This is a genomic window from Psychrobacillus psychrotolerans (genome assembly GCF_900115805.1).
GTDB classification, from domain to species: domain Bacteria; phylum Bacillota; class Bacilli; order Bacillales_A; family Planococcaceae; genus Psychrobacillus; species Psychrobacillus psychrotolerans.
This window is the reverse complement of record NZ_FOXU01000002.1, coordinates 230,686-288,356: the sequence shown is the minus strand read 5'-3', so window position 1 is coordinate 288,356 and position 57,671 is coordinate 230,686. Positions and strand designations below refer to the sequence as shown.

At 36.9% G+C, this 57,671-nt stretch carries 56 protein-coding genes, 5 tRNA genes and 1 pseudogene (2 of these 62 only partly in view); 24 read left to right on the top strand and 38 right to left on the bottom strand.

The features are described 5' to 3' along the window. The 5 genes from BM260_RS06490 to nadD all read left to right on the top strand — a co-directional run. Nucleotides 1-268 carry the 3' end of a YqcI/YcgG family protein gene (locus BM260_RS06490; protein WP_093536260.1) on the top strand. 467 nt of this gene lie to the left of the window's left edge, so 268 of the gene's 735 nt are visible here — the last part of the coding sequence; the start codon falls outside the window, past its left edge; it ends in the stop codon at nucleotides 266-268. Nucleotides 269-497: 229 nt separating this feature from the next. Then, nucleotides 498-1,298, top strand: coding sequence for an NUDIX domain-containing protein (locus BM260_RS06485; protein WP_093536734.1), 801 nt, complete (start codon nucleotides 498-500; stop codon nucleotides 1,296-1,298). Nucleotides 1,299-1,367: 69 nt separating this feature from the next. Then, the gene (locus tag BM260_RS06480) at nucleotides 1,368-1,916 is read left to right on the top strand and encodes a cysteine hydrolase family protein (protein WP_093536732.1); all 549 of its coding nucleotides are present in this window, start codon (nucleotides 1,368-1,370) and stop codon (nucleotides 1,914-1,916) included. A 51-nt stretch (nucleotides 1,917-1,967) separates the two neighbouring features. Next, complete coding sequence (locus tag BM260_RS06475) at nucleotides 1,968-3,428, top strand: nicotinate phosphoribosyltransferase (protein WP_093536258.1); 1,461 nt, start codon at nucleotides 1,968-1,970, stop codon at nucleotides 3,426-3,428. Nucleotides 3,429-3,481: 53 nt separating this feature from the next. Then, nucleotides 3,482-4,108 (top strand): nicotinate (nicotinamide) nucleotide adenylyltransferase, encoded by a 627-nt coding sequence (gene nadD, locus BM260_RS06470; RefSeq protein WP_093536256.1) that lies wholly within the window; start codon nucleotides 3,482-3,484, stop codon nucleotides 4,106-4,108. 115 nt (nucleotides 4,109-4,223) lie between these two features. Here nadD and BM260_RS06465 read toward each other — a convergent pair whose 3' ends face one another. Beyond that, entirely contained in the window at nucleotides 4,224-5,099 is an 876-nt protein-coding gene (locus BM260_RS06465; RefSeq protein ID WP_093536254.1) for a LysR family transcriptional regulator, read from the bottom strand. Between the two features lie 115 nt (nucleotides 5,100-5,214). On the opposite strand from BM260_RS06465, the gene BM260_RS06460 reads away from it, so the two are divergent. Then, nucleotides 5,215-5,886, top strand: a complete 672-nt coding sequence (locus tag BM260_RS06460) for a YczE/YyaS/YitT family protein (protein WP_093536252.1) — start codon at nucleotides 5,215-5,217, stop codon at nucleotides 5,884-5,886. Between the two features lie 90 nt (nucleotides 5,887-5,976). Here BM260_RS06460 and BM260_RS18390 read toward each other — a convergent pair whose 3' ends face one another. From BM260_RS18390 to BM260_RS06450, 3 genes are all read right to left on the bottom strand, one after another. After that, nucleotides 5,977-6,153 (bottom strand): hypothetical protein, encoded by a 177-nt coding sequence (locus BM260_RS18390; RefSeq protein WP_175496217.1) that lies wholly within the window; start codon nucleotides 6,151-6,153, stop codon nucleotides 5,977-5,979. A gap of 90 nt (nucleotides 6,154-6,243) precedes the next feature. Beyond that, nucleotides 6,244-7,854, bottom strand: a complete 1,611-nt coding sequence (locus tag BM260_RS06455; protein ID WP_093536250.1) for a glycoside hydrolase family 43 protein — start codon at nucleotides 7,852-7,854, stop codon at nucleotides 6,244-6,246. Nucleotides 7,855-8,052: 198 nt separating this feature from the next. Beyond that, the gene (locus BM260_RS06450; RefSeq protein WP_093536248.1) at nucleotides 8,053-9,243 is read right to left on the bottom strand and encodes an ROK family protein; all 1,191 of its coding nucleotides are present in this window, start codon (nucleotides 9,241-9,243) and stop codon (nucleotides 8,053-8,055) included. A 168-nt stretch (nucleotides 9,244-9,411) separates the two neighbouring features. On the opposite strand from BM260_RS06450, the gene BM260_RS06445 reads away from it, so the two are divergent. From BM260_RS06445 to BM260_RS06435, 3 genes are all read left to right on the top strand, one after another. Continuing rightward, complete coding sequence (locus BM260_RS06445; RefSeq protein WP_093536246.1) at nucleotides 9,412-10,704, top strand: extracellular solute-binding protein; 1,293 nt, start codon at nucleotides 9,412-9,414, stop codon at nucleotides 10,702-10,704. A 230-nt stretch (nucleotides 10,705-10,934) separates the two neighbouring features. Beyond that, nucleotides 10,935-11,813, top strand: coding sequence for a carbohydrate ABC transporter permease (locus tag BM260_RS06440; protein WP_093536244.1), 879 nt, complete (start codon nucleotides 10,935-10,937; stop codon nucleotides 11,811-11,813). Nucleotides 11,814-11,826: 13 nt separating this feature from the next. Beyond that, the gene (locus BM260_RS06435; RefSeq protein ID WP_093536242.1) at nucleotides 11,827-12,648 is read left to right on the top strand and encodes a carbohydrate ABC transporter permease; all 822 of its coding nucleotides are present in this window, start codon (nucleotides 11,827-11,829) and stop codon (nucleotides 12,646-12,648) included. 68 nt (nucleotides 12,649-12,716) lie between these two features. On the opposite strand, the gene BM260_RS06430 is transcribed toward BM260_RS06435, so the two are convergent. Then, entirely contained in the window at nucleotides 12,717-13,355 is a 639-nt protein-coding gene (locus BM260_RS06430) for a YesL family protein (protein WP_093536240.1), read from the bottom strand. Between the two features lie 178 nt (nucleotides 13,356-13,533). Here BM260_RS06430 and xylA point away from each other — a divergent pair, with 178 nt between their 5' ends. The 5 genes from xylA to BM260_RS06405 all read left to right on the top strand — a co-directional run bounded on the left by xylA (nucleotide 13,534) and on the right by BM260_RS06405 (nucleotide 19,559). After that, on the top strand, nucleotides 13,534-14,856 hold the full coding sequence (gene xylA, locus BM260_RS06425; RefSeq protein WP_093536238.1) for a xylose isomerase: 1,323 nt from the start codon (nucleotides 13,534-13,536) through the stop codon (nucleotides 14,854-14,856). Nucleotides 14,857-14,885: 29 nt separating this feature from the next. Next, the gene (gene xylB / locus BM260_RS06420) at nucleotides 14,886-16,385 is read left to right on the top strand and encodes a xylulokinase (RefSeq protein WP_093536236.1); all 1,500 of its coding nucleotides are present in this window, start codon (nucleotides 14,886-14,888) and stop codon (nucleotides 16,383-16,385) included. Between the two features lie 64 nt (nucleotides 16,386-16,449). Continuing rightward, complete coding sequence (locus tag BM260_RS06415) at nucleotides 16,450-17,433, top strand: aldo/keto reductase (protein ID WP_093536234.1); 984 nt, start codon at nucleotides 16,450-16,452, stop codon at nucleotides 17,431-17,433. Nucleotides 17,434-17,482: 49 nt separating this feature from the next. Continuing rightward, nucleotides 17,483-18,475: a Gfo/Idh/MocA family protein gene (locus BM260_RS06410; protein ID WP_093536232.1), complete on the top strand. Its 993-nt coding sequence runs from the start codon at nucleotides 17,483-17,485 to the stop codon at nucleotides 18,473-18,475. A gap of 31 nt (nucleotides 18,476-18,506) precedes the next feature. Continuing rightward, nucleotides 18,507-19,559, top strand: coding sequence for an aldose epimerase family protein (locus BM260_RS06405; protein WP_407691702.1), 1,053 nt, complete (start codon nucleotides 18,507-18,509; stop codon nucleotides 19,557-19,559). A 51-nt stretch (nucleotides 19,560-19,610) separates the two neighbouring features. Here BM260_RS06405 and BM260_RS06400 read toward each other — a convergent pair whose 3' ends face one another. The 3 genes from BM260_RS06400 to BM260_RS06390 form a co-directional block, all read right to left on the bottom strand. After that, nucleotides 19,611-20,423, bottom strand: coding sequence for an aldo/keto reductase (locus tag BM260_RS06400; protein WP_093536228.1), 813 nt, complete (start codon nucleotides 20,421-20,423; stop codon nucleotides 19,611-19,613). Between the two features lie 69 nt (nucleotides 20,424-20,492). Then, nucleotides 20,493-21,368: a radical SAM/SPASM domain-containing protein gene (locus tag BM260_RS06395; RefSeq protein ID WP_093536226.1), complete on the bottom strand. Its 876-nt coding sequence runs from the start codon at nucleotides 21,366-21,368 to the stop codon at nucleotides 20,493-20,495. Nucleotides 21,369-21,488: 120 nt separating this feature from the next. Beyond that, a complete protein-coding gene (locus tag BM260_RS06390; protein WP_093536730.1) occupies nucleotides 21,489-22,130 on the bottom strand; it encodes a hypothetical protein in 642 nt (213 codons plus the stop codon). 556 nt (nucleotides 22,131-22,686) lie between these two features. Here BM260_RS06390 and BM260_RS18765 point away from each other — a divergent pair. Next, a complete protein-coding gene (locus BM260_RS18765; RefSeq protein ID WP_093536224.1) occupies nucleotides 22,687-23,598 on the top strand; it encodes a methyl-accepting chemotaxis protein in 912 nt (303 codons plus the stop codon). Nucleotides 23,599-23,813: 215 nt separating this feature from the next. Further along, entirely contained in the window at nucleotides 23,814-24,041 is a 228-nt protein-coding gene (gene tlp / locus BM260_RS06380; RefSeq protein WP_093536222.1) for a small acid-soluble spore protein Tlp, read from the top strand. Between the two features lie 50 nt (nucleotides 24,042-24,091). On the opposite strand, the gene BM260_RS06375 is transcribed toward tlp, so the two are convergent. The 5 genes from BM260_RS06375 to BM260_RS06355 all read right to left on the bottom strand — a co-directional run bounded on the left by BM260_RS06375 (nucleotide 24,092) and on the right by BM260_RS06355 (nucleotide 24,792). Further along, nucleotides 24,092-24,162, bottom strand: a tRNA-Gly gene (locus BM260_RS06375). Nucleotides 24,163-24,168: 6 nt separating this feature from the next. Further along, a tRNA-Phe gene (locus BM260_RS06370) sits at nucleotides 24,169-24,244 on the bottom strand. 144 nt (nucleotides 24,245-24,388) lie between these two features. After that, nucleotides 24,389-24,464: transfer RNA gene (locus BM260_RS06365), tRNA-Asp, on the bottom strand. A 3-nt stretch (nucleotides 24,465-24,467) separates the two neighbouring features. After that, nucleotides 24,468-24,542, bottom strand: a tRNA-Met gene (locus BM260_RS06360). 157 nt (nucleotides 24,543-24,699) lie between these two features. Beyond that, nucleotides 24,700-24,792 (bottom strand) — tRNA-Ser (locus BM260_RS06355). A gap of 259 nt (nucleotides 24,793-25,051) precedes the next feature. On the opposite strand from BM260_RS06355, the gene BM260_RS06350 reads away from it, so the two are divergent. Further along, nucleotides 25,052-26,590 (top strand): DEAD/DEAH box helicase, encoded by a 1,539-nt coding sequence (locus BM260_RS06350; protein WP_093536728.1) that lies wholly within the window; start codon nucleotides 25,052-25,054, stop codon nucleotides 26,588-26,590. Between the two features lie 26 nt (nucleotides 26,591-26,616). Continuing rightward, nucleotides 26,617-27,396, top strand: a complete 780-nt coding sequence (locus BM260_RS06345; RefSeq protein WP_093536221.1) for a YqhG family protein — start codon at nucleotides 26,617-26,619, stop codon at nucleotides 27,394-27,396. Between the two features lie 183 nt (nucleotides 27,397-27,579). Here the strand turns inward: BM260_RS06345 and BM260_RS06340 are convergent, their stop codons facing one another. The 3 genes from BM260_RS06340 to BM260_RS06330 all read right to left on the bottom strand — a co-directional run bounded on the left by BM260_RS06340 (nucleotide 27,580) and on the right by BM260_RS06330 (nucleotide 29,571). Next, the gene (locus tag BM260_RS06340; RefSeq protein WP_093536219.1) at nucleotides 27,580-27,804 is read right to left on the bottom strand and encodes a sulfurtransferase TusA family protein; all 225 of its coding nucleotides are present in this window, start codon (nucleotides 27,802-27,804) and stop codon (nucleotides 27,580-27,582) included. Nucleotides 27,805-27,820: 16 nt separating this feature from the next. After that, nucleotides 27,821-28,885, bottom strand: a complete 1,065-nt coding sequence (locus tag BM260_RS06335; RefSeq protein WP_281249745.1) for a YeeE/YedE family protein — start codon at nucleotides 28,883-28,885, stop codon at nucleotides 27,821-27,823. A gap of 320 nt (nucleotides 28,886-29,205) precedes the next feature. Next, nucleotides 29,206-29,571 (bottom strand): DUF2188 domain-containing protein, encoded by a 366-nt coding sequence (locus BM260_RS06330; RefSeq protein ID WP_093536215.1) that lies wholly within the window; start codon nucleotides 29,569-29,571, stop codon nucleotides 29,206-29,208. Between the two features lie 107 nt (nucleotides 29,572-29,678). Here BM260_RS06330 and BM260_RS06325 point away from each other — a divergent pair, with 107 nt between their 5' ends. Then, on the top strand, nucleotides 29,679-30,293 hold the full coding sequence (locus BM260_RS06325) for a DUF2238 domain-containing protein (RefSeq protein WP_093536213.1): 615 nt from the start codon (nucleotides 29,679-29,681) through the stop codon (nucleotides 30,291-30,293). Between the two features lie 129 nt (nucleotides 30,294-30,422). Next, nucleotides 30,423-31,166 (top strand): LysM peptidoglycan-binding and 3D domain-containing protein, encoded by a 744-nt coding sequence (locus BM260_RS06320; RefSeq protein ID WP_093536211.1) that lies wholly within the window; start codon nucleotides 30,423-30,425, stop codon nucleotides 31,164-31,166. Nucleotides 31,167-31,368: 202 nt separating this feature from the next. Here the strand turns inward: BM260_RS06320 and BM260_RS06315 are convergent, their stop codons facing one another. Next, the gene (locus tag BM260_RS06315) at nucleotides 31,369-31,569 is read right to left on the bottom strand and encodes a hypothetical protein (protein WP_093536209.1); all 201 of its coding nucleotides are present in this window, start codon (nucleotides 31,567-31,569) and stop codon (nucleotides 31,369-31,371) included. A 216-nt stretch (nucleotides 31,570-31,785) separates the two neighbouring features. Further along, nucleotides 31,786-33,042 carry a coiled-coil domain-containing protein gene (locus BM260_RS06310; RefSeq protein WP_093536207.1) on the bottom strand — a complete coding sequence of 419 codons (1,257 nt, stop codon included), beginning with the start codon at nucleotides 33,040-33,042 and terminating at the stop codon, nucleotides 31,786-31,788. Nucleotides 33,043-33,153: 111 nt separating this feature from the next. Here BM260_RS06310 and BM260_RS06305 point away from each other — a divergent pair, with 111 nt between their 5' ends. Then, nucleotides 33,154-33,807: an SIMPL domain-containing protein gene (locus BM260_RS06305; protein ID WP_093536205.1), complete on the top strand. Its 654-nt coding sequence runs from the start codon at nucleotides 33,154-33,156 to the stop codon at nucleotides 33,805-33,807. Nucleotides 33,808-33,865: 58 nt separating this feature from the next. Here the strand turns inward: BM260_RS06305 and BM260_RS06300 are convergent, their stop codons facing one another. From BM260_RS06300 to BM260_RS06270, 7 genes are all read right to left on the bottom strand, one after another. Further along, nucleotides 33,866-35,515 carry a methyl-accepting chemotaxis protein gene (locus tag BM260_RS06300; protein ID WP_093536203.1) on the bottom strand — a complete coding sequence of 550 codons (1,650 nt, stop codon included), beginning with the start codon at nucleotides 35,513-35,515 and terminating at the stop codon, nucleotides 33,866-33,868. Nucleotides 35,516-35,533: 18 nt separating this feature from the next. Further along, complete coding sequence (locus BM260_RS06295) at nucleotides 35,534-36,511, bottom strand: BMP family lipoprotein (protein WP_093536201.1); 978 nt, start codon at nucleotides 36,509-36,511, stop codon at nucleotides 35,534-35,536. 161 nt (nucleotides 36,512-36,672) lie between these two features. Next, nucleotides 36,673-38,094 carry an aldehyde dehydrogenase family protein gene (locus BM260_RS06290; RefSeq protein WP_093536199.1) on the bottom strand — a complete coding sequence of 474 codons (1,422 nt, stop codon included), beginning with the start codon at nucleotides 38,092-38,094 and terminating at the stop codon, nucleotides 36,673-36,675. Between the two features lie 141 nt (nucleotides 38,095-38,235). Further along, complete coding sequence (locus BM260_RS06285; RefSeq protein WP_093536197.1) at nucleotides 38,236-38,805, bottom strand: PepSY domain-containing protein; 570 nt, start codon at nucleotides 38,803-38,805, stop codon at nucleotides 38,236-38,238. A gap of 270 nt (nucleotides 38,806-39,075) precedes the next feature. Beyond that, nucleotides 39,076-39,786 carry a PepSY domain-containing protein gene (locus tag BM260_RS06280; protein WP_093536195.1) on the bottom strand — a complete coding sequence of 237 codons (711 nt, stop codon included), beginning with the start codon at nucleotides 39,784-39,786 and terminating at the stop codon, nucleotides 39,076-39,078. A 71-nt stretch (nucleotides 39,787-39,857) separates the two neighbouring features. Then, nucleotides 39,858-41,207 (bottom strand): sensor histidine kinase, encoded by a 1,350-nt coding sequence (locus BM260_RS06275; RefSeq protein ID WP_093536193.1) that lies wholly within the window; start codon nucleotides 41,205-41,207, stop codon nucleotides 39,858-39,860. Next, a complete protein-coding gene (locus BM260_RS06270; protein WP_175496215.1) occupies nucleotides 41,204-41,905 on the bottom strand; it encodes a response regulator transcription factor in 702 nt (233 codons plus the stop codon). The genes BM260_RS06275 and BM260_RS06270 overlap by 4 nt, the downstream gene beginning before the upstream one ends. Nucleotides 41,906-42,316: 411 nt before the next feature. Between BM260_RS06270 and BM260_RS06265 the strand changes: the two are divergent. Both BM260_RS06265 and BM260_RS06260 read left to right on the top strand, forming a co-directional pair. Beyond that, a pseudogene (locus BM260_RS06265) lies at nucleotides 42,317-42,638 on the top strand (four-helix bundle copper-binding protein). A 116-nt stretch (nucleotides 42,639-42,754) separates the two neighbouring features. Then, the gene (locus tag BM260_RS06260; RefSeq protein ID WP_093536189.1) at nucleotides 42,755-44,005 is read left to right on the top strand and encodes a cytochrome P450; all 1,251 of its coding nucleotides are present in this window, start codon (nucleotides 42,755-42,757) and stop codon (nucleotides 44,003-44,005) included. Between the two features lie 192 nt (nucleotides 44,006-44,197). Here the strand turns inward: BM260_RS06260 and BM260_RS06255 are convergent, their stop codons facing one another. The 12 genes from BM260_RS06255 to BM260_RS06200 all read right to left on the bottom strand — a co-directional run bounded on the left by BM260_RS06255 (nucleotide 44,198) and on the right by BM260_RS06200 (nucleotide 56,365). Next, nucleotides 44,198-44,776, bottom strand: coding sequence for a TerD family protein (locus BM260_RS06255; protein ID WP_093536187.1), 579 nt, complete (start codon nucleotides 44,774-44,776; stop codon nucleotides 44,198-44,200). A gap of 28 nt (nucleotides 44,777-44,804) precedes the next feature. Then, nucleotides 44,805-45,881 (bottom strand): toxic anion resistance protein, encoded by a 1,077-nt coding sequence (locus BM260_RS06250; protein WP_093536185.1) that lies wholly within the window; start codon nucleotides 45,879-45,881, stop codon nucleotides 44,805-44,807. Between the two features lie 17 nt (nucleotides 45,882-45,898). After that, a complete protein-coding gene (locus BM260_RS06245) occupies nucleotides 45,899-47,512 on the bottom strand; it encodes a YceG family protein (RefSeq protein WP_093536183.1) in 1,614 nt (537 codons plus the stop codon). 25 nt (nucleotides 47,513-47,537) lie between these two features. Continuing rightward, nucleotides 47,538-48,344: an HAD family hydrolase gene (locus BM260_RS06240; protein WP_093536181.1), complete on the bottom strand. Its 807-nt coding sequence runs from the start codon at nucleotides 48,342-48,344 to the stop codon at nucleotides 47,538-47,540. Continuing rightward, complete coding sequence (locus tag BM260_RS06235; RefSeq protein ID WP_093536179.1) at nucleotides 48,341-49,456, bottom strand: cysteine protease StiP family protein; 1,116 nt, start codon at nucleotides 49,454-49,456, stop codon at nucleotides 48,341-48,343. Before BM260_RS06235 ends, BM260_RS06240 begins: the two co-directional genes overlap by 4 nt. Further along, nucleotides 49,456-50,808, bottom strand: a complete 1,353-nt coding sequence (locus tag BM260_RS06230) for a phosphoribosyltransferase domain-containing protein (RefSeq protein WP_245762649.1) — start codon at nucleotides 50,806-50,808, stop codon at nucleotides 49,456-49,458. The genes BM260_RS06235 and BM260_RS06230 overlap by 1 nt, the downstream gene beginning before the upstream one ends. Next, nucleotides 50,765-51,895, bottom strand: a complete 1,131-nt coding sequence (locus tag BM260_RS06225) for an HpcH/HpaI aldolase/citrate lyase family protein (RefSeq protein ID WP_093536177.1) — start codon at nucleotides 51,893-51,895, stop codon at nucleotides 50,765-50,767. The genes BM260_RS06230 and BM260_RS06225 overlap by 44 nt, the downstream gene beginning before the upstream one ends. Before the next feature lie 125 nt (nucleotides 51,896-52,020). Beyond that, complete coding sequence (locus BM260_RS06220) at nucleotides 52,021-52,596, bottom strand: TerD family protein (protein ID WP_093536175.1); 576 nt, start codon at nucleotides 52,594-52,596, stop codon at nucleotides 52,021-52,023. A 13-nt stretch (nucleotides 52,597-52,609) separates the two neighbouring features. Further along, nucleotides 52,610-53,233 (bottom strand): TerD family protein, encoded by a 624-nt coding sequence (locus BM260_RS06215; RefSeq protein WP_093536173.1) that lies wholly within the window; start codon nucleotides 53,231-53,233, stop codon nucleotides 52,610-52,612. Between the two features lie 235 nt (nucleotides 53,234-53,468). Next, nucleotides 53,469-54,098, bottom strand: coding sequence for an alpha/beta hydrolase (locus BM260_RS06210; protein WP_093536171.1), 630 nt, complete (start codon nucleotides 54,096-54,098; stop codon nucleotides 53,469-53,471). 19 nt (nucleotides 54,099-54,117) lie between these two features. After that, nucleotides 54,118-55,059: a DMT family transporter gene (locus BM260_RS06205; protein ID WP_322788066.1), complete on the bottom strand. Its 942-nt coding sequence runs from the start codon at nucleotides 55,057-55,059 to the stop codon at nucleotides 54,118-54,120. Nucleotides 55,060-55,195: 136 nt separating this feature from the next. Continuing rightward, nucleotides 55,196-56,365 (bottom strand): M20 family metallopeptidase, encoded by a 1,170-nt coding sequence (locus BM260_RS06200; RefSeq protein ID WP_093536169.1) that lies wholly within the window; start codon nucleotides 56,363-56,365, stop codon nucleotides 55,196-55,198. Nucleotides 56,366-56,503: 138 nt separating this feature from the next. On the opposite strand from BM260_RS06200, the gene BM260_RS06195 reads away from it, so the two are divergent. Next, on the top strand, nucleotides 56,504-57,046 hold the full coding sequence (locus BM260_RS06195; RefSeq protein WP_093536167.1) for a YhcN/YlaJ family sporulation lipoprotein: 543 nt from the start codon (nucleotides 56,504-56,506) through the stop codon (nucleotides 57,044-57,046). 54 nt (nucleotides 57,047-57,100) lie between these two features. Here BM260_RS06195 and BM260_RS06190 read toward each other — a convergent pair whose 3' ends face one another. Beyond that, a protein-coding gene (locus BM260_RS06190) for a solute symporter family protein (protein ID WP_093536165.1) crosses the window boundary here: on the bottom strand, nucleotides 57,101-57,671 show its 3' portion. 953 nt of this gene lie beyond the right edge of the window; only the last 571 of its 1,524 coding nucleotides appear in the window; its start codon lies beyond the right edge, outside the window; it ends in the stop codon at nucleotides 57,101-57,103.

Genomic DNA, 57,671 nt, shown 5'->3' with positions numbered 1-57,671 from the left:
GAGAAAGACACGTCACTTAGGGAATGCAATGGTTCTTGGATTTCAGCCTCGCAAAATCTTCGAAGGACTAGAAGGAACTGAAAAGGGTGGTATTATGTCGCGTGAAAAGGTTCGTAAACGAGTAGAGGTTTGGGACCAACTTCCTAAGCATCCAGATATCGGCCACTTCGGAGATCCAACACATAATGAATGGAAGCAATCCTTTATTGGGGATGATATTGAACCCATTCAAGGAAAGTGTCCTTTCCATCATAAATTAGAAGCTTAATATTAAGTCCCATCTGAAATTTCCTTGAAGATGTGGGTGTTAAATAGACCAATTTAAAATGGTGGTCAATAAATACTCCGTCACACAAAAGGAAATTTCTTTTTATTTTGTCTTTTTCATGACATATGCCTTGCAAAAATAAATGTTATAGCGTAAAATACAATTAACAAATAACAAACTGTTAATTAAAATAAAGAGCGAGTACTATAATAGAAAGGCAGGTACTATGATGGGGAAATATAAGTCCGAAGAAGAAATGTTAGAGAATTACGATGCAAATAAATATAAAACGCCCGACGGATATACAAGTGATATTGCCGTATTTACCATCATTTCAACTGAGGTAGAAAAGCATAAACCACCTGTAAAAGAATTGAAGTTGATGTTGATACAACGAGCAGCGAAGGATGCAGAGGGCGAGCCAAATGTAGAAGGTAGTAAATGGGCATTGCCAGGTGGTTTTGTTCAGCCAGATGAAACAGCATTTGAAGCAGCTTCGAGAGAACTTGAAGAGGAGACAGGGGTAACCAATCTCAAGATGAAACACTTTGGCACTTACGATAAACCTGGACGTGACAAACGTGCTTGGATTATCTCCAACGCCCATTATGCGATTGTGCCAGAAAACCAGTTAGTCAAACGCAAAGCAGCTGATGATGCTTCGGATGTACAGCTATTCAACTTAGAAGAAATCAGTCAGTTAGAGCTCGCTTTCGACCACCAACAAATAATTTCAGATGCCATTTGGATTATAAAGAAAGATATGGCTCTTACTACATTAGCAAAAAACTTTTTACCGAAAGAATTCGTATTGTCGGAATTACAAGGCGTACTATTAACCGTATTGGATGATTCCTGGATTAAACTTGATTCACAGTTTTTTAGAAAAGCACCATCCTTGCCATTCATTGAAAAAGTAATGGATGAAGGGGAGTTAAAAAAATCTAATAAATGGTCTAAAAACAAAGCACAATTATATAGATTTACCGATTACGAGCCTTTTGTTTCTATCTATAATGCAAATTATTAATTTTTTTCTATGTATTAATTAACAATTTAACAATTGATGATTTATTTAATATAAAGGAGCGGATGAATGATGAACAAAGCATTGTTGAATATTGATTACACGGTAGATTTTGTGGCGGACAATGGAGCATTAACATGTGGTAAACCAGGACAGGATATCGAGGGAGCCATTTTACATGTAACGGAAGAATTTATAGCTGCTGGCGACTTGGTCGTTTTTGCGATTGATACTCATCAAAAGGATGACCAGTACCACCCTGAATCTAAGCTATTTCCCCCTCACAATATAGAGGGAACCGAAGGAAGAGATTTGTTTGGAAAACTCAAAGATGTATATGAAAATAATAAGAATAGTGAACAAGTCTATTGGATGAACAAAACTAGGTATTCGGCGTTTGCCGGTACAGACTTAGAGTTAAAGCTAAGAGAAAGACAAATTACAGAAGTTCACTTAGTCGGTGTATGTACCGATATTTGCGTACTTCATACAGCAGTGGACGCGTATAACAAGGGCTTTAAAGTAGTCGTTTATAAGGATGCTGTCGCGAGCTTCAACCAACTAGGTCATGAATGGGCTCTAGGTCATTTCCAAAACAGCATAGGTGCAGAAGTCCGATAAAACCATCTATAAACTAGTAAGTGGGTATTAAAATGAGACGGAGGGGTACGCATGAAAACAAATTACAAAGACGATGGTTTTGCGTTACACACAGATCTTTACCAAATCAATATGGCAGAAACATACTGGGAAGATAATATACACAACCGTAAAGCTGTTTTTGAAGTATATTTTCGAAAGTTACCATTCGGTAATGGGTATGCAGTGTATGCCGGGTTAGAAAGAATTGTTGAATATATTTCTAACTTTCAATTCACAAAGAGTGATATAGAATATCTTCAAAACGAACTAGGTTACGAAGAAGACTTTTTAGCATATCTTCAAACGCTGAGATTCACTGGAACAATTCGTTCGATGAAAGAAGGAGAATTGGTCTTCCATAACGAACCTATGTTACGTATTGAAGCTCCTTTAGCGGAAGGACAATTGATAGAGACGGCTATACTGAATATCGTCAATTATCAAACGTTAATAGCGACAAAAGCTTCTAGAATGAAACAAGTAATTGGTGATCAAACCGCTATTGAATTTGGTACGAGGCGCGCACAAGAAATGGATGCAGCTATTTGGGGAACAAGAGCAGCTTTTATCGGAGGATTTGAAGCAACTAGTAATGTGCGAGCTGGGAAATTATTTGGTATACCTGTATCTGGTACGCACGCCCATTCTATGGTTCAAGCGTATCGTGACGAGTATACCGCATTTCATAAGTATGCGAAAAGACATAAAGATTGTACTTTCTTAGTAGATACGTATGACACTTTAAAGTCTGGCGTTCCTACTGCTATCAAAGTAGCAAAAGAGCTAGGCGATAAGATTAACTTCAAAGCCATTCGCTTGGACAGTGGTGATTTAGCTTATCTATCCAAAGAAGCGAGAAAGATGCTAGACGAAGCCGGTTTCAAACAGACGAAAATTGTTGCATCTAATGATTTGGATGAATATACTATTTCTCAATTAAAACATCAAGGAGCTAAAATTGATGCTTGGGGAATCGGCACTAAGCTAATTACTGCTTATGACCAAGCGGCATTAGGAGCAGTTTACAAATTGGTATCTATTGAAGATGATCATGGAAATATGGTAGATACCATTAAGATTTCTGGAAACCCAGAGAAGGTTACTACACCTGGACTTAAAAAAGTCTACCGTATTATTAACCTGACGAGTAATAAGTCAGAAGGTGATTACATCGCAATGGATGATGAAAAACCAGAACAACAAGAAAAGTTGAAAATGTTCCATCCGGTTCATACGTATATCAGTAAGTTCGTAACAAATTACGAGGCTAAAGAACTTCATCATGACATATTTGTGGATGGTAAACAGGTATACGAATTACCAGGAATATTAGAAATCCAACAAGATGTGAAAGAAAACTTGTTGTTCCTATGGGATGAATATAAAAGACTTCTGAATCCCGAAGAATACCCCGTTGACTTAAGTCAAAAATGTTGGGATAACAAAATGGTTAATATTCAACAGGTGAAAGAAAAAGTAGAGGCACGCTAAATAAAATTATGTTAAGACAGTTTAACTACTATTGAATATGTGGAGGTAATCTAATGGCTAAGATAGGAATTTATGGTTCGTCCTTTGATCCCATTACCAATGTCCATCTTTTTACAGCAAGTACAATAGCAAATCGTTGCAAGTTAGATAAGGTCATCTTTTTACCTTGCTCCAACAAAAGAAAAGATAAAACGATGAATACAGAAGACGAACATCGCTGGAATATGCTAGAAATGGCGATTAAATCGGATGAAAAATTCACTTTAGATAATTTTGAAATGAAGCAAGATGCCTGGAAAATCTCCACCTATGACACAATGAAGCACTTAAAGACAGTATACCCAGAGGATGATTTATATTTCATTATGGGAGCAGACTTATTAGTGGATATCGGAGATGGTAAGTGGGGAAGTGCAGATAAACTAGTGAGTGAAAATAAATTTATTGTCATGGCTAGAGATGGTATTGATATGCTGAAAGCGATAAGTGGTTCTCCTTTACTGCGAAATAACGACGATGGGAGCACTTTCCACTTAATCGATAAGGGTATTGCCATGGAAATTAGCTCTACTTATATTCGTGATGAATTTGCAATTGGGGGAGAAGCAAAATACCTCTTGCCTACAAGTTGCTATAAGTACATTAAAGAAAATGAATTATATGGATGGAAAAATTCGTAAAAGGAAATTGGATCAAAATAAATAATGAAATATATGCTGATTTTAATAGTTAGCTTGTATAAGAAAGTAGGCTCGGAAAAGTATTTCCGGGTCTATTTTTCTTTACCAATGTTTTTTAATCTACTATATCCCAAAATTGAGCGGCCACTTTTGAGGTAGGTGCATTTTTTAGTTTTAAGATGATAGGTTCCACACTATGGTTAAACTGTTTCAATTCGAAAAGGGTGAGATTTTCTAGAAAGGTAGATGCATAATCCATATTTGGAATAATCGATACTCCTAAACCTTTACTAACAAGTGAGGCTACCATAGCAATATCTTTACACTCAATTATAATATTTGGTTCTACATGATGTTCTTCAAACGCTCTATGTATTTCTCCATGAAAAGAATGTCCTTCTATTGCACCCAACATGATAAAAGGTAATTTAGCTATCTGATTAAAAGTTATATGTGAATCTAAAAATGATGTCGACCAGTTAGTTGGGACAATTACAACATAAGGTTGTTTTTTTAATACTTTTATCTCATATTGTTCACTGGTGCTCAGACGTAAAAGAAATGCCAAGTCTATTTCTCTTTGTTCGAGTCGTTTTAATAATTCATCGGAGTTACCGTTAACAATACTAATTTTAACGTTAGGAGATTGTGTTCTAAATGTTCTTACGTAATCAATCATCATATTCGAGCATGCGGAAGAAACACCGATACGAATCGTTCCGGCTTTTCCTTGTTCTACTTCTTGAATTCGTCGCTCAACATCCTGTCTTTGCATTAGTGTTTGCTCCGCATATTGATACAATATTTCTCCTGTTTCAGTCAGTTCCCATTTTTTTCGATATCGATGGATTAAAGTTGTGCCAAGGTCATTTTCTAGTTTCTTTAAAAGTTGACTGAGTGGTGGCTGTGCTATATGTAGGGCTTCTGCAGCTTTAGAAATACTGGAATGCTTTACGATTTCTCTAAAGTAATGTAATTGTCGAATATCCATCCGTACACCTCATTATATGTATTTTCATATGAATAGTTTATCATATATATATTTTTAGTATATTGAATTGGATGATATGATGGATAGGAGATTAATAAAGGAAGCGAAATTACTTATGAATCATAAGAATGTTACGATGAAGCGCCTTACTTTATATATAGGTGGCTTATTTTTTTTGACACTTGGTGTTAGTTTATCGATTCAAGCAGGACTTGGTGTATCACCTGTTTCTTCTCTGGCATATGCACTTGTCTTAACGTCAGGCTTATCAATCGGTATTACCACAGTCCTTGCAAATATATTATTTATACTTGTTCAAATCATTTTAAGCAAACGTATGGATATAAAAGATTTAATGCTTCAATTAATTATTTCGGTTGTATTTGGTTTCTTTATGGATGCTACATTATTCCTCGTGCAATTACTGCCTACACCTGAATCTATAGTATTGCGTTGTGTATATTTGATTATTAGTTTATTTGTCGTATCAGCAGGATTAATCGGATATTTCACCGCAAAACTACCTCTAATGCCCTACGATGCGTTAACGTATGTTATTAGCGAACAGTTTAAAATCAAGTTTAGTAAAGCAAAGATTACGGGTGATTTAATAAATGTTTTTGTCGCAGCTATAATGGGTTTAGTTTTTATACAGTCCTTTGGAGCAATTGGTATCGGTACTATAGTTGCCGCTTATTTTATCGGAAAAATATTGGGGTGGATGATATCACGCTTTCAAGAACCTCTGCAACAGTGGGTAAGTCAAAATGAAAAAGTAATTCTCTAAATGAAGTAAGTCATTTTAAAATAAATTAAAGTATATATAGTGAAAAAAGGGACACAACTAAACGTTGTGTCCCTTTTTGGCATCCTTCAATTAGTAAGATCTATCCCTCTCACTCATATCACGTCGATTTGGAGACATTGAACCTTGCTTTGGTGTTAAATAACCAAGTTCAGCCAACTCTAGAGAAATCTCTTCTTTCTTACTAGTTGCAGGTCGTCTCGCCATAGAACCTCTTTTATTAGCCCCTAGATGAGTACCATTTCTCATAAGAAAACCCCTCTCGACGTTTTTTGATGCCTACTTAATATGGTCTGAAATACAGGGAAAATACAATTTTTACGATATGAATAAATATAGTTATTCTGATTCTTTATATATAAAGTAATCAAAATCAGCAGGGATACTTTGACCGGAAGTATCCTGACATTGCATGCCGACGAATGCCCCCGTGAAGAAACCACCGCCCTGAATATAATCATCTGATAATTTATGTGATGCGAGTTTAATAGGAATTAGTGTCCAATTTTCACCATCAAATGAATAGGAATATTCATAAATAGATGTTTGGACATCTACTCTAAGATAAACATATTCCTGCTCAGCTGGAATTACAATTTCATTTCCTTTAAGTGGTTGGTCAAAGGTGAAGTTATCACATGTGCTTAACTCAAGAATTTTTCCTTTTTCCTCATGCCAGGAAATCTGAAGTGCTGTCCAGTTTTCGGTATTATAATAGTTGACCAGGCCAGCAGATTGTTGAAATGTATTTGGATTAAAAGCTACTTTTGTTTCTGCAGTAAAGTTGAAATGCTGCCAACGTCTTGCTATAAATGCTTGAGTAAATTTAGAAGTAAGAGATTCTTTCCCATATAGTCGTAAATGACCAGGCTTGTCTTTTAGCGAAACAATCTGTTCACCAAGAGGTATACGCAATGATTGGAAATGATTGTTTAATCGTTCTTCATTAAAATCATCCTTCTCTTCAAACTCCTTTTCCCAAACAACTTCCTCCATAGAAGGTCCTTCGATTTCAAGTGATGGGCCATTCCCGTTTACAACATATGGCCAGTCATTTTCCCATTCGACTCTTTGGATAGCAGTCTCTCGTCCAAGTGGACAATATCCTCGTGGATCCAATAACGCTTGGTTGTCTTTAGGTAGTGGACGACCAGTTAAATGAACTAAAAACCATTCATTTGTATGTGTTTGGACGATAGAAGCATGACCTGCCTTTTGTAAAGGGTTTCTCGGATAGGGAAAAGACGTGATTAACGGATTATCCGGATGTACCTCGTAGGGACCCTCTAAGTTTCTGGAGCGTGCAATAGTAGCAGCGTGGTCGTATTTTGTGCCACCTTCAGCAGTTAGCAAATAGTAATAGTCATTTATTTTATATAGATGAGGAGCTTCCACTAATTTAATATCTGTACCTTTAAAGATAATAGTAGAGTCCCCAACTAATTTCTGCTGTTCCACATCATATTCCTGAAGTGCAATACCATAAAAATTATGATGGTGGAGACGATGATCCCACTTCATATTCACTAAATACTTCTTACCCGATTCATCATGATACAAGGATGGGTCAAAACCAGAGCTGTTTAAATAGATTGGCTCTGACCATTCCCCATCAATGGTATCGCAGGTTACTAGGTAATTATGACAATCCTTCCACTGCCCCTCAGTAACCTTTACATCGGTGAATATTAACCAAAACTGTCCATCACTGTAGGACAAGGCAGGTGCCCAAACCCCACCTGAGTTAGGATTTCCCATCATGTTCAATTGACTAATACGATTAAGTGGGCGAGAAACTAACCGCCAGTTTTTTAAATCCTTGGAATGATAAATACCAACACCGGGGAACCATTCAAAAGTGGAAACGGCAATATAATAGTCTTCCCCAACTCTGCAAATACTCGGATCGGGGTTAAAGCCAGGTAATATTGGATTTCGTATAATCGTCAATTGTCATCATCCTTTGCATCTAGTTTTTGCCCATTTTAGGTTATGTAGTTGCTAACAATACAAGTTAAATAATAGATTTCACAGTATTATTAATGCACCTAATAATTCCTAAAATAGAATTTTTTTCAATATGTTAATACATATAACACTAGATTAAATAAAATGGCAAGTTATAATTTTTAGATAATTTCGTATATTCTATTCCGTTGCAGTATCTTGCTGTATACTGACGGACAAAAAGTTTTCGATGGAAAAAGCAGCAACACCTAATGCTGTAGATCTTGTCGATAATTCGGAAAAATCGATTTGAAGATCATTTTGTTGGAACCAAAGAGCTTGATTTGAAATTCTTTTGTTTAACGAATCTTTTAACCATTTTTCAGAGTAAGCTAATCTGTTACCGATAATAACTTGTTGCGGATTAAATATATTTATGATGTTATTAATCCCGATGCCTAAATAGTCTCCAGTTTGTTCAAATAACGCAATGATTTCATCATTTCCACTCTCTGCGAGTGTCACAAGACCTTCTAAATCTTGCATATCCGAAGGGATATCTAGCTTTTCAGCCTGTCTAACAAGCGCTTGCTCTGACGCATATAACTCCCAACAACCTTCGTTTCCACAGCGACATTTAGCGCCTCCTGCTTGTATCGTCATATGACCTAGTTCTCCAGAAAATCCATTAGAACCTTTATAAAGAGAGTCATTAAGTATCAATCCAACACCTATACCAATACCTGCACTCACGTAAATAACATTTTCAAAATCTTTTCCTGCACCAAAGTTTTTTTCGCCATATGCACCAGCATTAGCTTCGTTTTCTATAATTATTGGAATATTATACCTTTCTTCCAGAACTTCTTTTAGGTTTATATTTCTCCAGTTTAGGTTCGGTGCTAACAGAATATTATCATCCTTATCGACAATACCGGGTACTCCAACACCAATTCCTATTACACCATGTGGAGATTCAGGAGTGGACTTCAGAAGATATTCTATTGTCTCAAATAACTTAATCTCAATCTCTTCATAATTTAAATTTTTAAATGTTATTTGCTTCTCAGTGTGAATATTTCCGTTAAGGTCTGTTAGTACTCCGAGTAAATAGTTTACGCCTAGATCTATTCCAATGGAGTAGCCAGCTTTTTCATTGAACAGCAACATAACTGGTCTTCTTCCTCCACTAGATTCACCCGGTCCAGATTCATAGATGAGATGTTCCTCTAGTAGATCATTTACTAAAGAGGAGACAGTTCCTTTGTTTAATCCGACTTGGCTTGCGACTGAAGCTCTGGAGATAGGGGAGTTGTATTTTATTTTATCGAGAACTAATGATTTATTGCCTTTTTTTACAACATGGTGATTCCATGTTTGATGGGTACTCATTTTCATCCTTCTTCAGCTCTTTCTCTCTTTTTCATCATTCTAACATATAAAACATGAATAAAAAAACTTTGTTCATCCACTAGACTAACTTAGTTTTGTTTGCTACAATGAAAACGCATACAATATTCAGAATATTGTTGTAAAATAATTGGGGTGGGGGAAATAAGAATGAAAATCAACAAAATGATTAAAATTCTACTATTTGCTTCTGTATTTTATTTATTGGCAGGGTGTTCAGATTCAGGTGACTCGTCATCAAGTTCAAGCGGTGACAAAGAAATTAAGTTTATGCATTTATGGCCAGAAGGAAGCTCCAAACAGCATTATGATGTTGTAAATGAAATTATTGCTGATTACGAAAAAGAACATGATGGAGTTAAAGTAGATTTGGAAGTGTTGAGTAATGAACAATATAAAGACAAACTAAGAGTTTTATCAACATCTAAAGAACTTCCAGATGTAGGTATGACTTGGGCAGCAGGGTTTTTAGAGCCTTATGTTGGTGGTAACATGTTCGCTCCATTAGACGATGTTATTGAAGAAGAACTTAGTGATAGTTTTGTATCAGGAACTGCAGAAGCTTATGCACTAGACGGTAAGACATACGGGTTACCATTAGAGCTTAACATTGTGACACTTTACTATAATAAAGCAATGTTTGATGAACAAGGTTTAGAAGCACCAAAGACTTTTGAAGAATTAGAAAGTGTTGTAAAAGCTTTTAAAGAAGATGGAATTGATCCGATCGCTTTAGGAAACAAAGATGCTTGGACGGGATCACTTTGGTATATGTATTTAGCAGACCGTTTGGGTGGAGCAGATGTTCTAAATAAGGCAATCGATCGTTCGGGAACATTTGAAGATCCTGCATTAGTAGAGGCAGCGCAAAAGGTTCAAGACCTTGTTGATATGGGTGCTTTTGTAAACGGATTTAATGGATTAGCAGATGAAGAAGCAAAGAGTATGTTCATGAGTGAGCAAGTGCCGATGTATTTAATCGCAACTTGGGATTTACCGAACTACACAACAAACGAAACTGTACCACAGGAATTTAGAGATTCAGTTGAATACTTAAAATTCCCAACAGTTGATGGAAACGGCGACATGAATAGTTTTGTTGGAGGTCCTGGAGTTGGACTATTCGTAGCAGAGAATTCTAAAGTAAAAGAAGAAGCGAAAGATTTTGCTGCATACTTTGTGAAACAGTGGGGTGAAAAAGCGGTTACTCAAGCCGGCGTAATACCTGCTACTAAAGTGGATGCTGATTCTTTAGATCTTCCAGAAATGTATATTGATATTTTAAATGAATTAAATGAAGCAAGTAATATTACGTTATTTGCTGACGTTCAAATGAGTCCAGATGTCGCACAAGTGCACTTAGATTCGATTCAGGCTCTTTTTGGAAAAGAAATGACTCCAGAAGAATTTGCAAAAGCGCATGAGGAAGCTCTTTCAAAATAGAAATGAACGAGTCAATTTCATAATTAATTTATTATAAAGTAGACTTCGTTGATTGAAGCCGTACCCACGTAAAGCATCCGCCTGGAGCGAAAATCAACTTTGTTCGAATTTTACTGTTATTAGCTTCTTTATGAAATTGGCTTAAATAGAAGGAATGTAATGAAAAACAGAGGGTTATCCTGCCTAGTTGGATAGCCCTTCTCTACCTGGTAAGGAAGGAGTTGAATGTTATGAACAAGGTAATGTCTAACAAACTACTAATAGCATTATATATTTCACCTGCGCTGTTACTAGTTCTAGTATTAGTATTCATACCACTAATTCTATCAGGCTATTATGGCTTAATGGAGTGGGATGGAATAGGAGATAAAACATTCATTGGATTAGAGAATTATATAAATGGGCTTCAGGATATGAAGTTTTGGAGTAGTGCCTATCATTCGTTTTTACTGGCTATATTCTCGACACTGAGCTTAGGTATTTATTTGGTAATATCCTTTATATTAGCATCCAAGATAAAAGGATCAGATCTACTGAGAAAGATATACTTAATACCGATGTTACTGTCATCCGTTGCGATTGCACAGCTATGGATTAAAGTGTATAACCCGTCGAATGGTATTTTAAATGTATTTCTGAAACAAATAGGAGTGGAAAATCCTCCTGCTTGGTTAGCGGATCCATCCTTAGTTTTATTTGCAATTTTCATTCCAATTTTGTGGCAATATGCGGGCTTTTATATTTTGATTTACTATGCTGCATTAAAGAATATTCCAGAGTCATTAATCGAAGCTGCAAGAATCGATGGTGCTTCTGCATTCCAAATTGCTACGAAGATTAAGTTGCCTTTGATCAAGGAAGTCGTAAGTGTAACTGTCGTATTAGCAATAGTTGGGTCGTTAAAATACTTTGATCTAATCTATGTGATGACTTCTGGTGGACCGAATGGTGCAAGTGAAGTAATGGCGTCTTATATGTATAAGTTAGCCTTTTCAAGCTATAACTTTGGGTACGGAAGTGCGATTGGGTTCCTTCTATTAATCATTACATTAATCGTAACTTTTATCGTTCGTAAACTAACTACACCAAAAGAGAGAATAGAATATTAAAGGAGGTTTGTATATGAAGCGTGTAGGCTACTTTTTTCTATATTTTAGTCTATTGGTTGTAGCATTGTTTCAAATCGTCCCGCTATTATGGTTATTCATCTTCTCCTTAAAAGACAATAGAGAAATATTTGCGGGTTCACCGTTCGCATTGCCTTCGGAGTTTAGATGGGAAAACTATTTAAAAGTATGGGATGGAGGTATAGGTATTTACTTTTTTAATAGTGTTTGGATTACCACGCTAGCGATCGTATTAACCGTTCTTTTCGCAAGTATGGCTACTTTTGCAATTACGCGAATGAGATGGAGACTAAGTGGGGCCGTTCTTAGCCTGTTCATCATTGGGCTTATGATTCCTATTCATTCAGCATTGATTCCACTGTACAGTATGTTTTTAAGTGTGAATCTAATCGATAATCCACTCGGAGTAGTTATTACATATACAGCCTATAATTTACCCATAACGATGATGATTTTGCTTGGATTCTATTACACGCTACCAAAAGAAATTGAGGAAGCTGCTGTTATCGATGGTTGTTCGGTCAATCGAATGTTTTTCCAAGTTATTCTTCCGATGACAACACCAGTAATGGCTACCACTGTAGTGATTAATATGATTTATAACTGGAATGAGTTTGTGTTTGTTAATACGTTTATCAGCTCTGAGAAATATAAAACATTAACAGTTGGCATCCAAAATTTCATTGGTCAATATATGACCGATTGGGGTGCAATAGGGGCAACTCTAATCATTAGCGTTCTACCAATTATTATTGCTTTCATTTTCTTTAGCAACAAAGTAGTGGAAGGTATCTCTGCAAGTGCGGTAAAAGGCTAAGAAGATTGGGGTAAGTGGAAAGTTAGGCCATGGAGTTAGACAATAAAAATAGCTTCCACAATGGGAAGCTATAATTCACTGCTCACTTTTAAGGCTTCTTGCTTGACGCTCACTTTCTGAAATGCATGTAGGCTAAACCTCATCGATATAAAAGCGTAGACACTTCCGCCAAATATAATTCCAATGGCTGGAAGTAGGCTTATTAAGTAAAAGAATGGCAACAGGCATAGGAAGATTAATAGAGTTGTAATTGGATTAATAAGCATAATGAAAAAGGAATTTTTTATAATCTGTCCTAATTTTAAATTAAAGTGGACGAAGGACGGAAACAAATAAAACAGGAACATGATGAATAATAACATAAAAGCAAATAATGGTAGGTATGTCCAAGTTAACAAATCACTATTAGTAGATTGTATGTAAATAATATCTAATCCAATAATGACTATAATGAGCGTAACAAGGACTCCTAACAAATTACTTTTCATGAATTCCTCTTTAAAATGTTTCCAGAAGGTACTAAACAATGGTATTTCTGTTTCACCTTTCAACCATTCTCTCACTATGGCGAACATTGAAGTAGTAGAGGGGAAAAATCCGAAGATTACTCCACCTAGCAATGTAAAGAAGATCCATAGCAAATTTAAATAGGCAAGTCTTGTAATCCATTCAAGTGCATTATATATAAAACTACTTATTGCATTCATGAAGAACCATCCTTTGTTTTCAATTTATTTGAAAGAATTAGAGAATTATTAATAGCATACACTTTTTAATTATGATAATACAACTTTGTTCGGTTAATTAACAAACAAATTAAACAGTTAAATCTCATGCAAAAGCCATTGGCCAATTTGTAGAGATAAAATTCAGGAGGTCAAAATAATGGTCTATTTCCAAAATGTCGAGAAAATTAAATTTGAAGGTGCAGCTTCCAAAAATCCTTATGCGTTTAAATTTTATAATCCACAAGAAAAAATTGGCGGTAAAACGATGGAAGAGATTTTGAGATATGCCGTTTCCTATTGGCATACGTTTACGATGGATGGATCAGATCCTTTCGGCGCAGGGAGTATGAACCGACCTTGGGATAAATTTAGTGGATTGGATCTAGCAAAAGCAAGAGTAGAGGCCTCATTTGAATTTTATGAAAAGATGGATGTCCCGTTCTTCTGTTTCCATGATATTGATATTGCTCCAGAGGGAAGCAACCTTAAAGAAAGTAATCAAAACTTAGACGTAATTGTTAGCATGATAAAAGATTATATGAAAAATAGTAAAGCTAAATTGCTTTGGAATACCGCGAATAACTTTACGCATCCACGCTTTGTGCACGGGGCAGCAACTTCAAGTAATGCAGATGTTTTTGCCTACTCGGCGGCTAAAGTAAAAAAAGGATTAGAAATTGGTAAAGAGCTTGGTGCTCTAAACTATGTATTCTGGGGTGGACGTGAAGGTTACGACACTTTACTAAATACAAATATGAAACTAGAATTGGATAACTTATCTCGTTTCTATCATATGGCTGTAGATTATGCGAAAGAAATTGGTTTCGAAGCACAGTTCTTAATCGAGCCAAAACCAAAAGAGCCTTCCACACACCAATATGATTATGATGTTGCAACAGCTCATGCATTTTTACAAAGCTATGGCCTGGAAAATTCGTTTAAATTTAATATCGAAGCAAACCACGCTACACTTGCTGGTCATACGTTTGAACACGAACTGCATTATGCGAGGATTAATAATATGTTAGGATCTGTGGATGCAAACCAAGGTAATCCACTTCTTGGCTGGGATACAGATGAATTCCCAACAGATTTATGGACTACAACTCTTGCGATGTATGAGATTTTACAAAATGGTGGATTAGGCAAAGGTGGTTTAAACTTTGACGCGAAGGTTAGAAGAGCATCATTTGAACCAGAGGACCTGTTCCACGCACATATTGCTGGAATGGATGCTTTTGCCGTAGGTTTACGAGTTGCACAAAACTTGATTGATGATAAAGTGCTTGAAAATGTGGTGGACGATCGCTACAAGACGTACAAAGAAGGTATTGGATTAGATATTGTAGAAGGTAATACTGATTTCCATAAGCTAGAAGCGTATGCCTTTGGACTTCAAGATATTAAACAGACTTCTGGCCGTTTGGAGCAGATCAAGGCGACGATCAATCAGTATTTATTGCAGTCATTCAACAAATAATAGGAATGCATTTGGTAGGAGCTGAAGTGATGAAATATGTTATTGGGGTAGATTTAGGAACTAGCGCTGTGAAGATATTGCTAGTCGATACTAGTGGGGAAGTCATTCAAAGTGTATCGAAACCCTATCCTTTAATACAGGAAAAAACGGGTTATAGCGAACAAAATCCCGAGCGCTGGGTGGAACAAACAATAGTAGGTTTAAAAGAGCTATTAAAGGATTTTCCAACCGATATAGCGAATATTGAAGGGATGAGTTTTTCGGGACAAATGCATGGCCTTGTTCTGTTAGATGAACAAAATGAGGTATTACGTCCTGCAATTCTTTGGAATGATACACGCACTACAGCTCAGTGTCAGCAAATCTATAATGTAATTGGTGAAGATAAACTGCTTCAAATAACAAAAAACCCCGCTTTGGAAGGTTTTACGTTACCCAAAATATTATGGGTGAAAGAACATGAGCCGCAAGTATTTGAGCGGGTAAAGACTTTTGTACTTCCTAAGGATTATTTACGGTACAGATTAACAGGTCAGCTTCATATAGATTATTCGGATGCTGCGGGAACTCTTTTATTAGATGTTGGTAGAAAAGAATGGAGCACAACTATATGTGCTTTATTGGATATCAACCCAAGTATTTGTCCGCCATTGTTAGATTCCCATGACGAAGTTGGTACTATTTCTTTAGATATTGCACAAGCAACTGGTCTATCAGCTACAACTCGAGTGTTTGCAGGTGGTGCGGATAATGCTTGTGGTGCAATTGGCTCTGGTATTTTAGAGGATGGAAAAACGCTTTGTAGCATAGGGACATCGGGTGTTGTATTATCTTATGAGGCAACCCCAGATAAGAATTTTAATGGGAAGGTTCATTATTTTAATCACGGGGTCTCGGATGCTTTTTATACAATGGGTGTAACGCTTTCTGCGGGTCATAGCTTGACGTGGTTTAAAGAGGTTTTCGCAAGTGAAGAATCTTTCCAACAATTATTGTCCGAGGTAAATACTGTTCCGGTAGGTTCAAATGGATTGTTGTTTACCCCCTATTTAGTTGGAGAAAGAACGCCTCATGCAGATGCAATAATTCGTGCTAGTTTCATAGGAATAGATAGTTCGCATCAGCGCAAGGATTTTGTTCGTTCTGTTTTAGAAGGAATAACATTCTCTTTACATGAATCTATTGAAATCTTTCGGAAAAACGGGAAGTTGATAGATACTATTGTATCAATTGGTGGTGGAGCTCAAAATGATGATTGGCTTCAAATGCAAGCAGATATTTTCGATGCGAAAATTGTCCGACTAACTAGCGAACAGGGACCAGGAATGGGAGCAGCGATGCTAGCAGCTTATGGGTGTGGGTGGTTTAATTCATTAAAAGATTGTGCAGCTAACTTTTTAAATGAAGATAAACAGTTTAATCCTATTCCCGTAAATGTGGAAAAATATAAAAAGTTATTTCTTATTTATCAACAGGTTTATGGTCAAACAAAAGTTCTAAATAAAGCACTTTTGGAATTCCGCAAGTAAGTGTTATAACGAGTCTCAACTACATAGTTGAGGCTCTTATTTACAAAGGGAGAGGAGTGGCGAAATGAATTATCGTCAAATTGGTAGCACAGATTTAAAGGTAAGTGAACTTAGCTTTGGAACTTGGGCAATAGGTGGAGCATGGGGAAAAACAAATGACGAGGAGTCTTTAAAAGCATTAGATTATGCAATTGGCAACGGGGTTAACTTTTTTGATACAGCCGATGTATATGGGGATGGTCATAGTGAGGAGCTTTTAGCCAAAGCAACGAAAGGAAAACATGGAGAGATTCATATAGCTACGAAATTTTGCAGAGCGGGTGATGTTTATGATCCTAAAACATATTCCATGGAAAGTGTTACGAAGTACTGTGATGATAGCTTAAGACGTCTTGGTAGAGATCAAATTGATTTGTTGCAAATTCATTGTCCACCTCTAGAAATTTTAAAAGATGGTCAAGTATTTGAAGTGCTGGATCACTTAAAGAAACAAGGTAAAATTCGTTATTATGGTGTTAGTGTGGAGACGGTTGAAGAAGGGCTACTATGCTTAGAACAACCAAATGTTGATAGCCTACAAGTAATATTCAACATCTTCCGCCAAAAACCATTGGATCAATTATTTCCAAAGGCTAAGGAAAAGGGTGTCGGAATCCTTGCGCGTGTTCCGCTTGCAAGTGGACTACTAACTGGAAAATTTAATATAGGTACTAAATTTGAATCGGATGACCATCGTAACTTTAACCAAGACGGATCTGCGTTTAATGTGGGTGAAACTTTTGCAGGATTAGGGCTAGAAAAGGGTGTGGAGTTAGCGGGTAAACTAGAATGGATTGCGGAAGGTAGAGAAAATATGACTCGAGCTGCATTAAAGTGGATACTGGAGTATGAAGAGATTTCATGTGTCATACCTGGTTTTAAAACAGTTGCTCAAGTAAAGGATAACCTACAGGCAGTTAATGTTAGTGCTTATACAGGAGAGGAAATGCAAAAACTAGCAAAGTTTTATATGCAAGAAGTCCATAGTGAAATTAAAGGAGTTTACTAGTATTACTTTTGTTAATAATTGGAGTCTGAAGGTAAAGGGAGATGACTGAATGGAGAACATTAGATGGGGAGTATTAAGTACGGCAAATATTGCGCAGCAACAACTAATACCGGCAATTGGCCGAGCAGATAATGCGGAGTTAATAGCTATCTCGAGTAGGGGAAGTCAAGTGCATCCAGTAGCTTCTAAGCTAGGTATCCCTAAAGCTTATGAAAGCTATGAAGAACTTCTTAACGATTCCGATATTGAAGCTGTTTACATCCCGCTTCCTAATCATTTACATAAGGAATGGGTATTTAAAGCAGCTAAGCAAGGTAAGCATATACTATGCGAAAAGCCAGTAGCTTTAACAGCCCAAGAAGCAGAAGAAATGGTGGAAGTATGTCGAGAGAGCAATGTAAAGTTTATGGAAGCCTTCATGTACCAGCTACATCCACAGCATCAGCGCGTAAAAGAAATAATGGCATCGGGTGAAATTGGGGACATAAAGCTTATAAAATCGAGTCACTCCTTTCACTTACAATCCCGTGTAGATAAATTTAGAATGGACAAAGCAAAGGGGGGAGGCTCTCTTTATGATGTGGGTTGTTATAGCATTCATGCGATTCGTTATTTGTTAGATGCCGAACCAGTTTCTGTGCAATGCTTTGCGGAACTTGACCCTGAAACAGGTATAGATTTGAGCACCTTTGGATATTTGAACATGGGCGGGGGAGTACGTGCCATATTCGACTGCAGTTTTGATATGACTGGAAGAAATGAATATGAAGTAATAGGTACAAAAGGAACGATCAAAGTGCCTTTTGCCTTTCGACCAGATAATAACGGTGGAGTAGGGAAGGTAATAACACAAGTGGCAGACATAGTGCGTGAAGAGAATATATACGGGGATCTATACCGGCTAGAAGTGGAACACTTTTCGAAAGTAATACAAATGAATAGTAATCCAGAAATTACAGGAGTTTCTACTATTAATAATATGCAAGTGATAGAAGCATGTTATCATTCTATACAAACCGGAGAACTTATAGAGATGAAGTAATAATAAGAAAGGATTGGGTTGCTAAGTGTCAGTGACAGAAAAGCTATTTGGGTATATAAATGGACTACCAGTTACTTTATTTACAGTTAGAAATAATAATGGTTTTGAAGTATCCTGTATGAATTATGGATGTGTAATTACAAAAGTTTTAGCTTCTGACAGAACAGGGCAATATGAAAATGTTGTTCTCGGATATGATACGTTAGAGGAATACGATCATAATCCAAAGTACTTAGGAGCAGTTGTAGGTCGAGTTGCTGGTCGCATCAGTGGAGACTCTTTTTGTATAGGAGAGGATATCTACAATCTCCAAAAAAACGATAAAAATAATCATATACATGGAGGTCTCAATGGATTTAGTCATACAATATGGAATGCTACTGTGTTGGAAGGAGACCAAGATACTACAATTGAGTTTACCTATTTAAGCGCAGATGGGGAAGAAGGATACCCTGGTAATCTAGAAATGAAAGTAAATTACACCATTTTACACGAGGAAGACACGCTATTAATTACATACACTGGTATTTCTGATAAAGACACATTAGTAAATGTAACGAATCACTCATATTTTAATCTTAGTGGGAATTTGAAAAGGGATGTATTAGGCCATGCACTAACGATGGATAGTCCTTTGTATTTAGAGTTAAATGAGGAGTTTCTTCCGACCGGAAATATAGTGCCGGTTGAGAACTCTGTATTTGATTTTAGAGAAGGTCGTAAAATAATGGATGGAGTGGCCTCTGTTCATCCACAAAATGTATTAGTCGGAAACGGTTACGACCATCCATTTTTATTTACTGAAAACGAACTTAATGCAATGTTATTAACAGAATCAGAAAGTGGTCGTAAACTAGTAGTAGAAACGACAGAGTCTGCAGTCGTTTTCTATACAGGAAATAACATGGGCAATACGGAAATTATGAGAGGCGAAGAGCTAAGAGATTATTTAGGTTTATGCCTGGAAACGCAAGGCCCACCTGATTCAATTCATCATCCTCATTTCCTTTCGTCTATTCTACGAGCAGGGGATGAGTACATGACTACAACAATTTATTCTTTCGGAGTTATAGCAGAAGAATAATACATGAAAAAAGCCGAGAGAAGTTTAAGACACTTCTTCCGGCTTTTTTTATTAGAATTGAATTTCGTCTGGGTCAGGACCCATGCGAACATTTGTAGCTAGTTTAGCAATTGCGTCCATATCTTCAGACGATAATTTGAAGTCAAAGACATTAAAGTTTTCTTGAATACGACTAGGAGTAATCGATTTTGGTAAAGCAACTCGTCCTAATTGTAAGTGCCAGCGAAGCACAATTTGTGATGGAGACTTCCCATACTTTTCAGCCAACTGGTGGAATAAATCAAAATCTAAGAATTTCCCTTGCATAAGGGGACTCCAAGCTTCTACATGAATACCTTTGTCGGATAAATAATTCACAAAGTTCTGCTGTGGTAATTGGGGGTGTAGCTCGATTTGATTGATCATAGGCGTCATCAATCCAGCTGCCTCTAATTGCTCCAAGTGATGTTCTTTGAAGTTAGACACACCAATTGACTTTATTTTTCCTTCATTGTACAGCTCAACCAGCGCACGCCAAGCTTCTACAATACCGTCAACTGGCCAATGGATTAAGCATAAATCTAGATAGTCCGTGTTTAAACGGTTAAGGGACTCTTGAAATGCTTCTTTTGTACGGCCTGCACGAACGTCATCGTTCCAAATTTTTGAAGTTAGGAAGATATCTTCACGAGCAACACCAGAAGCAGCAATTCCTTTTGCCACTCCTTCTTCGTTACCGTAAGTAGCTGCGGTATCAATATGACGATAGCCGACGCGAAGAGCCTCTTCTACAGCAGCTGGAGCTTCTGTTTCGTTATCAACTTGCCAAACACCAAAACCAATTTGAGGGATTTTCAATCCATTACTAAGTGTTAGAAATTCCATGTATATATCTCTCCTCTCTAAAAATATAATATTACCATTCGGATTCCTTTGTATCCAACAATAAGTGCATCAAACACCAAATCTCTGTCTATATCCACATTTTCTGCACATTTCTTCAACTGCTTCTCTTCTAGTAAATCCATCATACAAATTATTTGCTCGTTCACTCTCAATAATATCAGAGAAAGAATTGTTATGAATATTACCTAAGTCAATCACACCTTCACCATCTAGACAGCATGGTACAACGGTTCCATCTACAAGAATAGCTGCTTGGTTTCGAAGAGCGTGGCAGAATCCTTTTCCATCATCCTCCGGTGCAAGTAAACTTGGCCATTGAAACTCATGATCCTGGTTCAAATATATATTATGTGCAATTTTGATGCCTTTGCCGGGTTGAACTTTTTCTTCAATTTTATAGTCTAAGTTATATTCTTTCTCAAGTATTTCCAACGTTTCGCGATTTCTACGTTGTGCAATTTCTGAAACCTGTTCTCTCTGTAAGTTCCATAATCGGAAGGAAATAATGATATTATGTTCCTTGGCTTCTCGAACAAAATCTAGAATATCACCTAAATATTTTTCTCGATTTTCGGATCCCTCATGACCATCGAAACTATGTAAAGAGAAATTGATTTGACGAAGTGCTGGTTTACCTAATAGTTTATGTCGATTTTTATTGATAAGCGTACCATTGGTTGTAATATTAACTCTAAAACCCTTGGCATGACTAGCTTCTAATAACTGATCGACTCTTGGATGTAAAAGTGGCTCTCCTTTAACATGAAGGTAAATATATTTTGTGTGTGGTCGTATCTGATCTAATGTTTTATTAAATGCATCTAGTTTAAGGATATTCTTTGCTCTACTTGTCGGTGGACAGAAACTACAAGCAAGATTACAAACACTCGTAATTTCAATATACATTTTTTTGAAGGTTTTCAAGGTATGTTCTCCATTTCATTTCTGTTTCCTTTCATTTTATCAGAATATCGTCTTTTATTAATGTCTTTTGAGCATAATAAAAAACCCTCAAATGGCAACTTGACCATTTAAGGGTAAAAATCATAAATCTATAATTTCATCGTATCCGACCATTCTATCCATATGACTAGCAATCATAGCTATAATAGTACTGGCTTCATCCTTCTTAAAAGTGAAGGTGCTTTCGTCCTCAAGGACGTCATCGTCTGTCCAAAGTCGATTTACTCTTCGAAGAACACCATCGCCATTAGCGTTATCTACCCCGAACTGATAGGTAACTTCAACGTTATCTTCAATTAGAAAAGCGGTAACCTCAGGAGTTTCCCATTCTACATCGATTTCCTCAATAGTAATTTCATCATCCTCGTCATCACTATCATCATCCAAATAAACTAACTCACTATCACTATCGTGTGTAAGAAACTCGTGAAAGCTTTCATGAACAGCTTCTATAATATCCGTAATATCGTGCAATATAATTCTGGTAGGTTGAAGAAGTTCGACATCGAAGCTTTCTACATAGAACTCTTCGTTATATGGATCAAACAGAATGGTACAAAAATAATCTCGATCCTCATCTTCAGTACTAACAAAAAATTCAATTCTTGGATGCTTAGAAGCACGATTAATATTCATATGCCCAATTTGGTCATACTCCTCACAAATCGAATTTAAGTGGTCCTGTAGCTCCTCTGTTACTCTGTCAAACCATTCTGTAGTAATAGTCATTACCGCCCTTCTTCTTTTATTCCTATTTATCTTGTCCTAAATGGACAAGATTATTCCATTCATTATAAGAAAAGTTAGTGGAGTAAAATTTTAGAGAGGTATGAGACAAATGAAAGAACATTAGAAATCCTTAATGAAAGTTCTACGAAGATTAAAGGAAATATTGGCTATTCTGTAAGTTCAAATTGTCATTTGAAGGACCTTTCTTCAAGAGAGAGTAAAGCACATTGAGGCTATTTATCATTTACCTGTTGGTATGAATTAAACATCTACTAATACTTTTGTATAACGTTTGTATAATTATTTTAAATAAACTTTGACATTTATTGTTTTTTTATGTTAAATAGTAACTAGGCCATGACGTGATTCCTAAGTTCTATAAAAGAGCAAATTATAGACTGTAAGATAAAATTATTGCTCCTTTAGAATGAGGAAAACGTTTTGTGGATGAACGGATTGTATTGAAATCGTTAATAACTGATAAACAAAGAAATATTCTACAAGTGTTGATAGAAATAGATAAAGTAAATGGGATGGGGAATAGACGAATATGATAACAGTAAATAATAATGTGACGGACGAGCTTGTAATGAATGCGATTAAAAATAATCTAGCTATTATTAGGTTTGATATGAATAGGAAGGTCGCATATGTCAATGATCTGTTTGCGCAAACCTTAGATTATACAATAGAAGAACTGTATGAGAAGAGTCATGAAGAATTTTGTTTTCCAGCTTTTGCGAAGAGCACCGATTACGAAAAGTTTTGGAGGAATCTGTTATCCGGAAAAAGTTTTCAGGACAAAGTGGAGAGAATGGATGCTTCAGGAAATCGTGTTTGGTTAGAAGCTACTTATATGCCTGTCTTTGCAGAAGGAACTAGAAGAAAAGTCATTGGAGTTTTAAAAATAGCGACCGATATTACTAACCGACAAAATTCAATTGTACAAGTTGCAGATGACTTGAAACAAATGTCAGCGGAGTTATTCAATCGCTCGGAAGTTGGTATAACAAGAAGTGAAGAATTAGGAGATACGATCAAGCGAATTGCGGCGGATTCTCAAGGGAATCTAGATAACTTGGTAGGATTACATAACCAGACTGATTCAATAAAAGGAATTGTTAAGACGATTCGACAAATTGCTTCGCAAACTAATCTATTGGCGTTGAATGCTGCTATTGAAGCTGCAAGAGCAGGGGAATTTGGCCGAGGGTTTGAAGTAGTAGCAAAGGAAGTAAGAAAACTCTCCGTTCAAGTGGAGCAATCTATTTCAGAAGTAAAAGAAAATATTGAAGGGATTGTACGAGAAATCGAGCAAGTGACTGAGAATATCACACGTGTATCTGATAACGTAGAAAAAACGCATCAGCAAATTCATTTAGCTATACAAGATTTTGCTGAAATTTCTTCGTCTGCTGAGGCTCTTGATGACCGTGCACATAAATTCCAGGAGCTCATTTAAAGTCAATATCTCCAACTCCTGAAGCCTTTAGCGACATTTAACTGCATATGTACTTTGTTCCCCATGTAGTTAACGAAGATAGGAAAAAGCCTGGAAGTGCTCCTCCAAGCTTTTTTTGATTTTTAACAAAATTACCTATGATTTACCCACCTCTGAATAATTTTAGAAATATAGGAGACGATAAATTATGTGTGAAATAACAAGGAGGAATTGAAGTGACTAATACCAATAAACCTAACCCAGATGACCGATCAGATAATGCGAAAAAACTGAAAAAAATGGTGAAGAATACAATTGAAAATATGGAGGCTGCCGAAGAGACAATGGAACACACCATTGGAAATAATCAGGAAGCCATCCGGGAGAAGAATGAGCGTCGAAAAGAAAGTATCGAAGGTTTCCGAAAAGAAATATTAGATGAAGCAGAAAATAGAAATAAATAATAAAAGAAGACCTATTGATCAAATGATCAATAGGTCTTCTGCAATTAAGAAGCGGGTGAAGAGAATCGAACTCTCATCATCAGCTTGGAAGGCTGAGGTTTTACCACTAAACTACACCCGCATAATATGGTGGCTCAGGACGGAATCGAACCGCCGACACAAGGATTTTCAGTCCTTTGCTCTACCGACTGAGCTACTGAGCCAACTTCGATTGTGCTAAGCTGCGAATCTCTTTGTCAGCTTCATTCGTTCAGTTAGTCACGTACTTTAGTACGCTCCTTCCATCACTCAATCGCTTCCTCGACCTTCTTGCTTATCACCAATCTCAAAATCTCAAAATTAAAAAATGGCGGTCCCGACCGGGATCGAACCGGCGATCTCCTGCGTGACAGGCAGGCATGTTAACCGCTACACCACGGGACCATTTGGTTGCGGGGACAGGATTTGAACCTGCGACCTTCGGGTTATGAGCCCGACGAGCTACCACTGCTCCACCCCGCGACAATAATATACTTACAAACACCATGATACTGCGCTCAAGAAAAGTAGGACACCTGCTTCGGCTGACGCCTGCATCGGTGTTAATCGCTTTCTTCGTAAAGCGATTCGCTCCACCCGCGACAATAAAAAATTACAACTACCAACAATAAAATAAAAATGGAGGAGGAAGAGGGATTCGAACCCCCGCGCGGTATGACCCGCCTGTCGGTTTTCAAGACCGATCCCTTCAGCCGAACTTGGGTATTCCTCCGTGATTAACAATTGACTGGATAAGTTCCAAATCATTTGCGACTTTTATATTATATAGCATTATTAACTAGAAAGGCAATAGTTTTTTATGAAAAAAATAAATTAGTTTCTAAAACAGTAGATTTTCTAGGTTATTTTTTCAATTAGATTTCCAGAAACATCGCGTGTCTAAAGGGTTGTTAAGTCATTTTCTCTTTATTTAGAAACTTAATCATACACTTCTAATTTTGGGACATCCTAAGGAAAAGTATTCTGAGGTGATGGAAATGATTATAGAAAAGTCATCGGAATGGGCAGATGGTTTGACTAAACGATTAGAAGGTATTGAACCGTGGGATAATTGGACATTTTATAATATGAGCTATCATATTGCGCAAAATAACTTAATCACGGAGTTCACAGGACTTCAATCTCCGAAGTATTTAACTAATTTAAAGCCACTTGAACATCAATTAAAGGTTGCAGAAACAGTTATTGAAAGAATGAATGGAAAAGCAATTTTGGCTGATGAGGTGGGACTTGGTAAAACCATAGAAGCTGGCTTGATATTGAAAGAGTATTTAGTTCGTGGGCTAGTAAAGAAGGCTTTAATATTGGCTCCCGCTTCACTTATCAATCAATGGGTGGAGGAGCTGCATTATAAGTTTTATATACCCGCTGTAGCTTATAAGAAAAATACTCCTTTAGAACATTGTGAAGTTGTTGTTCTGAGTATGGATACCGCCAAAAAAAGTCCTCATAGAGAACTTATCTTTGCACAGGATTATGACATGATCATTATTGATGAAGCACATAAGTTAAAAAACCACAAAACTAAAATCTACGAGTTTGTGCAAAGTTTAAAGAAGAAATTTTGCTTATTGTTAACTGCTACTCCTGTTCAAAATGATGTGTTTGAACTATTTAATCTTATTTCACTATTAAAACCTGGACACCTAGGAAATTATGAGACGTTTCAATCAGCGTTCTCTGCAAGCAAGCATGATTTAGAGCATGATGACTACCTGAAAGAGCTGGTAAACCAAGTGATGGTCCGAAACCGAAGACAAGACACGGGGATAGAATGGACGAATCGTCAAGTGAATATTATTCCCATACAGTTTACAGCGGAAGAAAAAGAAGTGTATGAACTAATCTTAGACTTGAAGAATATTTCTCCTGTTTTTTCAGGAGCTTTTTCGATGATTACACTACAGAAGGAAATGTGTAGCAGCAAGGAGGCGACATTTCTTACATTAAATAAAATGCGGCAAAATTGTACAAGTTTAGAGGAAAATAATTCTGTAGAATATGTTATGCAAAAGTTAATGGCATTAGATATAAACTCAAAAGCAGAGAAAGCATTGGAGATAGTATCTAAAGCTCAGGATAAAGTAATTATTTTTACGGAATATAAAGCAAGTCAAGCATACTTGCAGTGGTTTTTACACACAAAAGGTATTACAAGCGTGCTTTTTAATGGGAAATTCAATAAAAATAAACGAGATTATATGAAGCATTTATTCAAGGAACACGCGCAAGTATTAATAGCAACGGAATCAGGTGGAGAGGGGATAAACCTCCAGTTTTGTCACCATGTGATAAATTATGATCTACCATGGAATCCAATGAAATTGGAACAACGTATTGGGCGTGTGCACCGGCTAGGGCAAGAACATGATGTTCATATTTACAATTTAGCTATTGATAACACGATTGAGATAGATATATTGCAACTACTTTACAAAAAAATTGATGTTTTCGAAAAGGTCGTAGGTGATTTAGATGATATATTGTCCGCTTTCAAACAGACGATTTAAACGGGGACATGTAAAGGAGGATATATATGTACCCACAACAGGTTCAGCAATATTTAAGAACTTTTTTCTTGGAAAATAATTGTCAGTTTGTAAATGATACGGATCATTATCTCACAGTTCAGCTGACAATAGATATGGATAAACGCATTATGAATAGGCCTTACTATTGGCAATATGTAGAAACTACTGGTGGAGTACCTTGTCCGGCACAGCTTACATTAATAACGGATCAAACAAAGTTGACTGAGAATATTAAGGGCGAGTTAGTGCATTTTGGATCACCGCGTTTGAGTCAACTTTTTCAAGTGACGCATGATATGGGTTCTTTTATCCAAATGTTTGAGCAGGTAGAGGGAACCATTAACCGACCAATACTTACTCCATGGCTAGGAGTGAATTATAAAGTATCCTATTACAGCAATCAAACAAAAGAATTACTTCATTCCCTTGGTATTAACTTGATGAATGGCAATATAATATCCAACTTTCATACTTCTTTAAACGAGATGAATATTGCTCCTTCTATGCCACCAAATGCCTTTTTACTACCTTATGTTATTAAACCAAATCGCGGTTTAGAGCGTTTAGATGGAGTAGTTGAAAATGCGATTCAGCAGGACGACCATTCGTGGGCTGAGCAAGCGAAAAAAAGATGGCAACGAGATATGCGGGTGCTAGAATTCTTCTATGAAGGTGTGGAGGTAAGACCTGAGAGCTACGAGATGGAAAAAACAGCACTGGAACAACAGTATGAAGCGCGGATAAAGATCGAAGTTATAAACGGAGGTATCTTTTATTTAAAATAGACTTCCTGTAAAAGTCCATAATATCACCGAGAAAAGAGAGGCTGGACATGATGTTAGTCACGTCTAGCCTCTCAAAAAATTATCGGTATTAATAGATCCAAACGTCTGTTCGTAACACTTCACTTCGATACGATAGAAACAGATTTTGAAATTACTGAACCGAATGTCTTATTGTTCGGTTTATTATTTCTTTTGAACAGTTATTGTCCATGCGGCATCGCCAACCTGTTCATAGTTAGTAACGTTATGCCCTTCTTCCGCAGCCCAACGAGGAATTGTATCTGTAGCTTGTGTACAATCAAATTCTATTACTAGTTCATCTCCTGAGCTTAACTCTGCGATTGCTTCTTTTGCTTCTACTAAAGGGAAGGGACAAACCATTCCCATGACACCTAATACTTTTTTCATGTATGACACTCCTTCTTTATGCTGTTGTTATGCTTGTTTGAACAGTGGCTTTACTTTTCTTTTCCTTTCTTCCACGAATGAAGACGAAGTAAACAGCTGTCCATGTACCAAGAATCATGAAGATCAATGCGATCCAACCCTGCCAGGTCATTAGAGCCGTCATAACCAACCCGTTCCCAATGGAACAACCACCTGCCAAGCTTGCTCCAAATCCCATTAAGTTACCGCCAGTAAAACTAGTTAATCCTGTTTTTACATCAGGCATTCTAAAGCGGAACTCATTGCTGGCTTTAGCGGCAACAAATGACCCTACCAAAATACCAAGAACTAAAAATACTCCCCAGTTAATGAATGCCAAATCTCCTGTAGTTAAATATTGTAGGATATTTGCGGAAGGAGTAGTAATGCCTAAACCTGCGATTCGACCAGTTGCTGAGCTTAATGGCCAAGCGAGAATTGCAATAAGTCCAACTAATAATGCAGTCAAAAATGGATGCCAGCGCTTTTCAAATAAAATGTGTGCCAACCCTGTTTTTTTTGGTTTAAGTGTTGGGATAACTACTTTTGGTTTTGTAACTTCTTTATAAATAATCCAACCTACCACAGCTAGTAATAGTGCAATTAAAAACCAAACGTTTATTCCGAGAGTATCTGCCATAGAATTCGTTGGTAATTGAGGCTGTTGGATTTTTTGATTTAACGGACTGAGTGGGCCTGTTTTCATAATTGTGCTCATAAGTATATAACCAGCTAATGCAATCCAACTGCCTATTAAACCTTCTCCAGCACGGTACCAGGTTCCAGTAGCGCAACCACCGGCTAGCACAATACCGATACCAAATATAAATGATCCCAAAATAATTGCAAATAACGGTAAAGTACCTGTGCTAATTTGAATGACTTCTAGTGCGACAAGTGTATAAACACCTACACTTTGTACGGCAATGGCAATTAGTAAAGCATAGAACATACGATTGTCTTTCGTTAAATACATATCACGAAAGCCACCAGTCAAACAAAATCTTCCTCGTTGCATAACAAACCCTAACAAAGCGCCACACAACAAACCAGTAATAATCATTTGTACCAAATAAATACCCTCCCTTTAAATCCGACTAAACTAATAGGGTTATAATATATTATTCTATTATTGATTTCAATAGTAATTTTGGAGGAGAAAATTATTTTCATAGATAAAATGAAGAATTTTGATGGTGCAAATGAAAATTAATAAGATAGAAGAGGGCTATTCAGTTTAACTCGAGTATTACATGGAATCTCTCATAAAAAAAACTCCCGAAATTGAGATTTCAGGAGACTGTAAATTACTCTCTTTAATACAGCATAGATTAATTTTCTAGAAACTATATCTTGATTATTTATTGTTCTTACATACTTAATTTATTCATATAGAGTATCTTCTATTGATCCATCTTCCTCATAAATAGTAAGAATACCGTTTTGATCATTTACATATGGTTTTGCTTTTTGAAGTAATTCTGCTTTCGTTTTCTCCACAAAAATAGAACGTTTACCGTCTGCTTTCCTCAAAACCCAGTCGGTTTCACGCGAAATAACTTCATATGTAACACGTTCCTCTTCATCGCCGTGGATGGCTATTCTTGCCTGAGAAGTAGCGATAGAAATTGCTCGTCCCTCCTCGTAATTATCTTCTAACAAGGCATTGGCAATCTCAATAGCTTTCTCTCTTACATCGGTTTCTAGATTTTTCATAGAATCGGGATAATCGTCTTTATTCCATGGCATTTTTAACGCCTCCTTAGCATTCGTTTTCCCGTTTCTTAGGGACTGAAACGTATTTGAATCATCAAATGCATTTTTGGACAGGCTAGGATTTGAAAGGAGGGAGGAAGTTGAGATTTCAAGCTATCTCTAAAATACACATTAGCCTATTTGTTATTGTTCTTGTCGTTTTAATATGGTCAGCTATTAAACCATTCGATTATGCTGACTGGATAGCGGAAGTAAGCCCAGGTGTGATTGCTATAATTTTACTGGTCATAACTTATAGGAAGTTTCGATTTACCACGCTTTCCTACTTCATCATAGCCTTTTTATGTATTCTTACATTTATAGGGGGGCATTTTACATATTCTGAGGTTCCGTTGTTTAATTGGGTGAAGGACGAATTTGACTTAAAGCGAAACAATTACGATCGCATGGGGCACTTTTTTAAAGGTTTTGCTGCAATCGTAGTGAGAGAATTATTCATACGCCTTAGCCCGTTAACAAAAGGTGCTTGGTTATTTGTATGCACGACCAGTATTATTTTATCCATTGCAGCTTTATACGAAATTATTGAATGGTTGAGTACGAAACTTACAAAAGGAAGTAAGGCTGCTAAAGACTTTCTAGGTATGCAAGGAGATAAGTGGGATGCTCAGTGGGATATGAGTTTAGCTTTAGCTGGTTGCCTATTAGCTTTGCTCATCTTATCAAAATGGCATGATCGGATATTAAAGAAGTAATATTACAATTGTTGCATTTTGTAGAATCCTGTCACTTAAATGATATTTCATCCTAATGAGAATGCAATGGTTCTGTCATATATAGGTGGTATGATGAATCTCGTTAGTGAAAAGGAGGAAATTCATTTTATGAAAAAACACATTATTGCACTAACCGCAATTGTAACACTATCAGTAGGAACGGCAGGTCAAGCGTCTGCATCAAGCGTTCATACGGTAGAAAAAGGTGATACACTTTGGTCTATTTCTCAAGCGGAGAATGTAAGTGTACAAGATTTACAAACATGGAACGATCTCAATTCAACAGTTATATATCCATCTCAACAATTAAAAGTGGAGGAAGCTGTGCAAACGTATGTTGTTGTTACAGGTGATACATTATTTAATATAGCTGAAAAATATAATATGACTGTAAATCAATTAATGACAAACAATCAGTTAACTAGTGATTTAATCAAACCGGGAGATAAATTAGTACTAGATGGAGCAAAGGTGATACAACCTAAGGTAAGTGCAGCTACGACGACAACTTCTGTTACTTCTAATGCTCCAACTTCAGAGACTAAAACGACGGCTTCTGTTGAAAAAGAGTTAACGATGACAGCAACAGCTTATACTGCGTCATGTGCTGGTTGCTCGGGAATCACAGCTACTGGTATTAACTTAAAAGCTAATCCAAACCAAAAAGTTATTTCTGTCGACCCAACTGTAATTCCATTAGGTTCAAAAGTATGGGTAGAGGGCTATGGAGAAGCGATAGCTGGTGATACTGGCGGAGCCATCAAAGGAAATAAAATAGATATTTTCATCCCAACGAAACAAGAAGCACTAAATTGGGGACGTAAAACAGTGAAGGTAAAAGTTCTAAATTAATTTGTTTTAATGGAGAGACCTAATGGAGTTAATTCCACTAGGTCTCTTTGGCTTTGTGGAAAATCAGTTTTACAGAGTTCTATCGTTAGTATTCCACTCTACACTATGTGAAAAACTTCATTAGTAAAAATATAAAGTGTACCCAGATAATTTGCTAATGAAGTTATTCTCTACAAATTTGAATTCCAGCATAATGTTTAAGTTAGGCCGGGAAATCAACTAAGGAAATTCTACGGCAGTCTCCAACTACCAAACCTCCGTCTTCTTCTCTAAAGTAAGCAAGGTGAGTGTCTTCTTCTAGGTTGATAAAACGAAAAACATCTTCATTAAAACCGTCTACAACAATCTCATTTACTCGATAGTTTGGGGGTAAAGTCGCTAATAAACCACAAAACACCTCCATCTAAAAGGACTTCCCCTCTCACAAGAGGGGATATTATATTTTATGTATTGTTATAATCTATCGATAGGTTAATATCTCGTTAAGAGAGATTTAATCATTGGAAACAGAAACTATGTAGCGAAGAAATCTATTTTACAGTAAAAATGGTTGGACATGACGTAAGTCACGACCAACCATTATATAGGATAAGTACGTAAGAGATTTTAAATTTTATTTTTAATCCCAATGAATTGCTTCTATTTTTTCAAGATCAAAAGAGATCGTTTCTATGCCATTTGAAAAAAAAGCGATACCTGTTTTTTTATTGATTGAAATTAGTTTTTCTACTGCGATTGGCACACCCCCAACAATAATTTGTTTAAGAGGATAATCTGGTGGAAGCTTAGATAACAATATACCTAAGTTCCCCTTTATATTTAGAAGTCTTTCTATGGAATCCTTTACATCTGATAGAACTTCAATCTGTTGAGCATCTACTTCTTTAATACTTTCCAGGCTAACTTTAACTTTTTCAAGTTGTCGATCTTGATTGTCTGATAACTGCAGTAAAAAACCTTGCTGTCTATTTAAGCTATCTTGTAGATAATTATATATATCGTCCTGCTGTGTTATTTGATGTTTAATTTCCTCAAATATTAATTCATCCATCTCCTCAGAAAGCTCCAGTTTCTCATTTACCTGATTATTAAAATGGTTTTGCTCTTTAAATTGACTTGAAAAAAGCTGATACTGATTGTTTTGAGTTTCAGATAAATTATTTAGAATTTCTTTTTGTTTATTAAATTGCTCGTTTATTTGTTTTACCATTTCTTCCAGATGAGTTGGAGATGTTAACTGTTCTTCTTTAGCAGAATATATTTTATGCAAAAGGTTCTGTTCTTCCAAATTTTTCGATACTATAGTAAAAAACCGCTTTTGTTCTGTTAGCACACTTTGAATGATTTCCAATTGCGTATCTGTCTTACTTCCATGTTGATGTAGTTGGCCTTTAATATCTTCTAAAGAACCGTTCTGTCTAATAGCAAAGTTGTTAAGAAAATTTCTTTGCCTATTCACACTTGCTTGTAGTTTTGTTAGTGCTCTCTCGAAATTGTTTGTTTTCTCGTTATTTACTTCGTTAAGTTCAGAATGGTTATTTAAAAGTACATTGATGGATTGAAGTGATTGCCCTAGGTTTTGTAATTGGTACTTGGATTCTTTTGAAGTTTGCGCAAAATTGAACAGTATCTTTTTGATATTGCCATAATCATATCTGTGATTAGTATTTAACTTATTAAGGACTGTGCTTTGATCACGTAATTCACGTAATATGGTTTTACTCGATTGGTCCAACTGTGAAATAGATTTCATTAAACGACGATTTACGACTATTTGTTCTTCTAGAAATTCTGCATGGTGATTGGTATAAAAATGTTTTTGGCTGTTACTTTTTGCCAAGGCATCAGAAACTAAATGGACCTTCGATTCTTTCACTTCTTCATACTCCTTTATACAGAAAGTCATTATGCCTTATTTTATGAACATTATTGTTATATGTGATGAATTAGGTTGTGTTGGTATAAACATATAAAAGGTGGTAATTGAATGTTGTATGCAGGTATTCCATCTCTTTCAGTTCCTATGGTGAGAATAATCACCGTAACTGGCAGGGGGGTAATAGAGGTTGGACCAAACTATGCTCAACTTCAAATAGAAGTAAGAACGCAAGGTAAAGAGGTACAACAACCCCAGGAAGAAAATGCACAAGTAATGAACCGGGTAATACAATCCTTATTGGCGTTAAATATTCCAAGGGAAAACATACAAACAGCAGCTTTTAATATCTTTCCACAATATGATTTTATAGACGGAAAACAGGTATTCAGAGGATATGAGGTGACGAATGCTATTACAGTAAAATTAGAGGATATTGAAAAAGTCGGCAGTGTAATCGATACTGCGGTGGCAAATGGGGCGAATAGTGTTTCTTCTATTCAGTTTGGTTTAGATAACCCCGAAGTTGTTTACCAACAGGCGCTTCAGAAAGCGCTTCAACATGCTCAAATTAATGCGCAAACAATTGCTCAGACGATGAAGCTCACATTATATCCACAACCAATTTCTATCGTGGAGGAGCACCAGCAAAATGGGCCAGAACTGTATAAAACACTCTCGATAGCTAGTTCGCAGATGGGAACACCTATTGAGCAAGGAAAAATTTCTGTAAGTGCAACCGTTACTGTCAAATTTCAGTATTAATAAATGAAAGACCAAAAATCCCCGTATGTTAGTTTATACACGGGGATTTTTGGTCGTACTAAATATTAAATTTGGAAACCCTAATTTGTAAGTCCTCGGCAAGATTTGCTAGAGAGACAGCTGCTGCTGTTACTTCTTCCATTGAGGCTAGCTGCTCTTCTGAAGCCGCAGCAACAGAAGATGAACTATCAAATGTTTCACTTGCTACTGTAGACATATTATTAGCATGGTTAGCAACATCTTTAACAATTATATGAATGTTATTTGTGATGGATGATATATCTCCAACTTGTTCTTTTACTTGTTCTACCGATGTCAGGATATCATGGAACGTTACTTCCGTGTGATGGGCAATTGTAAGCCCAGAGTCAACTTTTTCCTTTACTCCATTAATGGATGTTACTGTTTTCTTTGTCTCACTTTCAATTTCGGTAGCAATTTCGGAAATATCAGAGACCGATTTTCTCGTTTGTTCGGACAGTTTCCTCACTTCATCTGCAACTACTGCAAAGCCTTTACCCGCTTCACCAGCACGTGCTGCTTCAATGGCTGCATTTAGAGCAAGCAAATTCGTTTGGTCCGCGATGTCTGTAATAAGTTTGAGGATGTGCACAATGTCTTTAGAACGGTCATTGAGTGTGACAAGCGCCTGATCTGTTTCTAATACAGCATCATTTATTAATCTCATCTGTGCTACTGTATCTTGAACGAATGCAGAACCTTGCAAGGTTTTCTCATTAGTTGCAATCGTTATCTTCATTGTATCTTTTGCTTTTTCTGCAATTTGAGTAATTGCATTTGCGCTTTCCACTGCAGAGCGAGCAGATTCTTTTGCCATATTTGTTTGATACTCTGCTCCTTCAGAAACTTGTTGGATAGAAGAGGATATCAATTCAGTACCCTTCATCGTCTCATCTGCACTTGCCATTAGTTCTTCTGCAGAAGCGGCTACTTGATTGGAGCTATCAGAGACGTGCGTAATGACTTCTCTTAAATTCATAGTCATTTGTTCAAAGGACTTTTGCAGTGTTGCCACTTCATCCCGAGTTTTTACTTGTACAATATCGACAGCGAGATTCCCGTTGGCAATTTCCTCTGCATTCTTAGTAATGTCACGGATTGGCCGAACAATTCTATTGGTAAAGATAATCACCAAAGTGATACTACTAACTAACAACAGCACTACTAAAATAATGGAAATAGAAATAATACCATCAATTTTGGTTTGCAAATTGCTCTGCATAATCGAATATTCTGTAGTAATATTTCTTTTTAATTGGATCACGTCATTTATAAGTCCTTTTGTGCGCGTGGATTGCCGCTTAATCTCGGCAAGGTTTTGTTCCGTAATTGCTTGATTGGAATAACTTAATATTTCTTCATACTTTTTAGAGATATTAGTATTCAATTGTTTCTGTTCCGATGTTGTTAGGGAAGATGATAGTTCATCATTGATGGATTGAGTAGAAGCTAAATCGACCTCTATATCATTTTTATTGCTTTCTGATATATTTAACGAGTATACACTTAACGATTTTTGTAAGCTTTTTGCTGAACTATTTAACTCTTCGACTTTCACTAAAGCTTTTACAATTTCTTCTGTCGACGATTTTAATGCCGATAGTTGAATTATGTTATAGCCGATAATACAGGCGGATAGTAGCAACGGGATAATAGATATCATTAATATCTTCTGTTTAAGCTTCATATTCTAGTCACCTTATTTCTATTGTAGTATTGTTATAGAACCATTTGCGATATCTTCTTGTAGTTTAGCTATCCGATTTTTCTCAGCGGCCGATAATTCGATTACACGAATAGGTGCAATACTTACACCATTTTCCTTTATGCCTAGTATTTGATTTTTCTCAGATATTTTACCATCTTCGACTAGTTCTTGTATGGTATTGAAAATAGCAATGTCCACTTGTTTTAGCATAGAAGAGACAATCGAATTCTCCGCCAAGTAAAACTGATCGCTGTCTACTCCAAATGTATAGATGCCTAAGCGTTCAGATTCCTTTATAACGCCAACTCCTGTAAAGCCTGCAGCAGGGTAGATATAGTCAGCTTTGGCTGAAATCATTTCTTTTGCAATGCCTTCACCCAATTTATCATTGCCGAAGTCATTCGCGTATTCGGATAACACTACTGCCTCTGGATTTTCAGATTTTACACCTGCTGTAAAGCCTTTTTCAAATTTATGGATGAGCGGAACATCCTCACCTCCAACAAATCCAACAACATTACTTGTTGTTTTCATACCAGCTATTGCTCCTAACAAAAACGAGGCTTCCTCTTCTTTAAATGTTACGTTGTTGACATTGGGTAGGTCAGATTGAGCATCTATTAGTAAAAATGATGTTTCTGGATATTTCTTTGCAATCATTTCAAGGTCTTCTTGGACGGAAAATCCAAGGCCAATAATTAGATCGTTACCAGATTTCACTAGCTGCTCTATTCCTTTTGCATATGTCTCTGTTTCTTGGATTTCTTTATACTCAAATGAGATATTCAGCTCATCCCGTGCTTTTTCTAAGCCCGCAAACCCTAAATCAGAGAATGATTGATCTCCAAGCCCTGCATTCGAAAGCATAATCCCAATTTTTAATTGCTGATCCTCTAAAGTGGGTTCCTTCTCCGTGCATCCCGTAATAATTAATAAAGAGATAAATAATAATAAAATAATAAGACCTTTGTTCATACAGACACTCCTAATGATAAATAATTGATATTCTTGACTAATATCGTCTCATAATCAAGATACTTAAGCCGTTTTATGTACATTAATAATTCAGAAATTGAGGGTAGACCAATAAAAAAAGAGCCATTTGGCTCCTTTTTTGAGAAAGTATAAATTTGTTTTTATTGTTGATTCCAAACAACAAGTTTTGTCTCTGTCATTTCCTGAATTGCATATTTTATGCCCTCTTTACCAGTACCGCTATCTTTCACACCACCATATGGCATTTGGTCGACACGGTAGGTAGGGATATCATTAATCATGACACCCCCAACTTGTAGCTCTTTGGAGGCTTTAAAAGCAGTCGAAATATCATTTGTGAAAATACCAGCCTGAAGGCCAAAGTTGGAATTGTTAATAGCATCAATACCCTCATCTATAGAAGAGATGCGGTTTACTAAAACGATTGGAGCAAAAACTTCTTGGCAAGATACCTTAGAGTCTGCACCTACATTAGTTAAAATTGTAGGCAAGAAAATACCATTTTCTATCATGCCTCCAGAAATAACCTTAGATCCTTGTTCCACTGCTTCTTGTACCCAACTTAGCGCTCGTTCTTGTTCGTCCGGGTGAATCATAGCAGAAATATCTGTTGACTCATCTTCTGGATTTCCAATTACCAACTTGTTCGTTAAAGTAGAAAATTGCTCGATAAATTCATCATATACTTCATCCATTACATATGTGCGTTGTAAAGAAATACAAACCTGACCTTGGTTAGAGAATGCACCCATCACACATTTTGGAACAATTTGGGCTAAGTCTACATTTTTGTCGATTATCAATCCGGAATTAGAGCCTAGTTCAAGTGCTACTTTCTTCAATCCTGCTCTATCCCGAATCCCTTTTCCGACTGCAGGACTACCAGTAAAAGTAATCATTTTTACTTTATCACTTTTTATTAGGGCATCTCCAATTGTTTTTCCGCTACCTGTCACTACATTAAAGGCCCCCTTTGGCAATGCTGTTTGATCGATTAACTCCGCTAAAAAGAGTGCAGAAAGGGGAGTCTGTGAGGCAGGTTTCAGAACAATTGTATTACCCGCAGCAATGGCAGGCCCGACTTTATGTGCCACTAAATTTTGAGGAAAATTAAATGGTGTAATCGCACCAACTACTCCAATTGGCTGCTCAATAGTATAGCCAAAACGGTTCGCTCCATTTTGAGCAGCATCCATAGGAATCATTTCTCCAGTTAGTCGCTTAGCTTCCTCCGCGGCAAATTTATAAGTTTCTATAGTTCGGTCAATTTCCCCTAAAGCATACTTAATCGGTTTTGAAGCCTCTAAGGAAATAATTTCCGCAGCCTTTTGACGATGATCAATAAACAATTGTGCAATATGCTCTAAAACTGCAGCTCGTTCATATGCAGTTAAGGCAGTCATTTGTTTTCTTGCTTCATCTGCTATGTCAATTGCTATATCTACTTCCTGCAGAGTTGCTTGTGGAATCTGTGCTATTACTTCCTTCGTGTGAGGAGAGTGAAGCTCCTTATATTTATTTGAAGATACCCATTTACCATTCACATAATATTGCTTTTTCATCGAATCATCCTTTCAAAATTCTACTTTCTGTAGTTAATCCTTATAGATCTCATGATTCTAACTTTAACTTTACTATACCCATTTATAACAGTCATAAAAAAAGCTTGATGGATATCCATCAAGCGGTAACTAATATTATTATTAATCGTCAAAACGATCGTCGTCATTATCAAGCTCCGACTCTAGAATTTCTCCAGAGCTAGCATCGATTGTAAACTCAGCATTTCCTTTAGCAGTACGAAGTTCTAATTCATATTCATATCGACCATCATCAGATTCTAAACCGATTTCTACTAATGTACCTTCGAATTGTTTTTGAGCAATTTCAATTGCTTCAGCTTCTGTAATAAGTTTAGTATTTGCTGTTATATTATGCTGAACATCGTCGGCATCATCTTGGTTGTCGTTATCTTCTCTTACATTTAAGACCTTTGCGTTATAGGCATCTATTCGTACTTCGATTTCTTTTGACTTTTCTCCATTTATATCTACTTCATAAAATGTTTTTCCATTATTTTTTTCAAGATCTATACTTTCAATTGTGCCTTTAGCTTCGTTCAGTGCTACTTCTTTAGCTTTTTCGAAACCTATTAATTTTTCACTTTGCGTTTTACTAAGATTTAGATTGTCGTCATCTGCCAAAGCATTAATCCCAATTCCACCACTAATTATAAGTACAGCTGCTAATGAACCAATTACTAATTTTTTCATTTTATTGTCCTCCTATGTTTTGTTTGCCTTACATGTATTACTATATACAGCAAAAAAGAAAGGACGGGGAGCGGAAGGTTAAAATTTGGATAGAATTTAACATTATACTCATAAAAGGTTTGGATGAAATTCCGATTTCGCGAGTAATCACCAACATTCACTAAACTAAACATCTGCTGAACGACGGCATCGCAATAAAATAATTTTGTGTAGTAAATTTAACAAAAAAGAAAGGCTGGTAGCGGCTGTAGCCACACCAACCTTGTCTAACTAGTTCTCCCAATTTACGGATTTTACCTTACCCGTATATGCGTCGACTTCGACAACTGCTTCACGATCTTCTTCTTCTCCATTTTCAATCTCAACTTCTACTAAATAATAAGGTGGTTGACCAGTAGGTTGATGAAGTTCTGCTTCATCATCGGCGGTACCTTTTAAATGATCAGCAGCTATAGTAAGTGCTTCTTTCTCAGTGATGAGGATATTTTCAGTTGAAACAGGAGCTACTGGAGCCTGTGAAGAATCTATTATGGCACCATTATACGGATCCACTTTTAGATTAAATTCAACATTTTCCTTGTGCACAACGACTTCATAGTAAGGATTCTTTTCATTTATAAAAAGTACGGATTGAATCTCACCTTGAGTAGCAATTTTCTTTTTGATCTGCGCTTCCGTAAGTGTTTCAACAGCTAGGGGCACTTCCTCAGTAGCAATTTGTTTGAGGGAAAGAATAGTTCCATTGTTGGTATCCATGCTAATAGCATAAACTCCGTTTTCCATTTGCATGTCAATTTCATATTCGTTCTCCGATTTAGTCGTACGAATTATTTCGCCAGGGTATTTTGTAAGTGCTGCGGATTTCAATTCCTCTTCTGTAAGTGGCTTAGAAGAAAAAGGGGAAAGCCAAAGCACTCCAACTACTATCAAAATGATTAGCGTTACTCCTCCGATTATATAACCGTTCTTACTTATTTTCATCGTGTCTCACCTCATGGTTAAGTTTGTTGGCTATAGTATATAACGCAAAAGTAAGAATTTGGGGAGAGCAGCTATTTTTCTTTTGGCAGAAACAGCGTCACAGTTGTTCCTTGTTTTTCTTTACTGTTTATTTCAATTCGGGCACCGAGTGCATCGGTAATATCTTTTGCCATAGTTAAGCCGAGACCGGAACCACCTTGCTTACGACTTCGTGCCTGATCAACGCGATAAAATCGATCAAACACTTTAGGTAAATCCTCATAAGGAATGCCAACTCCTCTATCCTGAATTTGAATAGTCAAATCTTTATCTGTTTGACCTATACGAACAGTAATCTTACCATCACTGTATTTACGTGCATTGTCTAAGAAGATAAACAGTAATTGCTTTAGTTTTTGAATATCTGTGTAACCGACTGTTTGATGGTTACCTTCCATCTCTACTTCTCGCTGATAAGTAGTTTGGAACGTGGTTACTGTCTCTTGGACAAGCTGGGTAATATTAATCTGCTCTAATTGAATATTCCATGGCTCCTGCTTTGCTATCGACAATAGCTGTTCTGTCATTTCTCGCATTCGTATAGCTTCAGAGTGGATAGCATCAATGGATTCTTCAAATAAGTCAGGACGTTCTAAACCTCGACGCTTCAGTAAGTCTGCATAATTTTCGATAATAGTTAGGGGAGTCCGAAGTTCATGAGATGCATTGGAGACAAATTGCTCCTGCTTTTCGTAGTTCGTTTGGAGCAACTCCATCATGTGATTGAACGTTTTACCCATCTCGACTAGCTCACCTTCGTTAGTATCCTCTAACTTCAGTTGCTGAAATTGGCCACTTTTTTGAATTTCCTTCATTGTGTTAATCATTGTACGGATAGGTTGAATAATTAAATTGCTTAAAATTCGGCTAGAAATAAGGGTCGGTACAATTGCGATAACTGTAACAACGATTAAAATAATAGCTAAGAGGTGGATCATCTCATTAGTAGCAGCTATGCTTGTTGTCACTTGTATATTCACGACGGACCCGTCAATCCAAACAATAGGTACTGATACGAAAACATACGGTGAACCCTCATACGTTATCAACTTACTAACTTCTCCTGTGTAAAAGCTACTTACCCGCGCACCTAGTTTTTCTTCAGTAGGGGAGGTGAATTTACCATCACTTGTTAAATCCTCTTTTAACAATTGAATCATTCCGTCTACGGGTACGTTAGCGCGTAAAAGCTCTCTCGGCGCAATACGGTCAACTGCACCTCTAATATCGGTGACGACCCTTTCAACCTCGGCGTGCGTACGCTCGAGTTCATTTTCTTTTATCAAATGACTGAACACAAAATAGATAGAAGTGTTCATAATTAGGAGCAGCACGATAAATAATACCGACGTGTATAAGTTTATTTTATTGCGTAGCTTCATGTGGCTTCCTTCAGGACATATCCTACGCCTCTAACTGTATGAATGAGTGAAGCATCAAAATCTGTATCAATTTTTTTACGCAAATATCGGATATAAACGTCGACGATTTTTGTATCACCATAATAGTCATAGCCCCAGACAGCCTCTAGAATTTGTCCACGTTCTAACACTTGTCTTTGGTTTTTCAATAAATATAGAAGTAAATCATATTCCTTTGGTGTCAAACTGACGTTTAAATCATTTCTAATAACTTCCCTTGTTTTATCATTTAATCGTAAATCACTAACTTGAAGCCACTCTTCATCAAGCGGACTTGAAGCGGGTGTTGCTTGGCTCATCCTAAGCACAGCACGTATTCTAGCAAGTAATTCTTCCATTCTAAAAGGTTTTGTTATGTAGTCACTGGCACCAAGGTCAAGACCGGAAACCTTGTCCTCAATAGAGTCCTTGGCCGTCAATAATATAATTGGGACAGATGAATTTTTCCCTCGAATGCGTCGAAGTAATTCAATTCCGCTCATACCTGGCAACATTATATCTAATAATATCAAATCCCATTTTTGGGAAAGGAACATTTCAAAAGCTTCAATTCCATCCAATGCCTTACCTGTTTCATAGCCTTCATATTCTAATTCAATTTCGAGTAGCCTAACAATTTTTTCTTCATCTTCTACAATTAGAATAGATTCTTTAGACAAAATAATCCCACCTTTCGAATATTTATGTAATCCCATTATATCAATAATGGTTGACTAGTGAGAACGTAAGGGATTGCGCATCCTTAAACTAGAAGTATGAATAGCTTTTCACTTTTTATCTTTATCGTTGCTTAATGGTTTACTTGGGTAATAGGTGTTTGGTTTCAATCACCTGAAGGGTTTTATGGTTTATTTTCTTCCCATTGGTTTTTGCCATCCGTGTTCCATGGAGGGAAGCAGTACAAGCAGGTTCATATATAGGCCAAAAGCTTAAATGAATTGTTGCCTATTCATCATTTGCACTTATGTAATTATAAGTTTTCATCTATCTATAAACAGTTTAGACCCAAAGTTTAAGGGAATAATTAGTTAAGAATAAGTCTATGGAAAGTGAGGAGAATTATTTTGCAAATGTCTTATGAAGAGTGCATCAAGGCATGCCAGGAGTCTTTAGAGGCATGTAATAATTGTTTTCAAGCCTGCCTAGGTGAAGATCACGTACAAATGATGGTGGATTGTATTAAGCTAGATCGCGAATGTGCGGATATTTGCAGTTATGCTGTTCAGGCAATGACTCGTAATAGCCCATTCGTCCAGGAGATTTGTACTCTATGTGCTAAAATTTGTGAGGATTGTGCAAGAAGAGTGTGCAAAACACGACCATGAACATTGTAAAAGCTGTGCAGAGGCTTGCCGAACATGTGCTGAAGCTTGTCGTCAAATGACTGCATAAACATAGTATTCAACCCCTTCCGCTTCAAACGGAGGGGTTTTTATATGTATAAGTTTTAATCAGGTCCAATAGGGAAAAGATGAGGAGGAAAGTTCTAGAAGAGAGGATGATTGGTCATGAATAATAGTTTTCCACGTGAAGAAGGAATGGACCACAGTCTGAGTTTGTTAAGAGAAGGATATATGTACATTCCAAATAGAAAGAAAAGTTTCGCTTCCAACATATTTGAAACACGATTATTGGGACAAAGTGCAATTTGTATGAGTGGAGAAAAAGCAGCAGAATTATTTTATGATGAAGAAAAATTTATGAGAAATGGTGTAGCACCGAAACGTTTGCAAAAGACACTGTTTGGCGAAGAAGGGGTACAAACATTAGATGATGAAACACATCGACATCGTAAGTCGATGTTTATGTCATTGATGACAAAGGGCCGCCTTGAAGTATTACATGAGATTACTGAAGTACAATGGCAACTTGCTGCAAAGAAATGGGAGCAAGTGGAACAGATCATCTTATATGATGAGGCAAAAGAAATCATGTGTAGAGTAGCATGTGAATGGGGAGGAGTCTCGATTAAAGAAGAGGAATTTAAAGAAAAAGCGGAACAGCTAGCTGCCTTATTTGAATCTCCAACCGCTCTTGGCCCTCAGCATTGGAAGGGAAGACATGCCCGTAAACAGATAGAACAGTGGTTAGGTGGGTTAGTTAAACAAGTTCGCGATGGAAGTCTTAATCCGCCCGAAGGTACTGCTCTACGTGAAATCTCTTTGCACAAAGACTTAGAAGGTAAATGGTTAGATGAAAAAGTTGCTGCTGTTGAGGTAGCAAACATATTAAGGCCAATTGTGGCAATTGCCATTTATATTAACTTTACTGCATTAGCAATTCACCATTACCCAGAACAAAAAGAAAAACTGGAAACAGCAGGTGCTCAGTATTTTCAAATGTTTGTTCAAGAAGTAAGACGTTTTTATCCATTCTTTCCGATGGCTGCAGCTAAAGTTAGAAAAAACTTTGTTTGGGAAGGGTATTCATTTAAGGAAGGAACATTGACGTTACTTGACTTGTATGGAACAAATCATGATGCAGAATTGTGGGAAAATCCAGATGTATTTAATCCATATCGGTTTTCTGGATGGGATAAAAGCCCATTCGATTTTATACCGCAAGGTGGGGGAGATTATATGATGGGACACCGTTGTGCAGGGGAATTTGTGACTATTGAAATAATGGAAGTATCCCTAAATTATTTAGTTAATCATCTAACTTACCAACTTCCAGAACAAGATTTGAGTTATAGCCTAGTTAGTATGCCTAGTATCCCCAAAAGCGGGATTATCATGAAAAGTGTTCGAGTAAAATGAAGTAATCGCGCTCTATAAAAAACGGGCTAACAAACACTCGTTCTTAAACCTAATTTTATATTTTCGAGAATGCTCTGGACATACTTATTTCCATAGTGATCCTCTTAGTAACAGGTAAAAAGATACTTTGTTATAAAAAAATCCCGAGTGTTTAATATACACTCGGGAACCAATGGAAGATTACTGGAAATATTAGCTCAAACCAAATTCATTAATTAGTGATGCTAAGCCGCCTTGGAATCCGCTTCCAATTGCATTGAATTTCCACTCATTATTGTGGCGATATATTTCTCCTACGACAAGTGCTGTTTCAATTGAAAAGTCTTCACCTAGGTCATAGCGAACAATTTCTTCGTTCGTATCTTCATTGACAATTCGTATAAAAGCGTTTGAAACTTGGCCGAAATTTTGTTTGCGTTGGTCTGCATCATGAATAGTTACAGTAAAAACGACTTTTTGCACAATACTAGGAACAAGTGGTAGTTTAACTAGTAGTTGCTCATCGTCCCCGTCACCGTCCCCAGTACGGTTATCCCCAGTGTGGATAACTGAACCTTCTTCACTTTGGAGGTTATTATAAAAGATAAAGCTTTTTTCGTTAAAGGCTTTACCATTTCCGTCTACGATAAACGCGGAAGCATCTAAGTCGAAATCCTCTCCACCACTATATCTATTTGTATCCCAGCCTAGTCCAACTAAGACATTCGTTAATCCTGGATTCGTTTTCGTTAAATCAATTTTTTGTCCCTTTGAAAGGTTAATAACTGACATTTTGTTTCCCCCTCATCCAATTTTAAAGTTATTTTCTTTGTCCGTTTTCATACTTCTTTTGTAATTCTTCTAGGCGAAGACGACCTTCTTCTCTCATTTTACGATTTTCTTCTTCGATTGCTTTAGTTTCGTTCATCCCACGCATAATAGTATCCCATGTTTGCTCAATTGTTTCGATTTTAATACTAGGCTGCCCGGACATTCTAGCGATATCCACACTTTGCTTGGATATATCATTAGCATTACGAAGTAACATTTCATTTGTTCTACGATCTAGCTCACTCATAGATTGGGCCACTAGATTTTGTCTTTTCGCAGAAATGGCATTAATAAGTCCTGTTTTAAAAATTGGTATAGTTGTTACGAATGCTGAATTTATCTTGCCGATCAGCTTCGTATTGCCTCGCTGAAGCATTCTAATCTGTGGTGCTGATTGATAGGAGACCTGTTTAGCCATTTCCAAATCATAAATACGTTGATCTAGAAGTTCAATTGCATTTTGTAAAGAATTCAGTTCCATTAATACTAGCTGATCACCATTTTCAGCTTTTTGCTGTAGGTTAGGCACCAACTGTCTTAATTGGTTTACTTTTAATTCTCCAGCTACAATATACTTTTCCAATTCCATAAAATAGTTGAAATTTTTGTCGTACAAGTCCTCTAGTGTTACAGTAGATTTTTTCATTTCTGTCTCATACTTCGTTATCTCAACAAATACCTTATCGATTTCGCCGCCCATTGTTTGATACTTGTTGAATAGCTTTTCGATTATTTTCTCGCCTTGTTTAAAGATTTTACCGAAAAGAGAGGGCTTTTGAACAAAATCTTTTTTGTCGAACTTATCCATAATTTTGCCGAGTTGTTTTAAAAGTTCACTAGATTCTTCCATACTACTAGACTTAATCGTGCTTAAAATTTGTCCTGTAAATTTGGAGATTTCATCTGCCGGCTCACGACCGAATTCTAATAGTCCAATCTGATTTTTAGGGTCTATTTTTGCAACAAGCTGTAATACTTGTGGGTCACGTTTCAACTTGGCTTTTAAATCATTACTTTCTTCCATCATTTGTTCTTGTTGTTCAATTTCTAACTTTTGTAATTCCATATTTTTTCCCCCTATTTCTATAGAAACTTCTTGAAAATTTTATGAACTACACTTGGCTCCTTAAAAGGATCGTTAAAACTTCGGTCGTCCATCCAGTGTATATCAAAGGTACCTTCCTGAACCCATTTTTCGATATCAAGATGTCCTTTCGGATTTACGATAATAATATCTAGCCCTAAATGATGCATCATACATAAGGCGTTGGCGTCAGATCTGGAAAGTTCAGGACCTTTCTCCTCATTGTAGATGAATATAGTAGGCACAAATTGAGGATAATCGAATGTTTGTAATAGCCGGATAACAAAATCAGGTAGTACCATGGATTGAGCAAAAGCATATAATTGCAAGTCTTCCGTTGTTTCATTGGACTGTCGATTAAGTATTGGTTCGTTCACATGTTTGGCGATAGTCTCTCCAATGGCGGTTTGCGTGCCAAGTGGAAGTTTGTCGTATGTCCACCAATTGGCAGCTTTCATTTTCTCAGGATCTAACATACCATCTGCTTTTAATGCATCTCGGTAATGGAAAAGCTGATTGGTTTTTTGTTCCTTCGTGAAAGGGAACTGACGAATAACATGCGTATCATCTCGTTCTGTTAACGAGTGAACATTATTCCAAAAACGTTTTCTATTTTTGTCTATTCCTAACAGTTTCGCGAAAACTACAGGAATTGTAACTTGTTGGTTACTAACCTGGAAATGGGGACGAATCATTGCTCTTTCTTTAGATATTAAGAAAGCTTCATCTTCAGTTGTTTTCAAACGGATAGAATTGATGGAATACGATTTAAATTGGAATGGCTTGTAAAGACCCGAATCATCATGATGTAATAGCTCGTTAATCTCTTGAGTTGCTTTAAATGCAACGGTTCCTGCAATTTTTGGCATCTCTACTGGCAATAGTTTAACATCTTGAGAAACCTTTGGAAAACGATAACTTAGGTCATCCTCAATGGAGAGTAAGGTTTTTGGCCAAGGCTCGTTAGTTGGGTTGAAAATAACCACATGGAATCCAAAGTCAGCTAAATATGTAAGAAACCATTTTTCACTAGGGGTTGCAGTACCATACCAAAGAAAAGCTGGCATCCCCTGTACGAAATCTATTTCTTTTAGTGCAGGCTCTACATGATTGGATATCCATTTCACAAGATCTGTAGTTATCCGACGATATTCATGATGGAGAGTACCTTCTGTGTAGCTTTTTTGTAACTTTTTCAATAAATCAATTAAAACTGTTTTAATTCGTCTATTTAAACCAGGATCTTTTGAATCTGGTAGTAAAGAATAACCATCCAGAAAGGCGACCATACGATTGGGGGAGAGTCCTTTTTCTTTTTTGTGCAAGTCAAATAACTGATTGAGGGATCTTAACTTCTCGGCAGAAATTTTTTTGTTAAGTGCACCAGTCAAAATGCTTAGTTTTCCTAAGGAATCATTGACTTGTGTATGCAGAATCGAGAAATATTCATCTTCATCTAGGGACATGCCAATATATTGGCAAACTAGTTGAGGATACGTTAAGTTCTCTCCGTCCACTGTTACTTGCGAAGAGTCTCCTAAAGAATCTTTCAACCATCCTCCTATATTAGATGAATCCCACGACTTCATCCTAATGGGATTTAAATTAACCATGGGCTTTCCCTCCTATTCATACATATTATAACAAATAATCGCTTACCTTTTTTAATATTTCTTCTCCAGCTAATACCCCTGCATGATTTGTTATAGAAACGTGAGAGGGGAGATGTCCGCCTTTATGAATTGCTTCGCCGTGAGAGGGGATAAAGCCATAATCGGCATTTAAAACCATATCGAAGTCGAGCATGGAATCTCCGGCGGCAATGACTGTTTTTGCAGCAATTCGCTCTTTTACAAATTGAAGAGCTGTAGATTTGTTTATGCAGGTTGGCATGATATATACTTTTCTCCCCTGGTGGGAAAGAGTGAAACCTTGCTGATAGAAGATTTGCGAAAGACTTTCAAAATCTTCGATTGAAAATGCTTGTTCATCAATAATTAAGTACACAAACCATGATTCTGCTTGCATCACTTTAAGAACAAATTTGTTTTTTGTATAGGTATCGAGTTGGGGTAGTACGTCTTCTATGGAGGTACGATTATGCTGCATTTGAGCAATAACTTTATCTGACCATTCTTTAAGGGGTTTACCGTCCTCTAATATGACTGCTCCGTTGGATACAATTGCATATTTGGGTTTTTCTACTGTATGAAATAATCCAGTAATTCGATTGTATTGTTCAGCTGTTCTAGTTGTTACGGGCAAAAAGGTAATAGAGGGGGAAATATCCTTAAATAGCTGAAGCCCTTTATTGGTCATAAATGCAGTGGCTTTTTCTTCTACCCATTCTACAGCTGTAAAATCTTGTTCGCTAACTTCTTGACCACGTGAATTTTTACTATATATAAGTGTTCGATCTAAATCACTAGCAAATAGGATTGTCATAGCCGATCCTCCGATTCTATCAGTCCGATGGCAAGGTAAAAAAGCCCAGGTACAATTTCTGTAGGAATATTTTTTTCCTTACATAATAGAAGGATATGACGTAGAGATGGGTGTTTATCATCACTAAGTAATATTTTAAAAGGCTTCCTTCTTAATAACACTCTAGTCGTTTCTCCTACACTTGGCTTTACTTTACTAATATCAGCATTTCTATAGAACTTGTGAGCAATCGCTTCTACTTCTTGCATGCCTCTCCAAGTTCGTTCGTTTTTAATGGGAAACTCTTTGCTGAGTTCTTTAATAGTAAGTTCTTGCTCTTGGAATCGACTGGAGATATTAGCGATGAATTCATTGGATACATCCACTTCTTCCAAGTTAGCGTAATACTTTGCTCCGTGATAATCGTCTGCTGCTTGAAAAGCATTATTTAGTACAGTTCGACTAACTAATCCAGAGACTGTTGAGTTCAAACAAGCGTTTGGGATTAGAAAGTCTTCTCTAGTACCGAATAAGGTAGCACATTCGCCAGGGTCTGTTAAAACCGCCAGGTCATCATTTAAATTAAGGTTATAGGTTGCATTTAACTTTTGAATGGACTTTGTTAGCTCATTTTGAATAGCGCCTTTCCCTGTCCAACCATCGACGAATTGTATATGACTTTTTGGGTGAAGCTCTCTAATAGTGCGAACAGCCTGCTCATCGATTCCTCTTCCTCTTAGTATAGATATACTAAAGTGGGGCCACTTAAGTTTCAAATACTTTTCCGCATATCGTTTCATTAAAATCCCGATTGGACTTCCTGCTCTTGCAAGGGAAACGATTACTACGTCATCTGTACCTGCAAATTTTCTAACCCGTCTACTTAAAACCCCTACTAATTGTGCGATATGATCTGCCGAATCATGCAAAGCTTGTTGGTATAGCTCTGTATATTCAGATGTCGGTCGATTTTCAATAGGTAAAGATTCGGAGTAGTGACTACCTCTTTGGAATAATTGTTCTCTAGATTCTACGGAAGACTCAATTTGAACATTTGATAAATCCTTCAGTAAAAAAGTTATATCTTCTGAAGGGTAGCTCGATTTAACCAATCCATCTGTATTAAAAACCATTATATTTCACCTCTAACTGGCATAGTGAGAGACAACCATGAAACAGGTGCTAACGTCTCTAAATGGGAGAGAAGAGGGAACCAAGTAGCAGGGTCCTGAACTGATTCAGAAATAACAATAATTTGTTCCCAATTTGTTTCGGACAGATTATATAGATATTGATCAATACCATTGGAATCCGGCAAAATAAATTTGCACTTATGCTGGATAGGGTATAATTCATCGGTTTTTGCTAAGATTGGACTTCGTGTCGTAGTTTGTACTTTAGTGTTATTACCAAAGGTGAGTGCAAATCTAAGTGGGAAATAGATGTTTTCGCCAATACCTATAACTAAAGTAGATTTATCCCTGTCTAGATTCGGGAGCTTATTGATAAATCTTTCTATCCAACCATCCATTTCTACATGAAGATCACTTGCTAAACCAAATCTTCCCGTGAAGTTGCAGTAGCTACCATGTTCACTCTGATATTTAGAAGTAATTTCTAAAGCTAATTCTTCATCAGCAAACACTGTATGTGATTGCTTATCATCTAAAAAGGGAATTTCTTTTTCTTCAATCGTTGCTTCATTGAGCAGTTTAAATTGACCACCCATAATAGTAATAACTTCTGCAGAAATATTATGTTTGTTCATGAGGTGGATAAAATCTTGTTGATGCACTTCGGTTCTCCAGTCCAAAATAGAGAGGATTTTATACCGTTTACCAGGAAAAGAGACATTTAACGCAACGATTAAATTGGACAGTGTAAGACCAGTCGTTATTTCATCATCTATTAACACAATAGTTTCTGCTTCCTTTAATGTCTGTTCAGGTGCATAAACACTGTGAGATGTTGCATGGGAATGTTCTTCTTCAAAGTAAAAGGAAGGTTCCATATGTAGGATTTCTTCTCTAGTAGTATGGATGTAATGAGCATTTTCAAAGTGATGAAATACTGCATGGCCAAGGCCAGTTGCCGTTTCAGCAAATCCAATGAATACGGTCTTGTTTGGTAATTCAGTTTTATATGCGAGAGAGTCCAAGCTCAGTTGTCGATTTGGAATTTCTGAATTAATCATCTGAATAATTTCATTTACTAATGGATGACCGTCTAAACCTTCATCCTCCATAAGCATAGAAGCCAAAATAGTGCCTGTTCCAAGTGAAATGGCTGGATCCACTGCTAAGTGTTTTCCAAGGAGTCGACTTACGAATAAAAATTGTCGTTTTTTGTTTATTCTCACAGCCATTTGGAAAAGAGATTCCGGAGAGAAATTATATGGATTATCTTTAATGTCGATTTCTAGTTTCAAATCTCCGTGTAAATTATAAGTTTTTAATGTATTGAAGGAAGTCGAGTGATGTAACATGTTCTTTTAACACCCCATAGATTTCTGCTTGGGCAATAATCTTCTTAGCCCAGCTATAGTGAGGTTTTACCTCATTCATTTTGTTTCTAGCAGAACTTCGCAAAACTCCGTTTGTTCTGGATTCATTTTCTACGATTAAACACGCATCTTCAAATAACTCTTTAGGTACTATATATCCACTATTTACAATATTAACCTGTGAAGGATGAATACAGGTTTTACCGTAAAAGCCATTTAAAAGGTCTTGCTGAACCTCAGCCCAGAGAATAGACTCTATACTATTTGGATCATTGAATAGACGAAAAGAATCCTGAGATTCAAAGTATTCATAAACTGGACCAGAAACAACAAAGTTATCCTCTTTGCGATTGAATTTATTAAGTATATCGGTCAAACAGTTTGTGATGAGTAGCAACTCATATATTGTTCTGTTTCCTGGTCGTCGTAGACTGAATAGGCTAGTAAAATCCGTCGCACCAACCCGTATAGTCAGTATAAGTTCCTCGAATTGCTTGAAAACTGTATATAGGTTGGAAAGTTCTTGTTCTCTAGTCTCCGTGTAAATAATTTCTTTTGTTTCTAAAATAGGTAGTGCATATAAATGAATAGAGTGTTGATTGTTTAAACTTTGTAGACATAAAAAAAAGTTTGTTGCATTAGAAGCAGTACATTTTGGAAGGACAATTCCTGTAATAAAGCGAATGGTACTCCCTAGTAAAGAAGCTATTTTGTCTAAATGTTGAACGGTTCTTACTCGGATAAATAAGAGAGGAATCTCATGTGTATCTAGTGAGCCATTTTGTACTTTCTGTTCCATTGACTTTAATTCACTTACAACATTTAGTTCTGCGTCTAAAAGCTCTGAATCGGAAACAGCATCTTCTAAACAAATGATCGCGCTAGTTAAGTTCTTTAAATTATTATTCGATAGTTTATAGGTGAAATTGGGCATTGAACCTGGTAAGTATAAAGCTGCTCCCATAGCCATCCCTAATTTTTTTCTCTCCATATTGCTGGAGAAGTCGCTAGGTGGTATATGAAAGAATTGACGTATCTCTTTCTCACTAACCCCTCTGAATTGTCTCATATTTTCCACTCCTAAGAATGAAGAAGGGGAGTTATTAGGTATACCCAAATACCTCGGCATTCTTCAGATACTAAAACCTAAAACAAAAAGCAAGGTAGCATGCCCTTGCTTTTTGAGAGAAGTTATTAATTCAAGCCGAAATCTGAAACTAATGCTCCAAGACCGCCTTGGTATCCACTTCCGATTGCGTTGAATTTCCATTCGTTATTATGGCGATATAATTCACCGACAACAACTGCAGTTTCAATGGAGAAATCTTCCCCAAGATCATAGCGAATTATCTCTTCTTGTGTATCTGCATTTAAAATACGTACATATGAATTACTTACTTGACCAAAGTTTTGACCTCTATCTTCTGCATCGTGAATAGTGATACTAAAAGCAATTTTATCAACAGATGATGGTACAGTGGATAAGTTTATGTTCACTTGCTCGTCATCGCCATCTCCATCACCTGTACGGTTATCTCCTGTATGAACGACAGAACCATTACCACCAGTCGCATTATTATAGAAGATGAAGTCTGCTTCAGTAGCACATTTTCCATTACTGCCTAGAAGGAATACGGAAGAGTCTAAGTCAAAGTCTTTCCCGCCATCGTATTTATTAGTGTCCCAACCTAATCCAACTGTTACATTGACTAAGCCTGGGTTCGATTTTGTTAAATCTACCTTTTGTCCTTTTGATAAGTTAATACCCATTAATAACCACTCCTTATAAGTATTTGTTTGCTATAGAACCGATATCTAAATCTGCTGTACCTTCGCCAATTGCAGAGAACTTCCATTCTGATCCATGACGATATAGTTCACCAGGGAACAAGGAAGTCTTCCCAGCGTAGCTTTCCGTCAAGTTATAATGTATTAACTCTTCTTTACTCCCGCTATCTACTAAGCGGATGAAGGCATTTTGGATAAGCCCAAAATCTTGTTTTCTTTGTTTTGCTTGATAAATATTAACTACAAACACCAACTTATGTACAGAAGGTGAAATAGCACTTAAGTTTACATTTATTACTTCATCGTCACCATCGCCATCACCCGTACGGTTATCGCCAGAATGGACAACACTGCCATCTTTACTAGTTTTGTTTCCAAAATAGACTAAGTTTTCTTTAGATAATAATTTGCCTTTTTCATCTAGAAGTATTACGGAGGCATCGCAATCTATTTCAGCGCCAGCAGCACTGCCGCCACCACCCAATAGTCCACCTAAAAATCCGCTTTTTTTCTTTTCTTTTACAACTGGATCCCAACCTAATCCGACCATAACACCAGATAAGGAAGATCTGCCTTTTGTTAAGTCAATTTTTTGACCTTTAACTAAATTAATACCCATTTCTTTACCTCCATTTTCTAGTCATATAATATATACGACGAAATGCTGTAATAAGTTTCAAAAAACCAAAGCTTTTATTAGCAGAGGATAGTGTAATTTTATCAGAATTTTTCACCTTTAGCTATTAAGTTGAATGATATACATCTAGTTAATATAAATGGAAAGAGGCATTCGTAATAAAAGTAGAGGAGAAGCAATATGTTTCTGGCAACATATCGCTTCTCCTCTATTATTATTAGTTCTTATTTAAAAACTCTAGTAAGTCTTGATGATTCTCTGGTGTTACTCCGTGCCCATCAGTATACGTTTTAAAAGTCACATTGGCTCCCGTAGTTTCGAAATACTCCTTACTACCTTGTCCCCATTGTGATGGAATTACGTAATCATAGTCCCCATGAGATATAAAGATGGATAAGTGAGTAGTGCTTTGCTTACTATATTCTGTTTTTACAAAATCAGGTATATACCCACTTAATGCGACCACTTTACTGATTTCAGGTCCCATTGTTAGTGCTACTGTTTGAGCAAGGATAGCACCTTGACTAAAGCCTAGTATTGTAATGTCCTTAGGATCTAAGTTGTACTCAACTATTGCTTTTCGAATGAAAGCTTGAAGATGCGTGACAACCTTATCAAATACATCTCTTATAGGCTTTCCTATTTCTTCAATCAGGAAGAATGAATAGCCAGGTTTATGTACGATAGGACCCCGTAAGCTAAAAATATGATGCGTATTTTCAAAATCCTTTACTAGCTGAGGTAAATCTTCTTCATTACTCCCCATACCGTGTAGTAAAAATAAGGCTGGTTGTTTTTGATCAGCATTGTTAGGTGCCGTATGGTTAAATGTAAAAGGAGATTTCATATATTATACTTCCCTTCAATTAGAGTATGTCTATCTTATCATAGGTAGGGGGCGAAGCTTGTGGTGAGAGCTTTAACTGATGTTTTTTGCCGTACATATTTACAAGAATGACACTTGCAATAGCAACGAATCCTCCACCAATAGATAGGGCAGAAGGTAGCTCCTGCAACCAAATCCACGTCACAATAATTGCAACGACTGGCTCCAAATACAATGAGTTTGAAACGGAGCTTGCCTCACTATAAGACAGCGCCATGGCCCATGTTAAATAAGCAATTGCAGTTGGGAATATCCCTATATAGACTGCAGAGATATTAGCCTCTAACGTTGCGTGTTGTATTCCCTCGAGAAGTCCAGGTGCAAAGAATAAAAAAGGTATCGTACCTACCCAAGTAAAGTAGGCAGTCAATTCAATGGCAGTATACTTTTTATATAAAGGTTTCTGATAAACAAAAAATATTGCGGTAGAAAAGGCTGCCATAATAACGAGAAATACTCCTGGTGAGATACCTAAAGATCCTCCACCTGTCCCTAAAGCAATCATTAGAATGCCGACAAATCCAAATGCTAATCCAAACCAACCAATTCTGCCGAGTCGTTCTTTTAATACGATGATCGCAATAATAGTTGTGAAGATAGGGGCGGAACCAATTAGCATACCTGCGGTTCCTGCAGATATCGATAGTTGCCCAAATGTAACACATAGATGGTATACACTAATCCCGATCAAGCCGAGAATGACTATTTTAAATAGATCTTCCTTGTGAGGTAATCGAAATTGGACTCCAGGCCACAAGGCAATAATAAAGAATATAATAGAAGCAATCAAAAATCGAACTAATATTAAATGCCCTGCAGTATATCCTCCCTGCAAGCTAGCACTAATGGAGGCAAACGAAGAACCCCAAATAGTTACTGAAAATAATGCCAGTATTAACGCTTTTGTATTCAAATATTTCACCAAACTTCCTAAACGGTTTAAAAAATCTTTAATCCTGCAAACAACTAATCCTACAATAATTTTATCATTCGTACAATAGGTGCTATCAACAAGCGAAAACAAGACCTGAGAATCTAGCCGATTCTCAGGTCTTGTTTCACTTCAGATGGTAGTTAATCGCAGCAATTCCTAACGTTTTTGCAGCTACTAACATTGCACGTTCATCAAAATCGAACTTGGGACTATGATGTGGGAAAACATCTCCTTCCGGCATGGCCCCCGTAAAGAAGAAAGTACCTGGAATTTCTTCTAGGTAATAACCAAAGTCCTCACCGATCATCAATAACTCAGATTCAATCACTTCGCTCACTCCTGGAACAGTTCTAGCTATTTCTGCAACATAGTCTGTTTCTTCTACATGATTAATTACAGGAGGATAGCCTCTTTCATATAGGAAAGAATAAGAGCAATCCGCTGTATAGCAGTTGCCTTCTAAGACGCGTTTTAATTCATTTTCCATTAAATCTCTAACGTCAGGTTTAAATGTGCGAACGGTACCGGTCATTTTCACCGTATCTGCAATAATATTGAATGCGTTATCAGCGATGAAAGATCCTACAGAAAGCACTGCGGATTCAGTAGGATTTACTCGTCTAGAAACTAATTGCTGTAAGTTTACAACTAACTGTGAGGCAACTACGATAGAATCCTTTGTGTCGTGTGGATTTGCACCATGGCCGCCTTTTCCTTGGATAGTGATTGAAAAACGATCTGCTGCTGCCATAATGGGGCCACTTTTATATTCAATGGTACCGAGGGGCGTTTGAGACCATAAATGGGTGCCAAATATAACATCTACACCTTCCAAACAACCAGCCTCGATCATTGGTTTAGCGCCACCAGGAGCATATTCTTCCGCATGCTGATGGATAAATACATATTCACCTGCTAATTGATTTTTAAATTCATTTATCGTCCGAGCAAGTATTAGTAATGCAGCGGTATGTCCATCGTGACCACAAGCATGCATGACTCCTGGAACGGTTGATTTATAAGGGACATTTTTTTCGTCTTGGATGGGAAGAGCATCGAAGTCTGCTCGCAATGCAACAGTTTTGCCTGGTAAAGTTCCTTTTACTCTTGCAACAACCCCATTGCCTCCCACATTTGCTTGGAAAGGTATTTCTAATTCTGTATAGAATTTTTGTATATATTTTGCTGTTTCGACTTCTTGAAACGAAACTTCCGGATGCATATGTAAATATCGCCGAATACTGACCATTTCATCGTATGATGCCTCAAGCTGTTTAATAATATCCATACTCATTTTTAATATTCTCCCCTTATCTGATTTTTCAATAAACAAAGTATATCAGAGATTGAAGTCATTTTTATGAACTTACGCATATTTCCCATTAAATAGACCAAGCTATTTTTATAGCAAATCAAAAGGAGGAAAGAAAAAGTGAATAGATTACTCAAACTAGTATTTATGATGCTTCTCATCGGATTACTGACTGCATGTGGTAATAATAATGATGATGAAGCGAAAGACAACGGGACAGATAAAACAACAGAAAACACCGATATGGTAGATGAAGACATGAATGGAACAGATGCAGGTACTACAGATGGCAATGCTACAAATGGCGGTACAACAAACGATACTAATGCACAAGATGTAGAAGTAGCCGATCAAGTAGCAGATAAAATTACAGAGTTAGAAGAAGTAGAATCGGCAAGTGTATTAGTAACAGACAATAATGCATACGTGGCAGTAGAACTAAAAGAAGGTACGGAAGAGACAGAAGAAATAAAAACTAAAATTTCAGATGCTGCTAAGAAAGAAAATGCTGACTTCAAAAATGTGTATGTATCAGCCAATCCAGATTTATCGCAACAGTTTAAAGATTATGGAGACAGAATAAGAGCAGATGAGCCAGTAGAAGGGTTCTTTAATGAATTCACAGATACAGTGGATAGAGTATTCCCGGACCGAGCAGAGTAATTATAAAGGAAAAAACCGATTCCCAAAGGAATCGGTTTTTTTACGGAACACAAGTTATTTTAATCCAATATTTGCTTTTACATCTACTTCTGCATATTTTCGTTGATCTGCTCGAGCCCCAAAAAGTGTGCCGATCCATCCACCTAAGAATCCGAGAGGAACTGAAACTAAAGCAGGATTGGTGAGTGGGAAAAGAGCTTCCCCAGTAAAGGCCATTGAACCGTCCGCAGCCCACAAGTTAGGGCTTATTGCCACAAGTATAAGAGCAGAAAAGAGACCAGTGATTATAGCGGTCAAAGCACCAGTGGTATTAAAGTTTTTCCAGTAAATTGTATAAATGATTACTGGCAGGTTTGCACTTGCTGCAATACAAAATGCAAGAGAAACTAGGAATGCCACGTTCATAGACTGTGCACCGAGTGCTAGCAGTATAGAGAAAGCAGAAACCCCAACAGAAGCAAGACGCGCAGCGTTCATTTGTTGTTTTTCTGTTGCTTTACCTTTTTTGAAAATTTGTCCATATAAATCATGTGCAAAAGCGGATGCTCCTGAAAGCACCAAGCCAGCTACAACGGCTAAGATTGTAGCAAATGCAACTGCTGAGACAAACGACATTAGAATATCT

Excerpts from the sequence above, each read along its gene's own strand:
- xylB (WP_093536236.1), top strand. The coding sequence starts at position 14,886 with ATGAAATATGTTATTGGGGTAGATTTAGGAACTAGCGCTGTGAAGATA.
- BM260_RS06460 (WP_093536252.1), top strand. The coding sequence starts at position 5,215 with ATGAATCATAAGAATGTTACGATGAAGCGCCTTACTTTATATATAGGT.
- BM260_RS06295 (WP_093536201.1), bottom strand. The coding sequence starts at position 36,511 with ATGAACAAAGGTCTTATTATTTTATTATTATTTATCTCTTTATTAATT.
- BM260_RS06415 (WP_093536234.1), top strand. The coding sequence starts at position 16,450 with ATGAATTATCGTCAAATTGGTAGCACAGATTTAAAGGTAAGTGAACTT.
- BM260_RS06255 (WP_093536187.1), bottom strand. The coding sequence starts at position 44,776 with ATGTCAGTTATTAACCTTTCAAAGGGACAAAAAATTGATTTAACGAAA.
- BM260_RS06260 (WP_093536189.1), top strand. The coding sequence starts at position 42,755 with ATGAATAATAGTTTTCCACGTGAAGAAGGAATGGACCACAGTCTGAGT.
- BM260_RS06450 (WP_093536248.1), bottom strand. The coding sequence starts at position 9,243 with ATGAGTACCCATCAAACATGGAATCACCATGTTGTAAAAAAAGGCAAT.
- BM260_RS06410 (WP_093536232.1), top strand. The coding sequence starts at position 17,483 with ATGGAGAACATTAGATGGGGAGTATTAAGTACGGCAAATATTGCGCAG.
- BM260_RS06485 (WP_093536734.1), top strand. The coding sequence starts at position 498 with ATGGGGAAATATAAGTCCGAAGAAGAAATGTTAGAGAATTACGATGCA.
- BM260_RS06465 (WP_093536254.1), bottom strand. The coding sequence starts at position 5,099 with ATGGATATTCGACAATTACATTACTTTAGAGAAATCGTAAAGCATTCC.
- BM260_RS06290 (WP_093536199.1), bottom strand. The coding sequence starts at position 38,094 with ATGAAAAAGCAATATTATGTGAATGGTAAATGGGTATCTTCAAATAAA.
- BM260_RS06230 (WP_245762649.1), bottom strand. The coding sequence starts at position 50,808 with ATGTTACATCACTCGACTTCCTTCAATACATTAAAAACTTATAATTTA.
- BM260_RS06235 (WP_093536179.1), bottom strand. The coding sequence starts at position 49,456 with ATGGTTTTTAATACAGATGGATTGGTTAAATCGAGCTACCCTTCAGAA.
- BM260_RS06275 (WP_093536193.1), bottom strand. The coding sequence starts at position 41,207 with ATGAAGCTACGCAATAAAATAAACTTATACACGTCGGTATTATTTATC.
- BM260_RS06225 (WP_093536177.1), bottom strand. The coding sequence starts at position 51,895 with ATGAGACAATTCAGAGGGGTTAGTGAGAAAGAGATACGTCAATTCTTT.
- BM260_RS06400 (WP_093536228.1), bottom strand. The coding sequence starts at position 20,423 with ATGGAATTTCTAACACTTAGTAATGGATTGAAAATCCCTCAAATTGGT.
- BM260_RS06320 (WP_093536211.1), top strand. The coding sequence starts at position 30,423 with ATGAAAAAACACATTATTGCACTAACCGCAATTGTAACACTATCAGTA.
- BM260_RS06445 (WP_093536246.1), top strand. The coding sequence starts at position 9,412 with ATGAAAATCAACAAAATGATTAAAATTCTACTATTTGCTTCTGTATTT.
- BM260_RS06200 (WP_093536169.1), bottom strand. The coding sequence starts at position 56,365 with ATGAGTATGGATATTATTAAACAGCTTGAGGCATCATACGATGAAATG.
- BM260_RS06280 (WP_093536195.1), bottom strand. The coding sequence starts at position 39,786 with ATGAAAATAAGTAAGAACGGTTATATAATCGGAGGAGTAACGCTAATC.
- BM260_RS06220 (WP_093536175.1), bottom strand. The coding sequence starts at position 52,596 with ATGGGTATTAACTTATCAAAAGGACAAAAGGTAGATTTAACAAAATCG.
- BM260_RS06315 (WP_093536209.1), bottom strand. The coding sequence starts at position 31,569 with ATGGAGGTGTTTTGTGGTTTATTAGCGACTTTACCCCCAAACTATCGA.
- BM260_RS06330 (WP_093536215.1), bottom strand. The coding sequence starts at position 29,571 with ATGCCATGGAATAAAGACGATTATCCCGATTCTATGAAAAATCTAGAA.
- xylA (WP_093536238.1), top strand. The coding sequence starts at position 13,534 with ATGGTCTATTTCCAAAATGTCGAGAAAATTAAATTTGAAGGTGCAGCT.
- BM260_RS06350 (WP_093536728.1), top strand. The coding sequence starts at position 25,052 with ATGGAAATGATTATAGAAAAGTCATCGGAATGGGCAGATGGTTTGACT.
- BM260_RS06335 (WP_281249745.1), bottom strand. The coding sequence starts at position 28,885 with ATGATTATTACTGGTTTGTTGTGTGGCGCTTTGTTAGGGTTTGTTATG.
- BM260_RS06285 (WP_093536197.1), bottom strand. The coding sequence starts at position 38,805 with ATGAAAAAATTAGTAATTGGTTCATTAGCAGCTGTACTTATAATTAGT.
- BM260_RS06440 (WP_093536244.1), top strand. The coding sequence starts at position 10,935 with ATGAACAAGGTAATGTCTAACAAACTACTAATAGCATTATATATTTCA.
- BM260_RS06305 (WP_093536205.1), top strand. The coding sequence starts at position 33,154 with ATGTTGTATGCAGGTATTCCATCTCTTTCAGTTCCTATGGTGAGAATA.
- BM260_RS06345 (WP_093536221.1), top strand. The coding sequence starts at position 26,617 with ATGTACCCACAACAGGTTCAGCAATATTTAAGAACTTTTTTCTTGGAA.
- BM260_RS06300 (WP_093536203.1), bottom strand. The coding sequence starts at position 35,515 with ATGAAGCTTAAACAGAAGATATTAATGATATCTATTATCCCGTTGCTA.
- BM260_RS06250 (WP_093536185.1), bottom strand. The coding sequence starts at position 45,881 with ATGGAATTACAAAAGTTAGAAATTGAACAACAAGAACAAATGATGGAA.
- BM260_RS06210 (WP_093536171.1), bottom strand. The coding sequence starts at position 54,098 with ATGAAATCTCCTTTTACATTTAACCATACGGCACCTAACAATGCTGAT.
- BM260_RS06245 (WP_093536183.1), bottom strand. The coding sequence starts at position 47,512 with ATGGTTAATTTAAATCCCATTAGGATGAAGTCGTGGGATTCATCTAAT.
- BM260_RS06480 (WP_093536732.1), top strand. The coding sequence starts at position 1,368 with ATGAACAAAGCATTGTTGAATATTGATTACACGGTAGATTTTGTGGCG.
- BM260_RS06215 (WP_093536173.1), bottom strand. The coding sequence starts at position 53,233 with ATGGGTATTAATTTAGTTAAAGGTCAAAAAATTGACTTAACAAAAGGC.
- BM260_RS18765 (WP_093536224.1), top strand. The coding sequence starts at position 22,687 with ATGATAACAGTAAATAATAATGTGACGGACGAGCTTGTAATGAATGCG.
- BM260_RS18390 (WP_175496217.1), bottom strand. The coding sequence starts at position 6,153 with ATGAGAAATGGTACTCATCTAGGGGCTAATAAAAGAGGTTCTATGGCG.
- BM260_RS06240 (WP_093536181.1), bottom strand. The coding sequence starts at position 48,344 with ATGACAATCCTATTTGCTAGTGATTTAGATCGAACACTTATATATAGT.
- BM260_RS06475 (WP_093536258.1), top strand. The coding sequence starts at position 1,968 with ATGAAAACAAATTACAAAGACGATGGTTTTGCGTTACACACAGATCTT.
- BM260_RS06435 (WP_093536242.1), top strand. The coding sequence starts at position 11,827 with ATGAAGCGTGTAGGCTACTTTTTTCTATATTTTAGTCTATTGGTTGTA.
- nadD (WP_093536256.1), top strand. The coding sequence starts at position 3,482 with ATGGCTAAGATAGGAATTTATGGTTCGTCCTTTGATCCCATTACCAAT.
- BM260_RS06430 (WP_093536240.1), bottom strand. The coding sequence starts at position 13,355 with ATGAATGCAATAAGTAGTTTTATATATAATGCACTTGAATGGATTACA.
- BM260_RS06340 (WP_093536219.1), bottom strand. The coding sequence starts at position 27,804 with ATGAAAAAAGTATTAGGTGTCATGGGAATGGTTTGTCCCTTCCCTTTA.